Consider the following 57,671-nt stretch of genomic DNA (forward strand, 5'->3'; position numbering starts at 1 on the left):
ACTTGGCAAGGCTGGTTATATTTGGCTGTGGTTCTCGATTTATATTCAAGGAAAGTCATCGGTTGGTCAATGAAACCTACGCTTGCCAAGGATATCGTTTTAGATGCAATTCTTATGGCAGTATGGCGACGCAGACCCAATGAACCTGTGATCATACACTCAGACCAAGGCTTACAATACAGCAGCGGAGACTGGCAGAAATTCTGTCAGAAGCATAATTTGGTTCCAAGTATGAGCCGGAGGGGAAACTGTTGGGATAATGCTGTTGCTGAATCCTTTTTTAGCAGCTTAAAGAAGGAAAGAATTAAAAAGCGAATCTATAAAACACGAGAAATGGCTCGTGCAGATGTGTTTGATTATATCGAGATGTTTTACAATCGAATCAGGCGTCATTCGCATCTCGATGGGATGAGCCCAGAAGCATTTGAGGCAGCTTCAAAATGAAGCTGTCTCATGTCTAGGATACTGGGAGCAGTCCAAGAATAGACCATATTTGTCTAGGAGAGTGGTGGCAGTCCATGGAGCTACAGAATTTGCCTAAGTAAAGTAGTGCATAAGGTGAGCTACGACACGATACAGTTCCTGATCTGAATGTATTTGCTTCGTTCAGGAAAATGCTTGATCTTTTTCAGGTAAGTGCTGATTCACAAGACAAGGTGCTGGATAGATTTCGGGGGTGATTTCATCCAAAGCAGTGTTCAGGTTGAATAATTGGCCAATCTGGTGAAAAAATAGCGCAGAGGTGATATCGGTTCCTGCATTTACAGGTTAAGGCCTATCAAATCTGATTTGTAGTAATTAAAAAATCGTTCGTTGGTTGAACATCAATGAAAATGTGATTAAAAGATGATTTGTTTTAACTCTTGGATAGGTCTTGATATTTCTCCCAAAGAGAAATATCAAGAGGAACTAAACAAGAATAAAAAACTATTATTCTGCAACTTCAACCGTTAAACCATAGGTATAAATATCGCTGGCTGGTTTTTTAGTGGCATCAGGGTTTGCTTCTGGATAAGCGGTTGTAATCAGGTAAATTCCTGTTTTTTCAAACTTGATTTCAACTTCACCTTTGTTATTGGTTTTGGCATGTGGCTGTTCACGTTGCGCATTTAAATCATAACTATCGGCACCTTTAAATATATCGATTTCAAGGTTGGGAACAGGCTTACCATCAAACAATACTTGAGCTTTTAAAGCCTCACCTGCATAAAGTTCACCCGGATGGCTAAGAAGTTTGACTTCAAAGCCTTTGTTACTCACGGCTGGAATGGCAGATGGTTTACCTTTGGTCACAAAGCTTTCAGCAATCAAATGATTGGTCACTTCGATCACTTGTGCATTTTTTGGGAGTTGATCTTCACTCACGAATCGTGGCGGTTGGTTATTGGCAGGAGCGGCAGGGCGTTGTTCAGTTTTTGCAGTCTCAGCAGGTTTATTCGCCTGATTTGGATTTTGCATCGGCATACGGTTGGCACGAACACGTAACCAACGACCATCGACTAATGCATACTTGCTTGGGTTGCCTGTCGCGTTTTGGGTGCGAATACGATAGGTTCCATCTTCATTCAGATCAAACTCTGCGACATTAAATTTTTTCAAGGCAGCAGCAGCATCAAGATTTTTTTGTTGTCCTGATGGCGTGCTAATCACATAATTGGTTTTAAAATTAAAACTAGGAACAAAGAATTTTTCAAGCGTAATTGAACTTTGAAAGCTCACTGAATTTGCTGAAGACGTATCAAATACATCGGGTAAAATATAAGGACTTGCGGTATGAGCCGATGCTAAAACAGGAAATGCCGATGTTAAAATCAACACTTTGAGCCAAGAAGTACGCATATAAAAATCTCTCTGAAAAATAACGTAACGCAATAAAACATTTTCCCAACAATTTACTTGATAATAAATATCATTTTCAATATTATTTTTGCAGAAAATTCTGGAGAATGGGCATGCCGCATCTTGCTTTGAAAAATGTTCTTAAACAATCCTCATCTGTGTTTCGTTTAAAACCCATCGTCATTGCGATTTCGCTTATTTCTCCACTGACGACCATCGATGCATTTGCTGCAACTTCGCTATCATCAGATTCTACGTCTGAATTAAACCTTAACTCACATCGTTTTCACCAAGATCATGTTTTGGGAACCTCTTTAGATGTAGTGATGATGGGGGTTAATACTCATCAGGCAGACCAAGCATTTCAAGCAATTCAACAGGAAATTGCCCGTTTGGATCAGATTCTTTCGACTTGGCGAACAGATAGTGAAATTAGTGCGTTGAACCATCAAAAAGATGCACAGGTTTCAAATGAATTGTTTGAAGTGATTGCTGCATGTGAAGATTGGCGCAGTAAAAGTTGCGGCGCGTTTGATGCACGTTTAGGGCAGTTGATTGGCCTATGGGAAAAAAATAACGGGGGTACATCAATTAGATGAAAATACCCGTCAGCAAGTTATTCAGCAGATACAACAACAACCGATTCATATGGATGCACAGCAAAATCGAATTCAACTTGATAAATCGCTCAAGATTGCGCCTGATGCTTATGCCAAAGGTTATATTATTGATCGTGCTTTAGTCGCGGCGCGTCAAGCTGTTCCTGCTTTACAAGGCGTGATGATTGATATTGGTGGCGATTTACGGGTTTGGGGGCAAGCGCCACAAAAGTCTGGCTGGAAAGTCGGTGTACAAAGCGCACAGGCAAAATATGATAATGCCTTACCTGAACAGGTTTTAAACTTGAATAATCAAGCGATTGCTTTTAGTGGTAAAGGTTATCGCGATTTGGCAGGACAAAGCCATTTAATTGATCCAAAAACCGGATTGCCCCTGCAACATGTAGAACAATGCGTGGTGGTGGGTCATTGTGCAGCCGATGCAGACGCTTTAGCAACGGCACTTGCTGCGATGCCTCCAGAAGAGGGCATGGCACTCATTGAGTCCTTAATCGGCTACGAAGCCAAAATGACCATGAGCAATGGCGATGGCTATCAGACTACGGGTTGGGGACAAATGGTGGAGGCACGTCCACAGGCCGACATGTTAAATGTTGCTGTGGGTGCATCATCGTCATGGCCAGCAGGTTATCAGGCTATTCTTGAGCTTGTGATTCCTAAAATTGCAGTTGAAAACTACCGTATTCCTTATGTTTCAGTTTGGGTCACAGACAGCAATAAAAAACTGGTGAAAACACTGGCAGTTTGGGGCAAAGACGAAAAATGGATCAACTCAAACTATGTCTGGTGGCGTCGTTATGGTCGTCAAATGCCAAATTTGGATGCCGTCGCCAAACCATCACGTCAACCGGGTCAGTATAAATTGGCTTGGGATGGTAAGGATGATACAGGTAAAGCCGTTGCCGCAGGTCAATACATTGTGCATGTCGAAACTTCGCGGGAGCATGGCGAGCATTCTTATCAGACTTTTGATTTGGATGTAAAAGCCAAAACATCTAGCCAAAATCTCCCAGCGCAAAAAGAAATTGGCGCATTAAAACTGAATTTCCAGAAAGTGAATTAATCGTTAAAAATATAGACTGGGATTTTATTCGTGTACCAACGCCGTGATTTTTACCGCCATGCACGTTATGTGCATGGCTGGCTTTCTGCTTTTGCCTTTCTGGTTTTAATCTTTTTTGCTCTCACGGGTTTATTTTTAAATAATCCAGACTGGTTTAAATCTTCTGCCCAAGAGCAAACTCATCAAATATCCATTCCTCACGAGATGTTGGAAAAAATTCAGCATCAGGAAAATCCCAGTATGGCGTTATTGGATTACATTCGTCAAAAGCAAAGTATTGTGGGACGTTATCGCAGCAGTGAAGTGTTAGATGATGAAGTGATGATCCGATTGGAAAGTCCCGCAGGAACAACCGATATTTCTGTACTACTGGATACAGGTGATGCAGAAATTACCCAAAAATCAGCCACCTTAGTATCCGTACTGAATGATTTACACCGCGGTAAAAATGTCGGAACGTCATGGCACTGGCTAATCGATATCAGCGCGATTCTCATTTTATTGCTTTCATTGGCGGGCTATATTTTATTTCTAAGTATAAAAACTCGTTTGGTGGCACATCTGCTGCTGACCGCAGCCAGTCTGGTGGTCTTGATACTCTTGGTTTGGTGTGCAGTATGAGGACATTTTGATGACCTCTGCGATCATTTGCATTCTGGTTGTACTTTCAGTTTTATTATTTGTGCATCTTTGCGTGATTGTGATTTTATTATTCAATCAGCGTCGATCTTCTGCACAGGTGAATGTCAGTCATGACGGATATCTGGTGGTTTATGCCAGTCAGTCTGGTCATGTAGAACATTATGCCAGACAATTTGCCCATCAATTGCAGCAATCGGGGCAGCTCAGTGCTGTTCTGGATCTGCAATATTTGTCGATCTCCGAATTAACGGCCGCCAAGAAAATCTTATGGTGCGTCAGTACTTATGGTGAGGGTGATGTGCCCGATACTGCGCGAGCGATTGCCAAAAAAATGTTTATGCAATCACTGGATTTATCTGCACAGCAATACGCAGTTCTGGCCTTTGGTGATCGTCGTTATGCGCAGTTTTGTGCATTCGGGCAGCGTTTGGATCAATGGTTGAAGACTCAACAGGCCCAACCGCTTTTTGAAATGATTTGTGTCAACGCGCTGAATCCGCGTGATTTGGAGCAATGGCAGGCTCAAATTGAACAATTGATTGAGATTAAACTGGATGTAAAAACTAAGCATCAGGCATGGCAGCCATTTCAATTACAACAACGGAAATGTTTAAATACAGGCAGTTCAGGATTGCCGATTTTTCAGTTGCAACTGCATGCTCTTGAAACAATGCATTGGCAATCGGGTGATATTTTAGAAGTTCAATGTGGCAATGCTGAAATTGAGATTCAGTCGTTTCTAAAAGCACACGCCATTGCAGATGACATTCTTCATCAGCCTGAATTGAAACAACAATTACGCTACCACAATCTCAGACATATTCCGCTACGTTTGGTTGATGAAGCGGTGGAGGCTTGGGTGCAGCGTTTCGATCCATTGCCGAGCCGTGATTATTCGATTGCCAGTATTCCAGAGCAGGGTTATGTGGAATTGGTGATTCGCCAGCAACAGGCTGAACATGGTCTGGGTCTAGGCTCAGGATGGCTCACGGCTGCTTTGGCGATGGGCGAGAACATTTCAGCCAAGATCCGTTCAAATCCATCCTTTCATCTGGTTCAACAACAGCAAGCACTGATCCTGATTGGTAATGGAACGGGAATCTCAGGGCTGATGTCGCATTTACATCAACGTGAACACTGGAAACAACAACGCAACTGGTTGATTTTTGGTGAGCGGCAGCAACAATATGACCATCTTTATGCAGAGCAGTTACAGCACTGGCAGCAGCGTGGTTTTTTAACAGATCTTGACTATGCTTTTTCGCGGGATCAGCAACAAAAAATCTATGTACAGGATCGACTGTTACAAAAAGCAGATCAGCTCCGACAATGGATTGCAGATGGTGCTGCCATTTATGTCTGCGGTAGCTTAAGTGGCATGGCGCAACAGGTGGAACTGATGTTGATTCAGATTTTAGGTGAAACCCAATTAGAACAACTTCGTGAACAGCATCGTTATCAACGTGATGTGTATTAATATCAATAATTATAGGTTATCAATCATTAAAGCGCATAAAAAGTCGTTAAAATTTAAGCCATAAAAAAGCCTTCTTGCAATCGAAGAAGGCTTGAATGTGGGATCAAAAAACCGTTGATTCGGGTGTCTAATCTTAAAATTTCTTCTCGATCGTCAACAGAATATTGGGAATCGATTCATTGATTCGAGCTTGATATAAGCTGCCATCAGATTGATTACGCAAATATTCCTTATAATCTGTACCGAGAATATTTCTTAAACTCAAAGTTGCACCCCAGTTATGACTAAAGTTTTTGGTGGTGCTTAGATCAACCGTGACTCGCTGATTGGTGGTACGGTCATAAGGTTGATTATCCAGTGCGCGTGTGAATTTGGGGGTATAGCTGATATTTACGCTGTTCGACAGTTTCCATGGTTTATAGCTATATGACAAGCCAGAACTGGCAGTATAAGGTGCAACATCACTGGCCAAACGCTCATTGCCATTTGTATCTTCAATACTGACATGAATGGTTGAAACCTGTCCTGTCAGCATGAGGCTATGTCCTGCTCCAGTTTCTTTAATCGCATAGCGCCCAGTCAGTTCAGCGCCGTAGGCAGTCGCTTTGTCTTGGTTGATTGGACGTTGCACATAGCGCGAACCTTCAAGCCGAATTACATTTTCAATATAGTCTTTAATTTCACGATTAAATGCTGTCAAATTAAAACCACCCGCAGGTGTGTTGTAGCCGAGTGTTGATTCAATCGCAGTAATTTGTTCAGGTTTTAGGTCTGGATTACCGCCTCGATCAGGATTATTCAAACTTCCTGCATCGCTATCGGTCGAGATAGTTACAGTTGGTGCTAAACGGCTGGCATTGGGCGCCTGAAATGCTTTGCTTAAGTTGGTTTGTAGTGACCAGTGATCATCAAAATCATAACGATGCGCCAAAACTGGACTTGCATGTTGATCACTATAATCGACCAGACCACTGCGATTAATCCATTCTTGTCGTACACCTAATGTGACGGTTTGTTGATCGGTAAAACGCCAGCTTCCCTCGCCATAAAGTGCATAACGTTCTTCATCTAGCGTCTCGGCAACATTACTTTCCAGTTCATTTTTGCGGGCTTCAAAACCAAATTTGATTTGTTTATTTGGATCTAGCTTTCTGACCCCATCGTACCCAATGGCGTATTCGTTCACTGTTTCATCGGTATAAATATCACCCTGATGAGTACCTGTCAGTTCAGTTTCATTTTGATGTTCACCTGTAATACGAACTTTATCCGAGCCATCGTCCGTTTTTCTTTCATAGCGCGTATTTAAACGAATACTATCATTTTGATCTTTTTGAATTTGATCCTGACGTGTTCCATCACTTTTAGTATTTCGATAAAACAGATCGGCCACCAACTTTTGAGTGTCATCAATCGCATATTCCAAACGTGGAGAAAACATTTGCATGGTGCGATCGGTGGTTCTTTGCTGTTGACGTTCGCCATTATTATCAATGGTTTTGGTTACTGAAGTCGTATCTTGCCACATTTGATTGGCAGAAAGACTATAGCTCCATTGGTTATCGCGACCATCGGTTTGTACGCTGACTTGCTTGCGAACTTCTTCTTGCGGACTAGATTTGGCGATGCCATAGCCGACACGGACATTGCCATTGATTAAGGTATTTAAAGGCTCTTTTAAAATAATATTAATGACCGCAGAAGAGGCCACAGAAGCTTGCGCAACACTCGGTTGTTTCACCACTTCAATACGCTCAATCATATCGGTGGTGATGGTATCAATGACAGACATGCCACCACGGGGTCCGCCCTGAACAGGTTCTCCATTGATGAGAAATGTAGGACCTGCACCACCACGAAAACGCATACCTGATGCTGGATTGTTCCCACGTGGCCCTTGACCAGGCGCAGGCATTTGAAAACCAGCGGCGCGACGTAATGCATCACTGACGGATTGGTCGCCATATTGCAACATTTCTTCGCGGGTAATGATGGTTTTAGGAATTGCACTGATATCATTATCTTTGCTGTTTGGTTCCGACGCCGCTTTAAGAGTTATGGTTTTTAGGGTTTGGGTCGGCGGTATTGCAGGACTGGATTCAGATGGAGCAGTTGCAATATTGCTTGCTGCTGATGAGTGTTCTGCATCCGCTCCCCATGAATATGAACAAATCGAAAGTAAAGCAAAACTAAGCGGTGAAATCTTCCAGAAAACATGAGCTTGTTTCATGATTCTTATTCCGTTTGGAGTTAATTTTTGCGCAGCATAGCTCACAATTGTGGAGAAATTTTAAAGAAAAATAACAATCTAGGCTTAAATGTAAAATTTATTTATTATTTTTTAGTTGGTTGATAAAAAGATCTAAAAAGTGATAAAAATTAAGATTTTCATAATATAAGTCATCAATAATTGTAGTTTATTGCCTCAAAAAGTTACTTCAAAAAAAGTAATCATCATTGGTTTTTTATCCGCACCTTATCAGAACGAATCCATCGCAAATCTATATTGTTTAGAAAAACTGGAAAAATTCTTTTGGATGCTGAAATGCAAGAACCCGTCGTAGAGGAAATTAAGCAAGTCATTGAACAATTTGATAGCATGATCAAGCTGATGGATTTACATGTCTGGCAAGTGGGTAAAGGGAAGTTTGCCTGTATTTTATCATTACAAACAAGCAATCAGTTTTTAACGCCTCAAGCTATCAAACAGGCTTTATCCATTCATGAAGAAATTGTACATGCCAGTATCGAGATCAATCTTATACATTAACATGATTTAGAACCGATTTTTAACCCCAAAAAGTAGTAATGTTGTCAAACTATTAAATTTATCTATTATTTCATTGATTTTAAATATATTTTTTAAAAATTTAAACCTTTACCCAATTTTAATTTTGTCTAGAAGAGGGGACACAGTCCATATTGAGTGGATGAGCGCAGTAAAAAATGATCTGCAATTTTTATATGACGCAGCTTCAATCTAAAATGACTCAACAGACAAAAATATTGAAACGAAGCGGAGTTTCAAGTTAAGGTGAAATTACTGACATATAATGACAATAAGCGGGATTGCCATGTTTGTTTTTGAAGAGGTTTTTAAAGAAAAGAGATTATCGCTTTCTCAAGGCTTGGATTTAAGATTGCAGCGTGCATTGAGTTGGGTAAAGCAAGCAGGTCAATTACAGCATGAACTCGAAGCAAAACTACTTTATCACTCGATCGCCCTTAATGCGCTTTATCTAAACGATATCGAATTAACCTATTCACAGCGTTTACAACAGCTCTCATTTTTTCTGAAACGATTAGTCGATTTAGATCACGAAGCTAAGATTATACGTAATCTCACTTCAAAATTAGATGCGACTATGCAAATATTTTTGGATAGTCCTTATTTATCGTATCATTTTTGGTTATTTCAACATCAAAAGCTGAATGAGGCACAATGGCAAGAGCATCGATTGAATGAAAGAACTCAACTGAAAAATGCCATACATGTCGCTAACTATGCAGAAATTTTAAATTTCATTTTTGTACGTATTTCGATGTTACAGATGCAAATGAGTTTAGGTGGCTTGGTCAATCAAAGTCAGGTTTTTCGTCAATTGATCGATGCTGCTTGCCAAATATTGACCACGTTATTGCCTGTTTTTATGCATATTATGTTGGAACATACGCAAGACTTTGAAGCTGATAAACAGTTTTTTCCAGTTGTTCAGTTTTCTTAAGTTCAAACAAGTTGCTTTTTTTGATGGAAATAGATCCGATCAATCAGTGCAAACAATGCAGCAATTAATGTGAGTGCTAGTCCAGCGCTACAGGTCATGACCCAGCCGCCATGTCGCCATGCAAAGATTCCAATCGCTGAGCCGCTGGCTGCACCCGCAAAATATAAGGTCATGTAAATCGCATTTAATCGTGATTTTGCATCGGGGCGTAGATTAAAAATAATGTTCTGATTACTAGTGTGGATTAGCGCCAATCCCCAGTTAATCAAACCAAAACCGATCACATAAAACATAAGTGAGACTTTGGCAAAGAAAAAAGATGTCCAACTCATGAGCAGTAATCCACAACCCGCCCAAGTCAGAATAAGTGTATAACCACGATCAGCCAGTTTCCCTGCATAAGAAGTAGACAATGCACCAAAAACACCAATTAGACTGACAATACCAATCATAAAGTCTTTTAAGTGAAAGGGTGGTGAGGATAATAAAAGTGCCATAGTCGAAAATAAAGTACTCATTGAAGCAAAGGCGCAAGCACCGACCAACGCACGTAAGATCAAACGCTTTTCTTCAAATAGTAAATGGCGCATAGAATTGAAAATTTGCGCATAATTTAACTGAAAACGCATCACATAAGGCAATCGACCTTTAAGTAAATAGGCGGTGAAAAACATGAATATGGCGCTAAGTAAATAAATGACCTTCCAGTGAAATAAATTGGATAATAAACCTGCCAGACTGGTGGAAAGCAAAATACCGACCAATAAGCCACTCATTAAAAAGCCGACCACTTCACCTATTTTTTCAGGTTTCACTGCCATAGTGGCTAACGGAATCAGTACCTGTGCAGCAACCGAAAAAAGCCCGGTCATAACTGTTCCAATCCATAACATCGGCAGGTTGATTGCAAAACCACATAGCAATAAGCCAATGCCGGCAAGAAACATTAATAAAGGAATAAATTTGGTTTTATTGACCACATCACCCAAAGGAACAATAAACAATAGACCAAGTGCATAAGAAACCTGAGCAAAGGTAACGGTAAGTGCTGCTTGAGCTTCTGGTACGCCAAAGTCAGCCTGTATTGAGTGAATTAAAGGCTGACAATAATAATTTGCTCCTGCACACAGACCACAGGCAATTGCCATCAACCAGAGTAGAGCTTTGTTTTGGCTGATGTCAGATGTATGTTGCATTTTTGCTCTCTTATTTAATCTAAGTAGGCGGTTGCTTCAACTTCAAAAAGCATCTCAGATTTTGCAAGTTGTGAAACTGGAATGAGGGTACAGGCTGGAAATTTCTGCTCAGACCAAAATTGCTGCATAATTTCAATCAGAATATGGTGCTTTATTTCATTATGAGCAACGATCAAGACGCGTAACATGGCAATATCTTGAAGTTTTGCACCCACGCAGTCTAAAGCGATTTGTACATTACTAAAAGCTTGTCTGACTTGTTGGGCAAAATCTGCGGAAAGTTCTCCATTTGGGTTTTCACCACCTTGACCGGCAATGTGTATGATACGTCGAAACTGCTGTACTTCAACAATATGGCTATATCCGAATGGCTGTGGATTATACAATGTATCTGGATTGATGATACGAAGATGGTGAGGTGATATGAACATGGCTGATTTTCTCAACTAGATTAAGTATGCCATGCTAGTATCAAAGCTCAAGTTAACTTGAGGTCAAGCGTATCATGCAAAATAATCATCTCAAGCAATTTATAAGTATTGGCGAACTGGCAAAACGCAGTGGTGTGAGTGTCGCAACTTTACGTTTCTATGAAGAAAAGCAATTGATCTGGAGTGTCCGTACCAATGGTAATCAGCGACGTTATCTCAGAGCAATGCTCAGGCGGGTGGCTATTATTAAAATTGCACAAGTGGTTGGCATCCGTTTAGAGGAAGTCAAACAAGCTTTTTCAGTGTTGCCTCAGGAGCAAATTGCCTCTAAACAGGATTGGCAAAACATGTCCAAGCTTTGGAAAGAACAACTGGATAACAAGATTTTGACGTTATTACAATTACGGCAACAACTCGATTGGTGCATCGGTTGTGGTTGCTTGTCGATGGATCAATGTCCATTACGTAATCCAGATGATTATCTTGCTCAAGAATCGTCAGGCGCGCATTTTCAACAGGTATTGCTTGCGTTGGATCGGCTGGATCAAACAGAGGTTTAATGTTTCAGTCGATTCTTACTTAAACTGATCATCAGAACTCCAATAATATTAAGAATACATCCTAACCATTGCCATGTATTTAAATGTTCACCTAAAAAAGCAACTGCTAATAAAATGGTGAGAATCGGGCCAATGGAGGCAATCATTGCAGATTGAGATGCGCCCAAACGTTGAATACTTTGCATCAATAATACAGTAGGTAAAACTGTCACAAAGAATCCGAGCCCTAGACCGTACCACCACACACTTAGCGGTAATTGTTGTAACAGTTGGATCGGTCGCGCTGTTTCTATAAAAAAATGCAGTAGTGTTCCTGCACAGGCGACGCTCAAAGCCAGACCCGTAAAGTTCCACGAACCAAATTTTTGAATTAAAGAAGGGGTCATAAGCAAATAAGAGGCAAAAGCCACAGCACTGGCGAAAACCAGACTAACACCCAACCAAAAACCGCCCTGAATTGGTGCAATATTATACTCTTGCAGCATCACCAGAACCGTCCCTCCATAACTCAAAAAAATGGCAAACCAACTTTTTGCATTTATTTTTTGGCGATAGATCAGACTGTAGGCGAGTACAGTGAGGGTAGGATATAAAAATAAAATAATCCGCTCTAAAGAGGCACTGATATACATCAGACCTTTAAAATCCAGCCAACTGGCAAAGTAGTAGCCTAATAGCCCAGCTAAAACCAAAAGCAGCCAATCTTTCTTGCTGACACCCTGATTATGATGCCGATTCAACCCGCAAATGATCAGGAAAAACGGTAACGCGCTTCCCATGCGTAAAGCCATCAGCACAGTTGCATCGACCAATGGTGATATGGCATAGGTTTGTTTAATAAAGATTGCTTTGGTACTAAACAGAAATGCAGCACATAGGGCAAATAAAGAGCCGACTTGTGTTGCAGATAAAAAACGTTTCATTGAAAAGCCATGTTGGAGGGCATTTTTTGCCTTAAACTTAAGGCAAAACTGATAAATTGTATATCGGTCGAAATAAAACGTGAATCATTAGTTCAAAATATGGGTATTTATTAAATAAATAATGGGTAGCATTTTCCAAAAGTTTGCTTAAAATCCAAAAATTCAACAAGAACACACTCTGGGGGAAACATCGTTTATCACGATGTTTGCACTTAAGGAAATTAGCTTGAGGAACGCTCATGCAGATCGGAATCCCAACTGAAACAGTCGCGGGTGAACATCGTGTCGCCGCGACACCTGAGACAGTAAAGAAGTTGATTGGCGCTGGCCACAACGTAGTCATTGAACGTGGGGCAGGGGTAAAAGCTGCTTATATCGACAGTGCCTATGAGCAGGTTGGTGCGACCATTCAGGATGATGCCTATCAGGGCAGCCAATTGATTTTGAAAGTTCGCGCGCCACAAAGCGACGAAATTCAAAAACTTTCAGCCAATACCACTGTTGTGGCAATGTTTGACCCATATCGTAATCCTGATTTAGATCAGTTTGCGAGTCAAAACGTGTCTGCATTTGCGTTAGAGCTATTACCGCGTACCTTATCTCGTGCCCAAAATATGGATGTTTTATCCTCTCAAGCCAACTTGGCTGGATATAAATCTGTGTTATTAGCTGCGGCTGAATATCAACGTATGTTCCCAATGCTGATGACTGCTGCGGGTACAGTAAAACCTGCGCGTGTGGTGATTATGGGCGTGGGTGTAGCAGGTCTTCAGGCCATTGCAACTGCAAAACGTCTGGGTGCTGTGGTTGAAGCGACTGATTTACGTCCGACTGCCAAAGAACAAGTAGAGTCTTTGGGTGGTAAATGGTTAGACGTGCCAATGTCGCCAGAAGAACAAGCCCGTGCAGATGAAGCAGCTAAAAATGGTTACGGCTGGACACCGGGTGAACAGTACATCAAAGACCAAGCAGCAATCGTGGATAAAGCGGTTTCCAATGCTGATATCGTGATTACCACTGCACTCTTGCCAGGTCGTAATGCGCCGCGTCTCATCAAAGCTGAAACCGTGGCTAAAATGAAACCGGGTTCGGTCATTTTGGATATGGCAGTTGAAACTGGTGGAAATGTAGAGGGCTCTAAAGTCGGTGAAACGGTATTTACTGAAAATGGTGTGAAAATTTTGGGTGTTCCGAATATTCCATCGACACTTTCGACCGAAGCTTCTGCACTTTATGCACGTAATGTTTTTAACTTTGTTGAGACATTATTTGATGCCGACAAGAATTTCTCGATTAATCCAGAAGAAGAAATTCAAAAAGCCCTATTGGTCACTCATGGCGGTCAAGTACTGCTGAAACGTGGTTAAGGAGATCTCTCATGGTTGAAACGATTACAATTTTCGTCCTTGCCATCTTCGTAGGTTATTACGTGGTTTGGGGCGTGACACCTGCATTGCATACGCCACTCATGGCAGTGACCAATGCCTTATCTTCGATCATCATCGTTGGTGCGATGATTCAGACGGTGGGTCTGCCAATGATTGGGGTTGAGGGAAATGTGGATTTCCAATCTATTAATGTCGTGAGTGTGCTTGGCGCAATTGCCGTGTTCTTGGCCAGTATTAACATTTTTGGTGGTTTCGCAGTGACTGCGCGCATGCTGGAAATGTTTAAGCCGAAGCAGAAGAAATAAGAGGACTGAAACATGGAATTTATTCGAGACAATGCGGGTTGGTTCTACCTGATTGGTGCAGTTCTTTTTATTTTGACGTTGCGTGGTTTGTCTAGCCCAAAAACAGCGATCTCAGGGAATCGTTACGGTATGGTCGGTATGGCCATTGCTGTATTGACCACGTTCTTTGTGGCTGATCATCCTGTAGTCTGGATGATTGTGGGGGCAATGGTACTGGGTGCAGTGGTTGGTATTACCCGTGCGCGTACCGTTCCAATGACCCAAATGCCTGAAACGGTTGCTTTAATGCACTCTTTAGTTGGTTTGGCTGCGGTTTTGATTGCGATTGCTGCAATTTTACACAACAATCAACTGACAGCATTATTTGCACAAAATGAAGCAGCGTTGACTGCTGCGGGTGTTCAACATGCCCACATGAGTAAAGTACATTTATTCGAATTGTTTGTCGGTTGTTTCGTTGGTGCGATTACCTTCACGGCTTCTGTATTTGCCTATGGTAAATTGGCAGCAAAGAAATGGGCGAAAACGATTTCTGGTTCATGGGTAAAACCTGTTCAGGCCTTGATTTTTATTGCAATGTTGGCGTGTGGAATTTATTTCTTTACGACAGGCAACATGGCTGCGTTCTGGTCAATGACTATTCTTGCACTTGCCTTTGGTTGGGTGTGGATTGCCCCTGTCGGTGGCGGTGATATGCCAGTTGTGGTCTCATTGCTGAACTCATTTTCAGGTTGGGCTGCTGCGGGTATTGGTTTTACCCTTGAAAACAATATGTTGATTGTAGCAGGTTCCTTGGTGGGTTCATCAGGTGCAATTCTGTCGTACATTATGTGTAGAGCCATGAACCGTAGTATCATCAATGTATTGTTTGGTGGTGCGATGGGTGGGGCTGCGGTTGCAAGTGCTGCTAAAGGCGAACAAGTTCAACGTAACTATCGCTCAGGTTCAGCAGACGATGCGGGCTTCCTGATGTCAAATGCGGATAGCGTGGTGATTGTACCGGGTTATGGTATGGCTCAGGGTCGCGCACAAAATGCAGTGAAAGAGTTGTGTGAAATCCTGAAAGAACAAGGTGTAAAAGTGCGTTTTGCGATTCACCCTGTTGCAGGTCGTATGCCGGGTCACATGAACGTACTTTTGGCAGAAGCTGACGTTGCTTATGAAGATATTTTGGAAATGGACGAGATCAACTCAGACTTTCCAGCAACTGATGTGGTGTTAGTGATCGGTGCTAATGACGTAGTCAACCCTGCTGCAAAAGATGATCCAAGCTCTCCAATTTATGGTATGCCAATTTTGGAAGCACATAAAGCACGTACCATTATGGTGATTAAGCGTTCTATGGCAACGGGTTATGCGGGTCTGGACAATGACTTGTTCTATAACGAAAAAACCATGATGGTGTTTGGTGATGCCAAAAAAGTAGTAGAAGATATGACTAAAGCTGTGAATGGTGGTGGTCACTAATCTGACTCGATATAAAAAAACCACCTTCGGGGGGTTTTTTTATGCTTTAGCTGATCAATAACAAGGATCTGGTTACGAAGATTGCTTCAATCATTAATATTCATCTTCGGATATCGGTTGATCCGCTTTTTATTTTGCTTCTTTCATCCTTGTTTTAAACTCTCTTTATATTTCTAATTTTCTGTGTTTCACAATCTTGTTTAGACAAAGCCATAAAGATGCTAATACTAAATCTGATCTTTTTAGACTAAATGTTGTTACAAAAACAAATTTTTGTGACATTGGTTTTTTATAAAACACCCTTACAATGTTTATATGATTAATTTTATTAAAACAACGAGATAAGCATGCAAAGTAATAACCCTATTCTAACTCGGGTTGAAACCTACAGCGATGTGGGACATTCCATGACGGTTGCTGGTGCAGTACAAAAATCGATTGCTTTAACATTGGTTGCTGCCATTACAGGTTTGGCTGTATTTTTTTATTGTGCTTTTAGCTTGAATTTTGCATTGGCTTCTGCTGCAACGTGGGTAGGGGCAATCGGTGGTTTGATTCTTGCGTTAGTTGCAACCTTTAAACCGAACACTGCCCAGACTTTGGCGATTCCTTATGCTTTATTTGAGGGCGCATTTTTAGGTGGGATTTCGTTTATGTTTCAGGCGAAATTTCCAGGTGCACCTTTACAGGCGTTATTGGCCACTTTTGTGACGACATTGGTGATGTTTGGTTTATATAAATTCCAAATTATTCGCGCTACTGAAAAATTTAAAGCTGTGGTCATGTCTGCCACCATTGCAATTGCGATTGTATTTTTGGTGCAACTGGTGATGAGACTAGCATTTGCATCAAGTGTACCGTACATCTTTGAAACTAATTGGTTAGGGATCGGTTTTGCGGCATTTGTTGCTGTGATTGCCTCGCTTAATCTGATTCTGGATTTTGATTTAATTGAATCTGCGGCTGCGCAGCATGCACCTAAAGCGTTTGAGTGGGTGTGTGGGATTGCATTATTGTCAACCTTAGTCTGGATGTATATTTCATTCTTGCGTTTGATTGGCATTTTGTCGAATGACTAAAAGTTCATTGCTTTACCAGTCCGTAAAAAATCGCTCTCCAATGAGCGATTTTTTTACGCAGTTTTCTTATGAAAAGATAAAAAAGATGCATTATGCAATTTCGCAAATGCCAGAAGCTTGGCATTATGCATATAAATTTTTTCAAGTGAGTTACCCATGGCACAAGGATTATTAACTGGTAAACGTTTTTTGATTGCTGGTATTGCAAGCAAATTATCAATTGCTTTTGGTATTGCACAAGCATTGCATCGTGAAGGCGCTGAACTAGCATTTACCTATCCAAATGAAAAATTAAAAAAACGTGTTGATGAGTTTGCTGCGCAATTTGGTTCATCATTAGTCTTTCCTTGTGATGTCGCTGTGGATGCTGAAATTGACAATGCTTTTATAGAGTTGGCAAAACACTGGGATGGGCTGGATGGTGTAGTGCATTCAATTGGTTTTGCCCCAGCACATACACTCGATGGTGACTTTACTGACGTAACTGATCGTGATGGTTTTCGTATAGCCCATGACATCAGTGCTTATAGCTTTGTGGCGATGGCACGTGCCGCAAAACCTTTATTACAGGTGCGGCAAGGCTGTTTATTGACTTTGACTTATCAAGGTTCTGAGCGTGTGATGCCAAATTATAATGTCATGGGGATGGCAAAGGCTTCACTTGAAGCAGGTGTGCGTTATTTAGCATCAAGTTTGGGTGCGGATGGTATTCGTGTCAATGCGATTTCAGCAGGACCAATTCGTACTTTGGCGGCATCAGGGATTAAATCATTCCGTAAGATGTTAGATGCCAATGAAAAAATTTCGCCACTAAAACGTAATGTGACCATTGAAGAAGTGGGCAATGCTGCATTATTTCTGTGTTCACCATGGGCTTCAGGGATTACAGGTGAAATTATGTATGTAGATGCTGGCTTTAATACGGTTGGTATGAGTGCATCGATGATGGATGATGAGTAAAAATAAAATCCTTATTCGATAAAAAAATGATGCTGCGGCATCATTTTTTATTTATCAAATAAATTTGACTTAAAACTACCCTAGCATCATACCGTATTCTGAATACAACCCCTTACAACCCCTTACAACACCGACCTGAAATTCATCCACAGTGAGCAAAAATGGTGAAGCTACACGATTAAGCCATTCATGTGGAAACATAGGGGCGAATTAAAATTTGCTTTTGTTTACTCCAAATTGAAACTCTTATGACATCAGGTAAAATGTAGCAAAATGTCAGTGGAAGTCTCATTTTTCACGCTTCAATCCTATGCTAATAATTGACTCTATTTTGAATAGACTTCTTTCACAAGTCCCTTTTATTTCTGCCTGTGGGAGAAAAATAAAGAGGGTTTAAACAATGATGAAAGCAGTCTAATATTTAACACGATTACGACCTTCAGCTTTTGCTTCATATAATTTTTCATCTGCCACTCTAAAAACACGTTTAATATCCTTGGAAGAGTTTGGCCAATAGGCAAGACCGATGGAAATGGTCACTTTCCCGACTTCTGGAATTACTGTATTTTCAATTGCTTCTCGAATACGTTCAGCAATAATAGGACCAGTAGAAGAATCTATCGCTGGTGCTAAAATAATGAACTCCTCGCCACCAATACGACAACATGCATCGATATCTCGTGAATTCTCCTTAATTTTTTCTGCGATAATTTTTAAGACGAGATCACCATTTTCATGCCCATAAACATCATTCACTTTTTTAAAATGATCAATATCAAGTGCAATCACAAAAAAATGTGTTTCAGATTTAATAAATTCATCTAAAAATAATTCCATACCACGACGATTATAAAAACCCGTAAGTGGATCGGTATTGACGTAAAAATTTAACTCAGAAATCTTTTGTTTGAATTGTTGAGAACTTAATAATAAGGACAATTTAAATTTGAGTACTTCATAATACCAAGGATCAATTTCCTTAATTTTATGTTCCGTTGTGGTCGCATTTAAATGGCTTGCCATCTTGGCGAGTTGGGCCAATGGTGCTGAAATTAAATAAGAAATTCGCCATACAATAAAAAAGATAAACACGTAAAAGAACAGCATACCAGCAATAATTTTTACAATAATTGAAGATGCCTGTGCTAAAAGCTCACGCGTGGGCTGTTGAGAAATAACAATCCACTGAGTAGTTGGAATAGATGCAAATCCAGCCAAATTATCTTCACCTGAACCATCTTTGATCTGAATCTTGCCATTTTTTTCTTTCAGCATGGTACTGAGTTCACTATTTTGTGTGTCTAAAGTACCAATCCGTTTTTCATCAGGATGGAAAATAATATGCTGATTACTATCAATGACATACATGTAACTTTTTTTATAACCATATTTCATGGTTAGCAGTTCATTCAAAATATTGTCTTTTTTGAGATAAATCGCAGCGCCAATAAACCCTAGATATTGATGATTTTGATCAAAAATAGGTTGAGATAAAAATACAATTAAATTCTTTGTAATGGATGAATAAGGCGGTGTGACCACAGTTGATTGATTTTTGAGTGACATTTCAAAACCAAGCGTGTGATTTACCACATTCTTATTGAGTTTTAATTGTTCAGGGGCAAAACTTCGAATATTCCCATTACGATCAGACACAATCACACTATTAAAATAATCAGACTGAAATTTCAACCGATCGACTTCTGCTTGCATGACTTGTTCATTGCCAAAGGATTGACCCAAGAGTTTGGCACTATAGTCCAACTCTTTGAGCATCATTTTGAAATGACTATTCGTTCCTTTGGCAATCTTGGATGCATATTCCATATTGACTGAAAGGGAGTTGTTAATGAGTTGATTTTTTTGAATATAGTAACTTACTAATAATGAAATAATAAACAGACTAATCACGCTAAAAATAGCCAGAAGCAGAATTAACTTTCTTAGATTGAGTTGTAATGAGTGAATTAATTGTTTGAAAATCATGGAATAAAAAAATATCTGACTTTGCATTGTATAGTATATTTTTTGAATGATTTAATCGAATTAAATATTAAAAAAATGGGGTATTTATTCTTGGAATAACCCTACAATTAAAAGCGGTGAGTTATCATAAGCTTAAGATTATTTTACTTTTATCGTTGATTTTTTTGTAAAAATTTGCTAAATGTAAGTGGTGTAATGTTTTCATTTTCATTTTTATTTTTATTTTTATTGTTTTGTTTTTATTCTCCATATTCTAACCATAATAATCACAATTTCCATGAGGCGGACCATGAGTTTACAGTTGTTAGAGCTTGATCAAGCAGATCAGCTAAGTGCTTGCCGCTTATCGCTACTCCTTGGTCTAAAAAGTGAGCATAATCTGATTCAACAGTTTTTAGAATTTGGTAAAAACTTGATCGGGGCTCAAAAGGCAATTTTATGTTTCCATGAAGAAACTTATTTTTGGCATCATGCTGATCAGAAGATTCATGCAGTACTTAAATTACAAAAACGTAATAATGCGCAATTTTTTAAAGATCGAGTTTTTATTGATCAAAAACATCCGCATTATATGGATTTTTCAGCCTATATGAATGAAGGCGGTGTAGAACATCATCGTATTATTGCCGTTAATATTTTAAAAAATAATGAATCGATAGGAATTGCATTATTTTTTGATAATGATGAACAAAGCTTTGATCCAGTTAAAATTTCATTGCTTGCTGAACATGGAATGAATTTTTCGCGTTATCTTGAGCTGAAATATAATCATGAGATTTTGAATGAATTATATGAACAGCAATGTGCTTTGAATTTTAGTAAAACTAAGTTTTTTTCTATTATTTCACATGATTTGCGTGCGCCGTTTCATGGTTTGCTGGGCTTCTCTGAAGTTTTAGCCAAAGAGCGCGATACTTTAGACGAATCAAGTGTGCAAAATATTGCAGACTATCTATATGAAACGTCACAGTCGACCTACAATCTGTTAGAAAGCCTGTTGGAATGGGCGATGGCAGAAGGTGGTCGCTTTGTCTATCATCCAATTAACTTTAACCTCAAACAAGCAACCTCGATTGTCATTAAGGTTTTAAATACATTAGCGATTAAAAAGAAAATTGCGCTGATTGACGAAATTCCAGAAGATCTCAAAGTATATGCCGACATCAATATGATTACTTCGGTGATCCAAAATCTAGTTTCAAATGCCTTAAAATTTACACGATTAGATGGTTATGGTTTTGTGGCACTTCGTGCCAGTTTTACCAATGATGGTATTGAAATTCAGATCGAAGATAATGGTTTGGGCATGACAGAGTTGCAAATGTCTACCGTTTTCCATCCTCGAATTACGGCAAGTTTAAGAGGAACCGATGGGGAAAAAGGTGCGGGTCTGGGTTTAACGTTATGTAAACGATTTATTGACCTCAATCTTGGAAAAATTTCAGTCAGTTCCAAAGAGGGAGAAGGCACGATATTCAAAGTGGTATTGCCTTGCTCGACGGATGGAACTGGAATGTTGCTTGCTCAAAAAGATAGCGGCGATGTCACTGTTGCATAAATAGATTTCCCTAAATGAACCTGCAACTGTTATAACTATGTTAAATAGAAGTTGCAGGTTTGTTATGAATACTGAGCAGTTGCAAAAAACATTAAGAGCGAGTCAATATGCCGAGCAGGTATTGGGTTTACATCAAACTGCTTTAGAACAAGATTATGCAATCGATCAATTTCATCATGCACTCACTACTAACGATATTTTTCAGCGTGTTGAACAAGAATTAAAAGACATTCAAGATGAAAGTCAGTGGATGCGCACATTGCGTATCTTACGTGCCAAACTCATGTTCCGCTGGATTTGGCAAGATGCCAATCAACTCACTAATGTTGTAACACTTACCCGTGAACTTTCAGATTTTGCAGATGCCTGTATCTGTGCAGCCAAGCAGTTTGCGCTTCCTCCTTTACTTGCCAAGCATGGCGAACCGATTGGTTATGATGGTCAGATTCAAGATTTGATCGTGGTAGGCATGGGGAAATTGGGGGCTCAAGAACTCAATTTGTCGAGTGATATTGACCTGATTTTTGCCTTTGATGAGCAAGGTGAAACCAATGGTCGTAAGTCGATTGATGTTCAGCAGTTTTGTATTTTATGGGGACAAAAACTCATCTATTTGCTCGATCATATCACCGCAGATGGATTTGTATTTCGGGTTGATATGCGCTTGCGTCCTTGGGGAGATGGTTCAGCTTTAGCAATTAGTCATGTGGCACTAGAAAAATATCTGATTCAGCATGGGCGAGAATGGGAGCGTTATGCGTGGATCAAGGCGCGTATTATTAGTGGTGGAAAACGCGGTGATCATTTACTAGAAATGACGCGACCTTTTGTGTTTCGGCGTTATGTTGACTATTCCGCCTTTGAAGCCATGCGTGAAATGAAAGCTATGATTGAGCGAGAAGTGGCTCGTCGTAATATTGCCGATGACATTAAATTAGGAGCGGGCGGGATCCGTGAAATTGAATTTATTGTGCAGGTTTTTCAGCTCATTTATGGGGGTTCCAAACGCGAATTGCAGGATCGCCAATGTCTGGTGAGCTTGCACCATTTGGGGCAGGTCGGTCTGCTAGATTCGCAGGCAGTCATTGAGCTTGAGGATGCTTATTTATTTTTAAGACGTGTTGAACATGCGATACAGGCTTTAAATGATCAGCAAACGCAGATGTTACCGTTAGAGCCTGATTTGCGACAGCGTATGATTGATACGCTTGGTTATGATTCGTGGAATGCTTTTTTAGCGGTTTTAAATGAAAAACGTGCACGGGTCAGTGATCAGTTTAAAAATCTGATTCAGGAAGAAGTTGCTTCACCAGCAGAAACTGAAACTCAGCTTGAACTGCGCTTAGATGCAGTGCTAGATGATTCAACCAAAAATCTGATTTATGAATTCTGGCATGGTAATGCCTTGAAAAAACTGCCCTCTAAAGCGGTACAGCGTTTAAAAGATTTTTGGCCGCATTTTATTGAAGCCGTCTTACAGTCGGATAAACCGCAAGTTGCATTGACACGTTTGATGCCTTTAGTTGAGTCGGTGATGCGTCGTACCGTATATCTGGTCATGTTGATGGAAAGCCGCGGGGCCATGCAGCGATTGGTCAAAATGGCAACGGTAAGCCCGTGGATTTGTGAAGAGTTGACTCAATATCCTGTATTACTTGATGAATTTTTATCGATGGATTTTGAACTGCCAAAGCGTCAAGATCTGGAAGATTCACTACGTCAACAATTACTACGGATTGAAATTGATCAAGTTGAAGATCAAATGCGGGCACTGCGCTTATTTAAAAAGAGCAATGTACTGACCGTTGCTGCTAGTGATGTTCTAGCTGAAAGTCCACTCATGAAAGTCTCCGATGCATTGACGGATATTGCAGAAGTGAGTGTGATTGCGACATTGAATCTGGCCTATCAGACGGTGGTGAAACGACATGGTTATCCATTGGATGCAGAGGGGCAGCGCTGTTCAATCGAACATACTGGCTTTGCCGTGATCGGCTATGGCAAGGTCGGTGGAATTGAACTGGGATACGGTTCTGATCTGGATCTGGTTTTTATTCATTATTTTGATGAGCAAGCTGAAACCGATGGACAAAAGGCCATTACAGGGTTTGAGTTTGCTGTTCGCGTCGCCCAAAAGTTTTTATCACTCATGACTACGCAAACGCTGGATGGTCGCGTGTATGAAATTGATACCCGATTACGACCTTCTGGCGAAGCTGGGCTATTGGTCACGAGTCTGAAAGCATTTGAACAGTATCAGTTAAAAAGTGCCTGGTTATGGGAGCATCAAGCATTGGTGCGCGCACGTTCTATCGCAGGTGAAATGGATTTAAGAAATAAATTTGCCCACTTGCGTGCACAAATATTAACCCAGCCACGTGACGAAAAATACGTGCAGGAAGAAGTATTAAAAATGCGTCAGAAAATGAAAGACCATTTAGGTTCTTCCTCAGAACAAAAAAAACATGGGATTTTTCATTTAAAACAGGACGCAGGTGGTATCGTTGACATCGAATTTATGGCACAGTATATGGTGCTTGCATGGAGTGGTGCGAATCCTGATCTCGCCCATTTTTCCGACAATGTAAGAATTCTTGAAGATGCTGCTCAAGCAGGCTGCTTATCCAGTGAAGATGCCACAGCATTGATACACGCTTATCTCAGTGAACGAGCCGAGAGCCACCGCTTAGCCCTTGCAAATCAATCCATGCAAGTCAGTGCTGCGGACTGGCGCGATACCCGCGAGGTCGTTTGCAAGTTATGGCAAAGATTAATAGATCCAGTATCAACGGTGGTGCTGGAGAGTGAATGATTGTGTAAAAATTTGGAGTGTGTGCCATGAATTTGGCTGATCGTGATGGTTTTATTTGGCAAGATGGACAATTGGTTGACTGGCGTGATGCGAAAATCCACGTCTTAACTCATACGCTACACTACAGTATGGGTGTCTTTGAAGGTGTCCGTGCCTATGAAACACCTAAAGGCACAGCAATTTTCCGTCTCCAAGACCACACTAAACGTTTGCTGAACTCTGCAAAAATTTATCAAATGAAAGTTCCATTTGATCAGGCGACTCTTGAGCAAGCGCAAATTGATGTGGTGCGTGAAAACAAATTAGCTTCATGCTATTTGCGTCCACTTATTTGGATTGGTTCTGAAAAACTCGGAATTGCCGCGACTAATAACACGATTCATGCCGCAGTTGCAGCATGGGGCTGGGGTGCGTATCTGGGTGAAGAAGCGATGGCGCAAGGTATTCGTGTTAAAACATCGTCTTTTACCCATCATCATCCAAACGTGACCATGTGTAAAGCTAAGGCTTCTGGTAACTATACCTTATCCATTCTTGCTCATCAGGAAGTAGCGCATTCAGGCTATGATGAAGCGATGTTGATGGATCCACAAGGCTATGTGTGCCAAGGTTCTGGTGAAAACGTATTTTTGGTAAAAGATGGTGTGTTACATACCCCTGATATTGCGGGTGGCGCATTGGATGGTATTACTCGTCAAACGATTATTACCATTGCCAAAGATTTGGGTTATGAAGTGGTTGAGCGTCGTATTACCCGTGACGAGTTTTATATTGCAGATGAAGCGTTCTTTACTGGAACTGCGGCTGAAGTTACACCGATCCGTGAATATGATGATCGTCAAATTGGTGAAGGTCGTCGTGGCCCGATCACGACGATTATTCAAAAAACATTCTTTGATGCCGTTCAAGGTAAAAATCCAAAATATGAACACTGGTTAACTTACGTTAAATAATTGAATCAGTTAAGATGAAAGGCGAAACTGATGTTTCGCCTTTTTTGTGCTTGTGATATTGGGAAAATAAAATGCATATCGTATATGTGAGTGATGCAAAGGCGGGACATCGATCACAAGCTTTAGGTTTATATCAAGCCATACATCAGCAAAATCCCAATACCAGTTTTGAAGAAATTCAGCTAGAAAACTTAGCTTTATTGAGTATTTTTAAAGGATTATTTAGCCATCAAGTGAGTGGTATTGCGCAACAGCCTGATTTTATTTTTGGGGTAGGTTCGCATACTCATCTTCGAGTTTGGTTATTGGGAAAAGTTTATCCTCAAGCGAAAACTGTAATCTTGATGAAACCCAGCTTACCTATTCACTGTTTTGACTACGCCATTATTCCTGAACATGATGGTATTGCTGCATCTGATCAAGTAATTGTCACCAAAGGTGCTTTAAATCCAATTGAAAATGAACATCGTCATCAAGCCAATCGGATTTTAATTGCGCTTGGCGGAACTTCAAAACGACATCAATGGAACGAAAATAAAGTTTTAACGGCAATAGAACAGATTGTTCAGCACAATTCACATTGTCAGTTGATCTTGACGACCTCCCGACGAACGCCTGAGCATTTCTTGGATCGTTTAAAAAAACAAGATTATGCGTCGCAATTAGACATTTTCCCTGTAGAACACACTCCACAAGGCTGGATTTTTGAACAAATGCAACTGGCGGAAACGGTTTATGTGACAGAAGATAGTGTTTCGATGATTTTTGAAGCATTGACGGCAGGTTGCCGTGTTGGGGTGATTGCAATGGATCGATTGAAACAGGACCGTATTACACATGTGATTGATGCTCTAATCCTAGATCATATTGTTGGGACACAGACTAAAACTGCTCAACTTCCGCAACAACAGACTTTTAAAGAAGCAGAGCGTGTGGCAACATGTTTATTGAAATCCTATTCAGGTCAATGATGTGATTTATCTCGCTTTAGTTCTTGTTTTGGCAATGATTATATTCAGCTATAAATATGCGTGGTGGAAGCCTGCAATTGATTGGAAGCGACCACGTATTCTGATGTATCACATGGTACGAGAACATATTGATGGAGCGAAATTTAATAAATTACGCGTTCAACCTGCTGAATTTGAAAAACAGGTAGCATGGATGAAAGCGCAAGGTTTTCATTTTGTTACTATGCAGGAGTTACAGCAAAACTGGGGTAAACATCCTGAAAAAACCGTTGCAATTACCTTTGATGATGGTTATCTAGATAATCTGGAAAATGCTTTTCCAATCCTTGAGAAATATCAGGCTAAGGCAACTATTTACGTCGTTGTCGATCGTCATGATAGAGATTGGTCAACTTATAAAAAAGCACATCATAATAGCGGTGAGTTGGCACGAGAACCAAAACTCAGTGATGAACAAATTCTTTTTTTAGCGAAAAGTGGTTTAGTTGAAATCGGTTCACACACTTTGACGCATGCCAATCTCGCGAAACTCACAGATCAGCAATGCCTGGATGAACTAGTGGAGTCCAAACACCAACTTGAACAGATCACTGGTCAAGCAGTAAGTAGTTTTGCTTATCCTTTTGGTATTTACTCTGAACGTGATGTGGAATTGGTGAGACAGGCAAATTATACAAATGCTGTAACTACTGTTGAAGGGATTGATAATGATCAACCTGATTTTTTGCAGCTTCAACGCATTAAAATCAGCGGCAAGGATTCACTATTTGCAGTGAAACTAAGATTGAAACTTGGGAATCGTGGGCTGTAGGAGCTATTATGCATATTTGTATGGTGATGGCAGGCGATGAAGAAGGCGGACTTGAGAAACACGTGATTGAGCTTGCTAATGGATTGATAAAACTGAAACATCGTGTCAGTTTGATTGCTCATGAAAAATATCGATCACGTGTTGAAAATGTTCAGTTCTACTCCCTTGATTTATCGAAGAGCCGTAATAACCCGATTCTATTATGGAAGCTTTATCAAACGATTAAATCTATCCAAGCGGATGTCTTACACGTCCAAGCGAACAAAGCGGTCTCGATGATTGCACCAATGTTAAAATGGTTAAATGTCCCGAATGTTGCCACATTACATAATTTAAAAAAGAATATTAAAGCTTTTAATCGTTATGATCGGATTATTGCGGTGAGTCAAAGAGTTGCCAATCAATTTTCATCTCAATCCAAGATTCGCGTGGTATTGAATGGTGTGAAGCCACCTGATTTTATTATAAATAGTAAATCTGCAACTTATCCCCTACAAGCGATTGCCATTGGGCGTTTAGTGAAAGCTAAAGGGTTTGATTTACTTATTGAGGCTTGGAAAGAAGTTGATGCAGGGCTATGGATTGTTGGGGATGGACCTGACCGACAGGTCTTACAGCAACAAATTGAACAAACACAGTTATCTCAGCGTATTAAAATTTGGGGGCATCGTGATGATATTAATGATTTATTGCTGCAATCAGATTTCTTGGTCATTTCTTCTCGGAACGAAGGTGGTCCTTATACGCTTTCTGAAGCACTGTTGTTAAAACGACCAGTGATTTCATCAGATGTTGGTATGGTTTCGCAGGTGTTATTACCCTCTATGATTTGTCCTGCTAATAATACACAGGCACTTCATCAATTATTGCAGCAGCATATTCAACATTTTTCACAGCTACAAAAAGACGCTGAACCAATTTTTCATTTTGCACAGCAACATTTGACCATCAATGCCATGGTTGAACATACGGCAAGGGTATATCAGGAACTTTTAGATGACGGACACGCTTAAACAAACTAAAAAAGTCTGGGTTATCAGTGATGGTGTGCCAGGTCATTTTAATCAATCTAAAGGTGTTTTATTTGCTTTACAGCATTTATTCGAGTTAGACGTTTGTTGGATTGATTTGAAACTTAATCAGGGTTTTTTACGACGTCCATTAAGTTGGTTGCTCAATTCAACTCTTCCTGATTTGAATAAACTTCATTATTTTTATCGGGGTGATGTACTTCCGCAACAATCTCCAGATATTGTTGTTGGTGCAGGCGGAAACACGGCTTATGCAGTCATTTGGATTTCTAAAGCTTTGCATGCCAAAAGTATATTTTGTGGCTCACTTCGGCATTTAAATGCAAAGCTCTTTGATGCTATTTTGGTACTGGAACCTGATCTAGATAAACCTTTTATAAGTCTTGATGTATCGCCTATGGCGATTGATCAACAAGTATTGGCTCAGCAAGCTGAACAATGGCGCAACGAACATGCTGTATTAACGAAACCAGTGTGGACGATGCTTATTGGAGGTAATGGTGCCGGTGCTATTTATCAGGATTCAGACTGGAAAATACTGGCAGAGCAAATGAATCAACTTGCACATCAATTTGATATTCGATGGTTAATCAGCACCTCACGACGTACAGGGGGGCAGGCTGAAAACATACTAAAGCAACATTTGAATGACGATATAATCATTGATGCGGTGTGGTGGAGTGAAGCACCACGTCAGGTTCTACATGCTTTTTTGGGACTTTCTGATCGGGTATATTGTGGGGCTGATTCGATGTCGATGATGATGGAAACGATCAGTGCTATGCGAGCTTTAGTGGTCTATTATCCTTTTGAATTTAATCCTGATCAGCGGTTTGGTGGGGTATTGCAACGAATTGAACGAACTGAATTAGCTACAGTGCAACCCATTTCAGATTTATCCAATATGGATCAGGATAGCGAAAATGTACTAAAACCATTAAAATACGAACCTAGTGAAAAATTAGCACAATTATTGAAAGATAGGCTCTTCTCTTGAAAAAATTTAAAATCATCAATACGGTATATGGGGATGCTACAGGTGGTCGTTGGCAAGCTGTACTGGATATCGCTAATACACTAAAAAGTTATGGCCATGAGATAGTCTTACTACGTGGGGAGGAAAATGCGCATCTGAATAGTGGTGAATGGCCAATTCATGTGATTCCAAATACAGGTTTTTATAGTATTGCGGCCGCGTTAAAAGTACGCAAATTTATTCAGGAACAACAGCCAGATTTAATTATAGCGCATAGTGGAAAAGCTGTTTGGTTATTTAAAAATGCGATGCTGGGCATGCAAAAGAAAATACCAGTACTTGCGGTCAACCACAGCCATAATGTTAAAAGAACCTTGCGTGCAGACGCATTTTTACATATTACGCCTTATGTGCAAGAGCTTGTTCAAGCGTTACAAAGTAACGAGGAAAAAAAGAAACCGCAACGTGTCATTTCAAATCTCACTTATTTACCAAAGGTTGAAGCAAGTCCCAAGCCACTTAAGCAGCCTGTAAATATTGTCATGCTGACACGAATGGTACCTAATAAAGGTGTTCATGTTTTAATTGATGCTTTAGCTTTATTAAAGCAAAGAGGAATACCATTTAGCGCAGTTTTAGCGGGTCAAGGCGAAATGCTTGAACAATGTAAAGCTCAGGCAAGTCAGTTAGGTTTGGATGATCTTGTGAGTTTCCCTGGCTGGATTGGTGGGGACGATAAAATTAATTTAATACAGCAAGCAGATATAATTGCTTTGCCATCAATCACTGAGATCCAAGGAATTGGAATTTTAGATGCATTTGCATGGGGAAAGACATTGATTACCACAGATGATATTGGTATTCGACAGACAGCAAAGCATCAAGTAAATGCATGGTGTGCTAAAGCTGATGATGCGATTAGTCTAGCAGATGGAATTGAATACTTAATTAGTCATCCTGATGAAGCTTTAAAATATGCTCAGCAAGGTAAAAACGAGGCTTTAGAGAAATATTGTTTTGAGCAAATTGCGAAAGAGCATAACGATTTTATTTTTACCATCGTGAATTAAGAAAAAAGCAGTATATTTTAATTTATATACTGCTTTTTTATTTTATTCTTTAACCGATTTTATTATAAAATTTGAGAAAGTATTGGAAATTTTAATCGAAAATACGTCGATGTATTTATGGAATATAAATGATACGAGTATTGTAAAAATTATCGTTGAAGAGCTTGATATAAAAGCAGAAAAATAAAAGGATATGTTGTAAAAATTATAGATAAAATTCATTATTGGTATACCAATAATGTAAAGTATAAAAAGATGAATTAGGTATATAGAGAAAGAAAGCTCTCCTAGTTTTACTAGAGGTCTTATGCTAAGTAGATTTGAAAAGAAAGTAGACTTTAGAGTAGAAATACATATGAATAAAGCTCCTAAAAATATAGTGTAATCATATGTTTTTTTACTATAATTCATAGCTGAATAAATGTAATGATAACTTGTACTTGTTTTATGAAAGCCTATAAAATATAAACCTACTATAAGTAGAAAAGTTGCTAAATAGGCATTTATATTTTTAATCTTATATAAAAAGTGACCTAAAATAAAGCTAAACATACCTAGGAAAAATACTTTTGATATACTTAATGAAATCAATAAAAATAGTAGTAAAAAAATATAATATTTCTTAAGCTGAAAAGTTGATTTAAAGTAAATTAGAATGAATATGGCGATTGATCCGATAAGTTCATTTTTCATAGTCCAGAGAACAACATTATATGAGGATTCTGCATATATAAATGGTGAAATTAGACTAGAATAAATGCTTCCAAAAAATGTTGTTTTATTGGGAATTAAGTCATGAAACCATGTGGTAGTTAAACTTAGGTCTACTGAAATTTTGAAAATAATAAATGCAATTAAACATGATCCTAATGCAGGTATGGCTAATCTTGGATATCTTTTTAAAATAGAATTAATCATTTTTGATTTTGGATCATAACTACTTGAATTGGATGCTGTTAGTACAAATCCACTTAAAATAAAAAATACATATACAGCCCCAAGACCAGAAATAAAGAAACAAAAAGGGGAGTTATGAATCTTATATAAAATATTACTAGAGGGGAAATTAGCTTGTTGAAAGTGATTATGTAATTGTGGATAGAATGTTAGAGAAAGATGTGATAGTAAAACAATAAAACATGCTATACCTCTTAAGCTTTCTGCTGCAAGATTTTTTTTTAACATTTGGCTCTCAAAAGTATAAAACTCTTTACAATTATAGTGTTTATACATATATTTATAAAGATTTAACGATTTTTTATAGATATGAATACAAATATTACGATTGTGACAGCTTTTTTTGATATCGGTCGGGAAAATTGGTCAGTTGAAAATGGTTATCCTGATTATTTGTATAGAACATCTTATACTTACATAGAGTTTTTTAAGAATCTTTCTATACTTGAAAATGAACTTATTGTTTTTACCTCAAGAGAGTTTGTTGATATTGTCAAAGAAATTAGAGGTAATAAACCTACAAAAATTGTTGAATTTGATTATTTGAGTGAGTTCAAAGTTTATAAAAATAGGATAAAAAAAATTCAAAATAGTTTGGAATTTCAAAGTAAAATATCGCCAAAACAAATTATAAACCCTGAGTATTGGTCTTCAGATTATACTTTATTAACTAACTTGAAAACATATTTTGTCAATAGAGCTATATCTTTAGATTTGGTCTCTAATTCAACATTAGCATGGTTAGATTTTGGCTATTGTCGTGACATTGAAATGTTAAATGGAATAACTGAATGGAAATATAATTTTTCTGATGATAAGATCCATACTTTTTCTTTGAAAAAAATACCATCTTTAGATTTTAAAAAAGTAACAGACTCAATTTATAATAATAAGGTTTTTATAATCGGTGGTGTGACTATTGGACATCGTGACTGTTGGAAAGAATTTCATAGATTAGTTTATAAGTGTCAAATTGATTTACTAAGAAAAGGAATAGTTGATGATGATCAAGGTATTTATCTTTATGCTTATTATAAAGATAAAGAATTATTTAAAAATCATGTTTTAGGTAAAAATAATTGGAGAGTAATTTTTAAAGTGTACGATGAAAAAGCCAATTTAAGCTTTAAAAACAAGATAAAAAAGTTTTTTAAAATTCTCTAATTCCTTATAACTACAAAATGTAGTTATAAGGAATTAACTTAATTTTTTTTGTATATATAATATATACCATTGAATACTAGCTAGATATTTTCCTTTTCGCCATAATATTTTAGCAAACTTCTTTGCTTCTTTGGAATTTTTAGGTGCATCAAGTGGTTGGTCTTTCCAAGGCGATTGATAGTAATACTTTAAATACAATTCTCCGTGGGAGGCTGCGATGCTCCAAGGTTTAGGAGAGCTTACAAAATGTATAAGAGCTGGTGAAATATCGTCTCGAGTAAAATAGTTGAATTTTTGATCAATAAAAATCATTTTATTCTTCAGTAAGATATTAAGCACATCTTGATCTGGGAACTTATAATCTCTTTTTGAAATAAGCGTATTAAATTTTGTTAATACATCAAAATTGTTCCATTCTTTTGTATTAATTAAAAGAACGCCTGAATTAAAGTATTTATCATTTGGATTTAAGCCAATGCTTTCAATATAAGTTGGTTTCATGCATTTATCTTGAACTGCTGCAAGAACTTTATTTTCAATATTAATTGAACAAATCTGTTTTAGACTACTAACACATAAAATATCAGCATCTAGATATATAAATTTGTCCAACTTATCTTTAAAAATATTTGCTATCGATAATCGGTAGTAGATTGCAGTTGTGAAATGTCCATTGACTTGTAATTTATCGTAAGGTTCAGTATTTAGAATGTAGACAAAGATTTGTGTATTTTTAAACTGGCTTATAATTTCATCATAGCCAAATGAATCAAAATACGTTGTAAAAATATGGAAATTAATTTTTAAATCTTGATTGTTCTTTGCTATAGAGAATAAAGTAATTCCACAAGGTTTTAAGTAGTTTTTATCAATAGCAAAAGCAATGTCTAAGTCTGGAATAAAAGTCGGCTGTTCACTGAAAAGACGAAAAGACTCTTTGATAAAACTATTAAAATAATTCATTTGGTTTCACAGTTTAAATAATTGGATTTTATTTAATCCAGTATAAAAAGAATAGAGGGTGACTCAGGCTTCTAGTTTGCTGCCATTAGTGTAAATTTCATCTTGCCAAACCGAATCTAAAGATTGATTATAAATTAAATTTAACCATTGTTGCAAAACCGTCTTTGCCTCGAAACGGGTATGCGCAATTTCATAGCCTTTTTTTGCAATTTCAATAGCCTGTAATGGATGCTTTTGATAGTAATCAATTTTTTTGAGTAATTCATTAAAATCTTCAAAATAAATAATACTATCTTCTGGAAATAAAATATCTAACCCTGGTGTCCTAGCCGTAAATACTAAAGTGCCCATACCTGTAAGCTGTGCAATACGATCACTACTATACATATAGATATTATTATACTTGGAATAATTAATGCCCATTAAACTGTTTTGAACGGCAGCTTGATACTCATATCCAAATAAAGAAGGATGTCCTAAACAGGCGCCTAATTTAAACTTCAAATTTGGAAGTTCTTCAACTAAATTTTTAATAAACTGTTCACGTTCAGGATATTTACTATTCGAGCCACAAAATACACAATCGTAGTCGTATTTGTGCCAATCAGATCGAGAGTGTTCAATTGAAGCCAGACTTAGATTCGGTGTAAATGCAAATAGAGGATGTGGACACACTTCTGAAAGTTGTTTTAAGTGTTCACCCGCAGTAGTGATAAAAATATGATCAACTTCATCTTGCATTTCTTTGAAATGATCCAGCCGGTGTGGTTCGTTAATTGGATCTACAAACCACATTGCGATTTTAGAATCATTAATTGTTTTTAGTTGTTTTAATAGTGTTTTAGGTAAATGAATATGACCAATTAAAATAAGATCAAAATGAATATTTTTACATAAATCAATAAGTTGATTATGCACTTTTTTATGAGAAAGAGATGTCGTATTGAAAATATTACTTTTTCTCACCATAAATTTATAATCAAAAGGATATACATAATGACCAAGTTCCATGAGACCATGTTGAACTTTTGCGTCAGTGTTATAAAACATCATTCCATTATTTTCGGGTTTAAAATTGGCTATATGTAATATCTTAAGTGAACGAAGTGGCAAAATTGCTCTCCAATCAGCAGTGTGAAAATCAAAAGATTAGGCCAAAATTATTGATCCGCATTACCTTTAATGACCATATAAAGTAATGAGGCCATAATGAGGAAACCACCACCTAAGCAGCTTACGCAGAATAATAAAATACGTTGATAGGTATCTAAATTAAACAGTTGGTTATTTAAAATATATAAAACAAATCCCCATTGAATGAGTGAAAATGCAACAAGAACAAGGGTACGACGACGTACTTCAGGACGCATAGCCATATTGAATGAATCCAAGGGAGAGCAAAGACCTATTATGCCATTATAGAGAATCAATCTCAATTCATGTCATGATGATTGTTGCGACATGGCTCATGCGAGTACAAAGAAGCCAGCATATTGCTGGCTTCTTTTAAAGATTTTACAGTCAGTTAATCTTCTTTCTTAGGCTGCTCACGCAAACGAATACCCAAATCACGTAACTGATTTGGTTCCACTGGTGCAGGTGCCTGCGTCAATGGACATTCAGCTGTCTTGGTTTTCGGGAATGCAATCACATCACGAATAGACGAAGCACCTGTCATTAGCATGACTAAACGATCCAGACCAAAAGCCAAACCGCCGTGCGGAGGAGCACCATAACGCAATGCATTTAACAAGAAACTGAATTTTTCTTCGGCTTCTTCTTCACCAATACCCAAAGCTTCAAAAATCGCTTTTTGCATGTCTAAAGTATAAATACGTAGTGAACCACCACCGATTTCAGTACCATTAAGCACCATATCGTATGCAACAGAAAGTGCCTCACCAGGATTCGACTTAACTTCTTCAACGCTTGATTTTGGCAAAGTAAATGGATGGTGAACCGATGTCCATTTACCATCGTCAGTTTCTTCAAACATTGGGAAATCAACGACCCAAAGTGGCGCCCATTCGCATGTTGTAAGTTTTAGGTCATGACCGATTTTAACACGTAGCGCGCCCATCGCATCATTCACAACTTTGGCTTTATCCGCACCGAAGAATACGATGTCACCATTTTCTGCACCGACACGTTTAAGCAGATCAAGTACGATCGGTTCAATAAACTTCACGATTGGAGATTGTAAACCTTCAATGCCTTTTTCTAGCTCATTGACTTTAATATAAGCTAAACCTTTCGCACCGTAGATACCGACAAATTTAGTATATTCATCAATCGCACTACGTGGCAATGAACCTGCACCTGGTACACGTAAAGCCACAATACGACCTTTAGGATCTTTGGCTGGACCTGCAAAAACTTTAAATTCAACGTCTTGCATTAAGTCAGCAACGTCAACCAATTTTAGTGGAATACGCATGTCTGGCTTGTCAGATGCGTAATCACGCATGGCATCGTTATAAGTCATACGTTCAAATTTATCGAACTTGACCCCAAGCAAATCGTTAAATAATTTAACGGTCATGCCTTCCATCAAATCCATAATGTCATCATCATTTAAGAATGATGTTTCAATGTCGATTTGGGTAAATTCTGGTTGACGATCCGCACGTAAGTCTTCGTCACGGAAACATTTGGCAATTTGGTAATAACGATCAATACCACCAACCATCAACAATTGCTTAAATAATTGTGGTGATTGCGGTAGCGCGTAGAAGCTTCCATTTTGAACACGGCTTGGGACTAAATAGTCACGCGCACCTTCTGGTGTTGCACGAGTCAAAATTGGTGTTTCAACGTCTAGGAAGCCATTATCGTCTAGATAATTACGAATTAAAGTGGTGGCTTTAGAACGTAAACGTAAACGCTCTAACATTTCAGGGCGTCGAATATCAAGGAAACGATATTTTAAACGATGCTCTTCAGACACATTAATATTGTCATCATTCAATGGAAATGGAGGTGTTTCAGATTGTGCAAGAACTTCAATTTCTTTGCCCAAAACCTCAATTTGACCACTGACCATATTGGCATTTTCAGTGCCTTCGTAGCGACGACGAACACGACCAGTAATTTTTAGAACAAACTCAGAGCGTACTTTATCTGCGGTGGCAAAGGCTTCTGGGGTATCTGGGTCGATGACCACCTGAACCAAACCATCACGGTCACGCATATCTAGGAAAATAACCCCACCATGGTCACGGCGACGGTGTACCCATCCACAAAGAGTTACGGTCTGGTCAATTTGGGCTTCTGTTAAAGAGCCACAGTAATGAGTTCGCATCATATTTTAAAAATCCAAACTATATTGGCTGTAGGGGCGTATACGTAAACAGCGTACCGCCAGTGAATCAGCGATTATGCCTTTTTGAATGAGCACTCACAAGAACTTGAGCGTAAAACAGCAAAAAAACACAGCAAATTGAAAGCTTAATTCTGTTTTTGAGCGCTAAATGCCTTAAACCATTTGGCCAGAATAAAAATGAGGCAGCTCAAACTAAAACAGATGAGAAAACCACGTGAAAAATAATTAATCGCTTTGCCTGTAACAGCATAGGTATCTGTATGCCAGAGTTGAGCATCGAGTTGTTGCCAATAGCTAAAAAGAAAATAGCCGCCTACAGCGAACGAGAGAAATATCGTAAGACTTAATGATCTATATGATGTGCGCTGCTTTTGAATGCGATATTCAATTATATACCGATAACACATCCAACCTAAAATCGGCAAACTCACCACAGAGGTTGTAAGTTGTAAAAATCGATGAATAGGATAAGTTCGCCCTAAAAATACGATGTCCTGACTGAGTAAGCCTTGAAATGCAAAGGTTCTAAAATCATCATGCGTGAGTCCATCCCAGATAATATGTGTTGCACAGCCTATGATGACTCCCAATATACAAGCCATACAAAAACTACAGAACCGATTAAAAGTAGCTAGATTTAAATCATCTTGTAGAGAGAGCCAGTAATAAAACACAGGGCGATACAGTACATACCACAGTACGCAAAAAATAAGTCCAAGCAATAAATCTGGAATAATTAAGCCTGCCCATTCATGGCTTATCGTGACATTTTCATCTGTAAATAATCGCACTAAATCTGGTGTCATACAGCCAATCGCCAAAGCACCAATGGGCAATTTGTATCGAGTTATTTTGGCGATAGGGGGAGCAAGAACTGCATGGGATAAAGTAAAAGGCATAAATATAAAGAAATAAATTTTGGATCAAGATCGGGTCTGAGTGTAATGCTTTGTAGAATGAATGAATGTTTTTTATTGCAAAATAAATGAAATGTTATATTATAACAAAAATTAAGAAGATTTTAAGATTTTAAGAATCCGAGGCTTTATATGTTCTTTAAAAAGAATGCACTGACTGTGTCGATATTTGCAATGATCTGCACAGGAACACAAGCAGCAGAGCAACAGACTGAGATACAAAAATTAGAAACTATCGAAGTTAGCGCACATCCTCTGGTGCAAAGTGCTGTGGATTATGCGGCTGCTGACAATATTATTAAGAATGATCAATTGCGGCAGGGTGGTGCAACAATTGGTGAAGCTTTAAGTCAACAGGTTGGGGTTTATTCCAATCAGTTTGGGCCAGGTGCAAGTCGTCCCGTTATTCGTGGGCAAGATGGTGCGCGAGTGAAAGTTTTAGACAATGCCTCTGAAACGATGGATGTTTCCACTTTATCTCCCGATCACGCAGTAACAGTCGATCCAATTTTGGCGAAGCAAGTTGAAATTGTTCGAGGGCCCTCAACTTTACTGTACGGTGCAGGTACAGTGGGTGGGTTGGTGAATGTTACCGATAGTAAAATTCCAACTCAAATGCCTGAAGGTGGATATGAGGGGCAGATTGGACTGCGCTATAACACAGGTAGCGATGAAAAGTTAGGAGCTGCGGGAGTTACAGTTGGTTTGGGTGATCAGGTCGCGCTACGTGTTGAAGGTTTAAAGCGTGATGCTAACAATTATATTGCACCTGATTATGTTCATGACGGTGAGCGAGAACGCCGAGTCGATAATACCTTTGCCAAATCAGAGAACGTCAGTGTAGGTTTGTCATGGATCTATGATCGAGGTTTTACAGGAGTTTCTTATACTAATCGTCAGGATCAATACGGTTTGCCGGGTCATAGTCATGAGTATGAAAGCTGTCATCCGCATGGTACACATCTACATTGTGGTGGGCATGATGAAGAGCATGATCACGACGGTCATGATCATGATGAGGATGGACATGATCACGATCATGCTGGCCCGTGGGTCGACCTCAAATCTGAACGTTATGATTTTAGAACAGAGCTAGATGATCCGTTTGCAGGCTTTAAAAAGTTACGGGCACAGGCCAGTTATACAGACTATAAACATGACGAAATTGAAGAAGGTGAAGCTGCAACGACATTTAAAAGTACAGGTTATGATGCGCGTTTAGAGTTGGTGCATCAGCCGATTGGCATGTGGGAAGGGGTGTTAGGCACACAATTTGGCCGTCAAAAGCTGGATATTACCGGTGAAGAATCCATCTTTGCAGGGCCGAGTACTACGGATAAATGGAGCCTATTTGCTTTAGAACATACGCAGTGGAAAGATGTACATTTTGAAGTGGCAGCACGTTTTGATCAGCAACAAATTGATATTGATTCATCGCAAAAAGATTATGATGACCATACTTTTTCTTATTCAGGTGCAGCCAATTGGTTATTTGCGCCGAATTATAAATTGTCATTAGTCGCTTCACATCAGGAGCGTATGCCACTGGCACAAGAGCTTTATGCCAACGGGAAACATCTCGCCACCAATACTTATGAAATTGGTAATGAAAACCTAAACCCAGAAAAATCCAATAATATCGAACTGGGGTTTCATTATGATACGGACACGCTGAATTATCATGTACATGTATTCCATAACTGGTTTGATGACTATATCTATGCTCGTACACTGGATCGTTATGAGAACTTCCGACTTGTGCAATACACACAAGATGAAGCACGTTTTTATGGGGTAGAAGGTGAAATCTCTTATCAACTTTCTCCACTTTATAAAACAACATTGTTTGGAGATTATGTTCGCGGGAAAATTGATGCTGAAGGTGATGCACCACGTATGCCTGGAGGACGTTTAGGTACACGTTTTGAAGCGGACTTTGGAGACGGTTTTTCTGGAATGGCAGAGTATTATCACGTGTTTAAACAAGACAAAATTGCTGCTTATGAAACTGAGACAGACGGCTATAACATGGTGAATCTAGGTGTCGCCTATGCAGCACGAGCCAGTGATAAAACGGATTATCGGGTTTATTTAAAAGCCAATAACCTGCTAGATGAAACAGTGTATAACCATGCATCGTTTCTATCCAACATCCCTCAAGTTGGACGAAACTTTACGGTGGGGATCGATTTTAGTTTCTAAAAGCAGTGGTTTTTAAATATTCACATGGAGCCTATGATATAGGCTTCATGTTTTTGAAATGTTATATTGTTCTATTCATCTTTTGCTTAAATTAGACTTAATTTATTGTCGAAACCATAAAAGTCATATTGCTAATGGAAATAATGATACGACCCTGAATTCTCTTGAAAAATATATAATATATTATAACGTAACATGTGATTAGCATCTGGATGATCATCATGTTTAAAAAAACACATATATTTGCACTTTCTATTCTTTCTTTGTCTATACAACATGCTTTTGCGCAAAATTCTCAACAGGAAGTCGATGTCAATGATTTACCTACAATTGAATTGCAAGCTCAGTCTACGCCAAAAGATCATCTCAATCATGCAGCAGGTGACACGGTCATCGGGAAAGACCAATTGGTTCAGGGTGCAACTACAATTGGCAATGCCTTAAATGGTCAGGCAGGTATCTACTCAGCTCAATACACGGGGGGCGTAAGCCGCCCTGTGATTCGAGGTCAGGATGGGGCACGTGTCAAGATTACTCAAAATGGGGGCGATCCATTAGATGTTTCTTCGGTTTCACCTGATCATGCAGTCACGGTCGATCCCAATTCGGCAGATCAGATCGAAGTCTTAAGAGGCCCGGAAACATTAATGTATGGTGCGGGTTCTGTTGGTGGTTTGGTCAATGTGATCGATCATAAAATTCCTGAAACAATGCCAGAAAATGGCTATGAAGGGCGTATAGGTGCGCGTTATAACACGGGTGATGATGGTTTGGTTTATTCGGGTGATACCACAATCGGTTTGGGGCGTCAGGTTGCTTTAAATTTGGGTGCTGTAAAACGCGATGCCAATAACTATATTTTACCGAATGATCTACAAAGCGATTCACGCCGTGAAGATAGCACCTTTGCTAAATCCCATGATTATCATGCAGGCTTGTCATGGATTTATGATCGTGGTTATACCGGAGTTTCCTATAGTGAACGTCATGATAAATATGGTATTCCTGGAGATGTCGATTCAGACTGGGAACCTGACCACAACATGATGTTGACCATTCCTGCGGAACATGAGGACGACGGTGAAAATGGAAGTTCATCGTGGATTAATTTAAAACAAAAACGTTATGACGTTAAAACCCAATTGAATGATCCATTTGTGGGATTTAGCCGCTTAACTGCTCAGGCCAACCACACGACGTATCAACATGCCGAAATGGATGGCGATACGCCAGCTACACTGTTTCATAGTACAGGTACAGATATGCGTATTGTTTTAGACAATCATCCGTGGGCAGGTTGGAATGGTCAAATGGGCGCACAATTTACTCGCCAAAAACTGACCATCGATGGCGAAGAAGCTTTGATGGCACCCACAGACACCGAACGTTACAGTTTATTTGCCTTACAGACGAAACAGTTTGGTCCAGTCACGACGAAACTCTTTACACGTATTGATCATCAAGATACAAGTGTGGACTCAGATCAGAAAAACTTTAATGGTACGGCCTATTCTGTTGCAGGTGAAAGCGCTTGGGAATTTACACCGAATCATAAAATTTCACTTGATGCATCCCATCAAGAACGTTCTCCAATGGCTCAGGAATTATATTCGAATGGAGGATTACATGGACCCACAAAAAGTTTCGAATTTGGTAATGACGAATTAACACAAGAAAAATCCAATAATATCAATTTGGGTTTCCATGGCGACCAAGACGCGCTTCAGTACAACTTAACTGTTTACCATAATTGGTTTGATAACTTTATCTATGCAAATACCATCGACCGTAAGGGAGATTTTCGTTCTATACATTATGACCAAACAGATGCACGTTTTTATGGCGTTGATGGTGATATTAGCTACCAGATGAGTGCGCGCTATAATGCAGGCTTATTTGGTGATTATGTGCGTGCCAAGCTCTATGATAATGGTAATGCACCACGTATTCCGGGTGGGCGAATGGGAACACGTATCAAGGCAGATTTTGGTGAAGGATACTCTGGTACAGCCGAGTACTATCATGTCTTTCATCAGGATGATATTGCCAACTACGAAACCGAAGGCAAGAGTTATAATATGGTAAATCTAGGCTTGGCTTATCAGGGGCAGTTGAACCCAAAAACAGGCTACCAGTTATATGCCAAAGCCAATAATCTGCTCGATAGTAAAGTCTATTTACACGAGTCTTTCCTCTCTGATGTGCCACAAATAGGTCGAAACTTTAGTGTGGGCATCGATTTTAATTTTTAAATCTCTAATATTTTTACCTGAAGGAAGATGTGAGATCTTCCTTTTGTGTTTTTGCAGCTTGAGATAAGCCAATTTAACCAAATGTGTCTTGAAAAATAAGGAAATAAACTCTAGCCTGAACCTAATTGTTTAGGTTGTTTGTTATGCGTATTTTTCAACGAATTCACAAAAAGCTGAATTGGTCGGGGCGTCGTTACGTTGCACTGATCGCAGGTGTATTAGCCCTGAGTTATATTGCTTCCGCGATTTATCATGTCTATAAACCCTTACCCGATGGTTTAAATTTTACGGGTAAATTACGTCATGCAGAGGTTAAATTTCTTTCTGATCAAACTTATGTGAATGCTCAAGGTCAACAACAGCAGGATCATCAAATTTTTGATGAAATTTTGAATCTGATCCATCAGGCGAAAACCACCATTGTTCTGGATATGTTCTTATTTAATTCAGAAACAGGTGAATCCAAACTGACACAGCGACCATTAACACAGCAACTTACCCAAGCCTTGATTCAAAAACGGCACGAATCTCCGAATGTTGAAATTACGCTGATTACTGATCCGATTAATTCGGTTTACGGCGGTATCTTGCCTGAACATTATCGACAATTACGTCAGGCAGGCATTGATATCATCGAAACTAACCTCACTCCATTACGTGCCTCGAATCCAACTTGGTCTGGACTCTGGTATCTCTGTTGTCAGGATCTAGGTAATAATCCTGAAAAGGGCTGGTTACCAAATCCATTTGGCAAGGAAAAAATTACTTTACGCAGTTATTTGCAACTGGCTAATTTTAAGGCAAATCATCGTAAGACCTTGGTGGTGAATACCGATGACGGCTGGAAATCTTTGGTGACTTCAGCCAATCCTCATGATGGCAGTTCACGCCATTCCAACGTCGCTTTATTGGTGTCAGGCCCAACAGCCATGGATCTGTTGAAAACTGAACAAAGTGTGGCGCAAATGTCTTCGGGTTCATCACCTATGATGGTGATGGGTGAAATCAACGCCAGTCATCAGGCGCCCCAAGTTCAGGTTTTGACTGAAGCGGCAATATATCATGCGGTAGTGGATTTAATTCAGTCCGCAAAAGCCAACGATCAAATTGATCTGGCGATGTTTTATTTGTCCGAACGTCAAATTGTGAATGATTTAAAAGCAGCGCAAAAACGTGGCGTGAAATTAAGGGTTTTACTTGATCCGAATAAAGATGCTTTTGGACGTCAAAAAAATGGCATTCCCAATCGTCAAGTGGCTTCAGAGTTACATGCTGCAGGCGTTCCTGTGCGTTGGTGCGACACTCATGGTGAACAATGCCACAGTAAAATGATCATTAAATCTAACCCGACTCAGGCTGAGATGATTTTAGGCTCGGCTAATTTTACTGCACGTAATTTGAAAAATTATAATCTGGAAACGGATATGTTGGTGCAAGGACAAACTCAGGATGCCGTTTTTCAAGATGCGGAGCGTTACTTTAATACTGCATGGTCGAATCTGAATGGTCGTCAAATGAGTGTCGATTATTCCAAATATGTAGATGAGTCCAAGCTCAAATATTGGACTTATCGTTTTATGGAATGGTCGGGACTTTCTACTTTTTAATGATTTTGCTTAAAAGCGAATCCAATGCTGATCAAAAAGAGAGATTATTGCTCTCTTTTTGATTTTTTATATCGGCTGTTAATGCGTTGGAGGAATTAGTTCATCCAATTCTTGAGCTGATAATTCATCCAGTCCTGCCAAATCGGTTGAAATTTTCCATTGGCTTTCATCTTCTACCGGATTGGGTAAACGTGCTTCGAGCCAGTCACACACAACATCTGGCGTAAAATCTGGATGATTACATTGAATGACCCACGCCAAAAATTCTTTTGGTTCACCATTCATATAGGGTGGAGGAGAAACTGGAAAAAACTGGGTGGGTAACCGTTCATTGGTCGATAAATAATTCAACACATGTCCCAGCTCTTGCACCGTTTGCCAAGCCAGCGGGTGTTCAACATCAATCTGAAATTTAAACCACCATGCATCTTTACCATCCGCGCCATGTGCATCGATTCGGCTTTCCTGAATGCTTGGTATTTTACTAAAAAATTGATAAAGGCGTTCAAAACTTAATTCAGCCACAAGCTCTCAATCCAGTCATACAAGGAACCTCTAGTATAGCGGCTTTTTCAATAAAGAAATGTGAAGCATGCCACGCAGTACAACTTTAAATGGAACCTACATTTATTATGCAGAAATTGTTTGTTTTTAAGCTAATATAATAGGGTATTTAAAGAATAAGAAGGGCGATACGATGCGTATTTATGGTGTATATGCCTGTATGGTTGCAATCTTACTCAGTCTCTCCACTGTAAGTATGGCTGAAAATCAATGGGGAAATTATCGTGGTGTAGAACGTCCTAAACCACCGTCACGACCACCGCAATGGAATCGACCTCCACCGCCTTATTATGGGCATCGTCCTCCATCAAATGGACATTATCCTCATTATCCGCAGCGACCTCATCAGGGGAGTTATATTGAATATCACTACCAGCCTCATACTCAGTATGAGTATCGAACTGAGAGCTATGTATTTGTTCGTGGTAATACTTTACCTATCGAATATCGTAATGAACAATATTATCTCAATGACTGGTCTGGACATCAGCTTGACGAGCCAACATGGGGAACACGCTGGTATTCAGTAGGCGGGCATTATTTACTGATTTCAGATGATAACTTTCGTATTGAGCTTGTACGTTAATCGACGATATTGAGGAATCATGGTGTGTTACATATTCTTCATCTTTAAGGAAGCAAGCTTACAATCTTTAGCAAAATCAGGCTTTTCATCCATGCTTTCTCCTTGACTGTCGCCTAATCTGGAGACAGATCAAAAGAGGATGAACTCATGAAAATATCATTGAAGATGACACTGGCTGCACTGGCTTTGGGTATTTCGGCCACCACGATGGCAGCACCCAATGACTGGAATCAATATCGTGGCGTCGATCGTCATTATCATCACGCTCCGCCTAAAGCACCACCAAAATGGTCAAACTCACATCATGAACGTGATCGTTATGTGAGTTTTAGAAAAGGCGATCGCTTACCTTATCAATATCGTGACAACCGTTATCACGTGTCAAATTGGCGTAATTCGCGCTTATCTGCACCGCCACGTGGCTATCATTGGGTAAGAGCAGATGGTCGCTATTTATTGGTATCAAATAGTAACCATCGTATTTATGCAGTTCGATAAATTGTTTGAGTCATCATAAAATCCAGCATCGCAATGATCTGACCCCCAAAATTTGGATGGTTTGATTAAGCGGTTTCTAAGGACTGAGTTCTGTACAGGACTCAGCCTTTTTAATTTTACGCAGAAAGCCGATTTCATCACTGAAGTGAGACTTAACGATGAAGCCTGTGCCAAAGCTTGAAGTGTCCTCTTTACTTGGATTTATGGAGGTTTTTTAAGTTAATTTACAATGAAATATGAAGCGTATTACAACCCACTAAAATCATAACAATTGATTGCAGATATGGGTCTTTTATTCATGATTTCTCCCAGAGCATTTTCTACACTTTAGACTTGGTGTTATTGCGGACAACTGGATATGAAAAGGATCATTTCCGTTTCACTTTGTGTGTGTATGCTTGGTGTATCCACACTTTCACTGGCTGATCCACCGCCTCCAGATTGGGGTGGACGCGGTTGGGGGCATTATCATGGCGGGCCAGATCGACATGCAGATTGGCATCGTCACGATTGGCGAGCTTATGGACCACCGCCACCTAGGGTGATCGAAAATCGTTACTATTATGCACCACCGCCACGATATTACCGAGTACATGATTTCAGACCCGGTTATCGTTTGCCACCGCAATATTTAGCGGAACGCTATTATGTGAATAACTGGTATGACTATCAACTGCCACCGCCTCCACCGCAACACCGCTGGGCATATATCGATGGACGCTATGTGTTAGTCGCTGTTGCTACAGGAATTATTGCCCAGATTCTTTTTGGCGGGCATTAATACGATTTTTCTCAAACACCATTATCTGAGCAGGGTAGTGGTTTTTTTATGCCAATTCATCATCTTCTGGTCGCGGGGTTTCTCCTTTGGCCAATGGACGTTCCTGATGCTTATCCCGAATGACAGATGGATAATGCCATGATGCATAGCGGACGATTAAAATTGCGATAGCCAAAATCAAGATCGAGCCTGTCACGATCAGCAGATCAACATCGGCCTGATGGTTATGTTGAATATCTGAGATCAATAAACGAGTTAATGCAGTAATGGCAACATAAATGAGAAATCGCACTGGCATGTGGTTGGTTTTAAAATAAATTCCAACCATTGCGCCAAGTTCTAAATAGATGAATAACAATAAAATATCGTCAATCGTGGCATATTTTTTAACGGTAAAAATATCGATGGTGGTATGAATTGCTGACCATGCCACCATACAGCCAATAATAAACAACGCCAGATAATGAAAAGCTTCGACGGCGCGATTACCGAGTTTATCCAGAAAAGCCTCTAGATTTTTGGGGGACTTGGGAGTGAGCATGACTAAGCTTCTTATATTGACAGATGATGGTTATTAAATATCAAGCAAATTTCATGCACATGACGCTTTGATTGACGTAATTTGAAAATCTAAGAGTATAAAAAAACGCCCGATGAATCAGGCGTTTTAGTTTGAAAGAATCAATTAGGATTGAGTGGTAAAGTATTCTTCACTAAAACTCATGACTAACTCAGAGCCTGCTTCAATTTTTTTGATGCGAGTTTCAAGTTCTGGCAGGATACGCGCAACAAAGTACTGAGCAAGAGAAAGTTTATTTTGATAGAAATCGCCTGATTTTTCTTGTGCAGCGGCTGCAATCTTGGCAAACATATAGGCAAAGCTGAGTAAGCCAACAGCATGCAAATAATCAACGGCTGCTGTATTTGGGAAATCAACATTTTCTGCTGCTTGTTGCAAAATAAATTGAGTTACCGCTTCAACTTCAGTGGCTGCATCAAGTGTTGCATCTTTAATGAAGTTCAGGTCAGAACTGAGCGTATTGGCAAAATCGCGGATTTCGGCAATATATTCAGCAATAAATGCACCGCCAGATTTAATGGTTTTACGACCAATTAAATCCTGTGACTGAACGCCATTAGTACCTTCATAAATTTGTGAAATACGCAGGTCACGAATACATTGTTCCATGCCCCATTCACGAATATAACCATGTCCACCAAAGCACATTTGCGCATCAAGCGTCGCTTGGAAAGCAGTATCTGTTAAATACGCTTTGGCGATCGGTGTCAGCAATGCAACACGATTATTGGCTTTTTTAACAGCTTCAGCATCCGTTGAAAATTTGGTAATGTCGAGTTGTTGACCCACATACACTGCAAAAGCACGAGATGCTTCATTATTGGCACGGGCATTCAGCAACATGCGACGGACATCGCCATGCACTAAAATACTATCTGCTGGTTTATTTGGAGATTGTACACCTGCTGCACTACGTCCCTGTAAACGATCTGTCGCATATTGAGCCGCATTTTGGTAGGCAAATTCAGATGCGCCAAGACCCTGAATCCCCATTGATAAACGCTCATAGTTCATCATGACGAACATAGCAGCCAGACCTTCGTTTTCCTTACCGACAAGGAAACCTTTGGCACCGTCAAAATTCATGACACAAGTAGCAGAAGCTTTGATGCCCATTTTATGTTCAATCGAACCTGGACCAACCGCATTGCGTTCACCGACTGAACCATCTTCATTAACCATAAATTTTGGTACGATAAAGAGCGAAATACCACGCGAACCTGCAGGTGCATCAGGTGTTTTAGCCAAGACTAGATGAATGATATTTTCAGCAAGGTCGTGATCACCACCTGTGATGAAGATTTTAGTACCTGTGATGTTATAGGTACCATCTGCATTCGGTTCAGCTTTGGTTTTAATAATCCCTAAGTCTGTACCTGCATGTGGCTCAGTTAAGCACATAGTACCTGACCATTCACCTGAATAAATTTTAGGTAAATAAGTCTCTTTTTGCTCTTGCGATGCATAACTGTTGAGTGCCATACCTGCACCGACAGAAAGAAGCGGGTAGAGCATAAACGATGGATTAGTAGCAAATAGCATTTCGTCGGCAAGAACAGTCAGCATTTTTGGCATGCCTTGACCGCCCCATTCTTCATCTGCACCTAAACCGATCCAACCGCCTTGCGCATACTGTTGAAATGCATCTTTAAAACCAGCAGGGGTAAAGACATTGCCGTTTTCATAACGTGCGCCTTCTTCATCACCAGTACGGTTTAAGGGCAAAGTTACGTTTTGTGCAAATTTAGCCATTTCTTCTAAAATGGCTTCAGCAGTTGCAGCATCAATATGAGCCAGATTTTCATTGGCTTGCCAGAATTGTTCTGCTTTGAATACGTCATTTAAGATAAAGCGCATGTCTGCAAGGGGAGCGTTGTAAATTGGCATCGTTTTTCACCTTTGTTCTTTTTACATTTATGTGTTTAATATTACACAGAAAATGTAATTCATCAGTATGTTTTGATTGGCATTAATTTAACATTGATTTGATAAAAAAAGGACTGTCAAAACTGATCAGTCCTTTTTTATTAGTATGCAATTGTTTTCACTCATGCACACATGTTAGGCAGGTTCAGATTAGAACGCAAAGTGTTCTGCATCTAATGCCATAAGTGGTTCTAAGCCAGTTGAAAGTACATCGACATGCGAACGAACACGTGGCAAGATTTTCTTGAAGTAGAAACGTGCAGTGGTGACTTTAGCGTTGTAGAAGTCAACATCTGTTGTCCCTGCCGCTAATGTTTCCTGAGCAACCAATGCCATACGTACCCATAAATAAGCCAGTGTGACATAACCAGAGAAGTATAGGTAATCAACTGCTGCTGCACCGACTTCATCAGGGTTTTGCATCGCACGCATACCAATTTGCATAGTGAGATCGCCCCATTCTTTGTTCAAGGCAGCCAAAGGTTCAACAAACTCTTTCAAGGCTGCATTGTCTTTGTTCGCTTCAACAAATTTATGAATGATTTTGGTGAAATCACGTAGCATCGCACCTTGAGTTTGTAGAACTTTACGACCTAACAAATCAAGTGCCTGAATTTCAGTGGTTCCTTCGTATAGGCAAGAGATACGTGTATCACGAACAATTTGTTCCATGCCATGCTCAGAAATAAAGCCATGACCACCGAATACCTGTACGCCGTGTTTGGCTGACTCTGAACCTGTTTCAGTCAGGAATGCTTTCGCAATTGGAGTCAACAATGAAAGAATATTGTCCGCAAATTTGCGTTCTTCTTCAGTTGTACCTTGCTCAACTACGTCTGCGTATTGAGACAAGAAGTAAACAAGAGCACGACCACCTTCCGCAAATGCTTTTTGAGTCAATAACATGTTACGTACAGCAGGATGTACAATAATCGGATCTGCTTCTTTTTCAGGTGCTTTAGGACCAGAAAGAGCGCGCATCGCCAAACGATCTTTGGCATAAGCCAATGCACCTTGGAACGATGCTTCAGATGCAGATAAACCTTGAACCGCTGTACCAATACGCGCTGTATTCATGAAGGTAAACATGGCGTGTAAACCGCGATTTTCAGGTCCGATTAAGAAGCCTTTTGCATTGTCAAAGTTAATGACGCAAGTCGCGTTACCATGAATACCCATTTTATGTTCAATAGAACCACAACGAACGGCATTGCGGTCACCTAAAGAACCATCAGCATTTACATTGAATTTTGGTACGATAAATAATGAAATACCTTTGGTACCTTTAGGGGCACCAGGTAAGCGCGCAAGCACGATATGAATGATGTTTTCAGCCATGTCGTGTTCGCCAGCAGAGATAAAGATTTTCTCGCCAGAGATTGCAAAACTACCATCTTCATTTGGTTCAGCTTTAGAGCGGATGATACCAAGGTCTGAACCCGCATGAGATTCAGTTAAACACATGGTTCCTGTCCATTCACCAGAAACAAGTTTTGGCAAATAAGTTGATTTTTGCTCATCAGAACCATGATGCTCAATAGTACGTACCGCACCATGAGATAGACCTGGGTACATGCCCCATGCCCAGTTTGCTGCACCGACCATTTCAGAAATGGCCGTCCCTAGTGAACCCGGTAAACCTTGACCGCCATGTTCTTCAGGCACTGCAAGAGAAGGGAAACCGAGTTCGATATATTTTTGATAGGCTTCTTTAAAACCTGTAGGTGTGGTGACAACGCCGTCATTCCATGTACAACCTTCACGGTCACCGATTTGGTTCAGTGGAGAAAGTTCGTTTTCACAAAAATCCGCAGCGGCTTCTAAATATTGATCCACCAATTCACGGCTGACGTTTTCCTGAAATGCAGGAAGTTTTGCATAGTGTTCTTCGGCATTTAATAATTCATGCAAAACAAATTGCATATCACGTAGCGGCGCTTTGTATTGTGGCATATCGGGTTCCTCAATACTGGTTAAACCAGAGTTATAATCCTAATCAACGATAATGGTGTCTGATGACACATCTTTTACTTTTACATCGTGCAACAACTTATTTATATGTACAAGCATTTGCGCGTGAACATCCATGACTGTAAAGTCAAAGAAAATGCTGTTGAAATACCTAAGTACATTGAGTCTAAACACTTTTATCTAATTTTTTATGAAAGGAATAGTCAAAAAACGTAAAAAGTTGTGTCCACAAAAAAAGACGCTTGTGCGTCTTTTAAAGATTAGATTTTGCTTATGAGGCTTTAACTGGTGCTGTTGGAGCAGGGGACGCCATGCGATCGTCCATTTTGTTCGGTTTAAAACGTATTTGACAGGTTCCATCAATGGTTTTATCACCCACTTTGACTTGAATGGCTTGACCTACAGTTTTACCCACACAGGCTTGTTGAATTTGTTCAAACTGAGCTTGACGTTCAGCACGACGTTGCTGCATTTCAGCGCGTTGTTCAGGGGTTAATTTATGGCGTTTCATAAAATGTTTGCCTTGAGGGCCATCATCCATCATATGACGTGCGGGTGGTTCTTGCGGACCTGTTGTAGATTGACAGGCAGCTAGACTTCCCATCGTGACCACTGTTGCAGCAAGCATGACAACTTTAGATAACTTATTCATTTTGATCCCCACATTTATGTTGATTTCATGCATTAAAGATTAAGTAATAAACATGAAGAAACAATGGAGAGTTTTTTGAGTGAGTGTTCGCTACAATAGTGAATATAGAAGAAAAATGAGAGTTTACTTTTGAAGATTCGTCGTGTGCCCATCGCCTTGCGTCTGTTTCTGACTGTATTATTGACTACATTGGTCATTACTACACTGAGTCTGGGCGTTTTGCATTGGACCATGCAGAAAAACTTTGCCCGCTATGTGGCAGATGTGGAGATGCAAAAACTGGATCATCTTATTACCAATTTGGGCAATGTTTATAGCGTTTATCATGATTGGGGCAATGCGATTCAGGCGCAGATTTTACAGATTGAAGGGGATGCTGCTCCAGACGATTATGATCGTTTGTCTCGTTGGTGGTTGCGCCGTCAGTATGATATTGCATTGCAACAACGGATGTTTAAAGAGCAGACTTTATTGAGCCTTTCTCCAGAACTTTCACATAATATCGAGTTTCAAAATCGTCCAATTTTGGATGAGCAAGAACGCAAATTTATTGAGGATAATTTACCTTCTGAATATCAGCCTTTTGAAGGGCTTAAATTTCCACTCAGTTCCAATCAAAATTTATTTCGTCCCAACGATAAAAATAAAGACTCCCATAGACCACCCCGTCTTTCTGAAATGGCGGGGATGATGCCGCAAGACGGCAAAAAGCGCTTTATTTCCATGCCTGACCGATTGGGGTTAAGTTCACGCCTTTCGCTGTATGATGTTCATCATCAGTTTGTCGTTGGTGAGCCATCGAATGAACAACTGTCTTTTCGACCGATTATGGTTGGTAATCAGGTTGTCGGTTATTTGGGCTTAAAACCTGTACTGGATCAGGATGATGCCTTAAGTATCAACTTCTTTAGTAATCAAAAACGCTTTTTACTGTTAATTTATACTTTCTCTGTACTGGCAAGTTTAGTGGCGGCATTATTACTCGCGACCTATTTTAAAAAACCAATTCAGCGTTTATTGAACGCCACTCGTGAATTGACGCAGGGGAATTATCAACATCAGGTCACGATTAAACGGAATGATGAGCTTGGCGATCTGGCCGCACAATTAAACCAGTTAGCGATAATTTTGGATCAACATGAACAATCACGCCGACAATGGGTGGCGGATACTTCGCATGAATTAAAAACTCCGCTGAGTGTATTACAGGCGCAGATTGAAGCCATGCAAGATGGGATTCGCAAAGCCAGTCCTGAACATTTAGATGCCATGATGCGTCAGGTGACGAGCCTGAAGAAACTCACACAGGATTTGGGTGATTTGGCTCAGGCAGATGCACAGCAGTTAAAATGTTATTTTACCGAGGTCAATCCATGGGAGGCGATGGTACAAGAAGTTGATAACTTTAAGCCGAAGTTTGAACAAGCGGGGCTTAACGTTTCTATAGACGGTCAAGGTACACTTTTACAATTGGATATAGACCGTTTTAAACAAATTATGGTCAACTTGCTGAGTAATAGCGTTCGCTATACTGAACAAGGCGGCCAGATTCATATTCATACGCAGGAAACCAGTCAGCATTGGAGTGTCATTGTGGATGATAGTCCATTGGGTGTCGATGATGAACAGCTTCAACGTTTAGGCGAACGCTTCTACCGTGTAGATGATTCCCGTACCCGCAGTACAGGGGGGACAGGTTTGGGGCTGGCACTTTCATGTAAGCTTGCGCAGGCTTTGGGTGGACGTTTAAGCTTTGCACATTCACCGCTGGGTGGTCTACGCTGTATTTTGACCTTTCCAAAAACACAGTCTATACATAAGGAATAATTGACGATGAAACATGTAATGTTGGTTGAAGATGAAGTTGAACTGGCTCATCTGGTGCGTGACTATCTGCAAGCCGCAGGTTTTGAAGTCAGTATGTTTCATGATGGTCAGGAAGCGTATGATAGCTTTTTACAACGTAAACCTAGCTTAATGGTATTGGACTTGATGGTGCCACGTATGGATGGACTGACCATTTGCCGTAAAGTTCGGGAACAGTCCGATTTACCGATTATTATGGTGACGGCGCGCACCGAAGAAATTGACCGTGTGCTTGGTTTAAATATGGGCGCAGATGACTATGTGTGTAAGCCATTTAGTCCTAAAGAGCTGGTTGCGCGAGTACAGGCGGTATTGCGTCGTTTAGACCGTAAGGCAGAACCTGAGCAAAATGATTTATTCCGAATTGATAAAGCGCAGCAACGAATCTGGTATCAACAAAAATCGTTAAGTTTAACGCCTACTGAGTTTCGTCTTTTGGAATTGTTTTTGGAACATGTCGGACAGGTTTATTCGCGTGCACAGTTATTAGATCATATTAATCCAGATAGTTTTGATGTGGCGGATCGTGTCATTGATAGTCATATTAAAAACTTACGCCGAAAGGTGACTGAGGCTGCGGATACAGGCAATCGTCATGAATGGATTCAGGCCGTTTATGGGGTTGGCTATCGTTTTGAATATCCAGAAGATTAAAAAATAATCTGAGCAGCATGATGGATTGCTGCTCATCCAAAATTTACTTATTTACTCGACAGAAGTTTGATACGCATTTTTTGGGTTTTATTCAATTTGCTGACCACGAGCGCGTATGAAGATTTAACCATATCTTCAATAAAATCTGCGTCAATATTCTGCCCCTCAAATATCGAAATCCAGTGTTTTTTGTTCATGTGATAGCCTGATGTAATTGAGGGATATAATTCTTTTAGTTCATCTGCTTGTTCTGGTTTAATTTTGACGTTTATAAATTTTTGTTGGTTCAGTTCGCCTGTTAATAAGAAAATTTTGTCAAAGACCTTGATCACATTACACTGCGGACCAAAGGGATGAGATAACACAGTTTCAGGTTGTTCCAGCGCAATTTGGATAGCCAATTTTTGTATTTTTTCTGCGTTCATTGATGTTCCTCATCCAAGGATAGATCTCGATTGTTGTGTTATTTTTGACTCATTGCCAAATTTCATCCATGTCACGATTTGACACCGCAACACAACCCCATGTCCAGTCATCTTTTGGCAGTCAAAATAAGTTGGTTGTTTATTCTACATATTATGTTCAAAGACTTATATTTGATTCGTCATGAGAAATTATCCTGTGGATAATCACAATGTTATCCACAGAAAATGGGGATAACTGTGATTAATCTTCATGCTTCAAGATGAACAACTTACCATCACTTCAGGGACATCGCTTGGAAGTGGTGCTAAGTCCTCAGGTCGTTCCAGCTCAGGTTGTGGGGTGAAGGGGTGACGCAATAACGTAAATAATCGTTCGACTTCACTCAAATCACTACGCTCAGCCTGTTCGATGGCTTTTTGCGCCATATGGTTTCTTAGGATATAAACTGGATTGGCCTGTTGCATCTGAGCATTCAGTTGTTCGATATCCTGCTGTTCACGAATAGCATGGTAGCTTTGTAAAAACTCATCGAACTGACGAATATCCAGACAATCATCACGAAGCGCTTTATATTGCTGGTTTTGCAGGCGCAGAAAACTTTGCGTGTAATCCAGTTGTTCAGTTTGCAAAATGCGCAGAAAAGCCATACCACAATCAAAGCTGTCTTTATGAAAATCAGGAAGCCCCATTTTTTTGCATAGACCTGCGCTATAGGTGGCTAAAAAAGTAGGTTCAAAATCTTCGAGACAATCAGCCAATTGCGTTTTAAACCTTTCTTTATCTTCAGGCTTGGCTAGAGGAATGAGATTGTTGAGCCACATCCATAAATTCCAATGCGCAATGCTTGGCTGGTTTTGATAGGCATAACGACCCTGATGATCTGAGTGGTTATTGATCCAGTTGGGACGGAAACGCTCCATAAAGCCATAAGGGCCAAAGTCCAGCGTTGAACCAGTTATATTTAGATTGTCGGTATTCATGACCCCATGAGCAAATCCCACCAGTTGCCATTGCGCGATCATGTTTGCAGTATTTTGAATCACGCCTTGTGCAAAAGCCAGAATCGGTTGTTCCGTTTGTAATGCTTCTGGATAATGCCATTCGATACATTTTTGAGTAAATTCTGCGAGTAATTCAGGCGCATATTGATTGATCCATTCAAAATGCCCCAAACGAATATGACAATCGGAACTGCGTAATAACATTGCGCCTTGTTCCAGTGTTTCACGTTGTACACCCTGACTTGATGTCGTAAATCCAACCGCATTACTCGACGCAATACCTAAACTGTTTAAAGCATGTCCTGCCAGATATTCACGAATCACTGAACGCAATACCGCACGACCATCGCCCATCCGCGAATAAGGCGTCAGACCTGCACCTTTTAAATGTAGGTCGATGGTTTGACCTGAACGATTCAAAATCTGAGCAATTAATAAACCTCGACCATCACCAAGTTGACCTGCCCACTGTCCAAATTGATGACCTGCATAGACCATGGCTAAAGGGGGAAATTCTGCAAAGGTTTTTTGTCCACTGCAAATTTCAACCCATTGCTGTTTATCGTGTTCAGACCATTGTAAATCATCCGCCAGTTCAGCATTAAAATGTCCTGCCGCAGCGCCTTTTAGGGGGACAGGGGCTTGCTGATGATAAAGCTTTGGATTGAGTTCTGGATAACGTGAATTGAAATACATGGCAAAGGAGAGATCAAGGGCTTTAAAAGCACTATAGCAAATAATCCTGCTCCTGCCTAAGACGCAAACTTTCTAGTCGAGTCGGATTATTTTATCTGGATCGTCTTTAGCGAGAGGTTTGTTATTATCTAGAAGATTTCTTTCTTCGACTGATCATTAAATTACTCAAACGATTTAAAAACTGCGGGCTGATGCTGGATAATTGATATAAAACTTTGGCTTTTACACCGATCGGTGTATGCGTTGCCCGAAAAACATGATCTTTTTGTTGCGCGAGTTTTAATACTTCAGCGGCAACATCAGAGGGACTCAAGTTTACGCCCATATTTTGAATGCTGCCTGCATCCATATTTTTAACCATCGCGGTTTGTACAAAGAGCGGCATGACATCCAAAACCCGAATGCCATATTTTTGCCATTCCACATCCAACGCTTCAGTCAGCCCACGGACTGCAAATTTACTGGGTGAATAAGAACTCAAATCCGCCTGTCCATAAATGGCAGAAGCCGATGACAGATTAATGATGCGAGCTGAACGGGCTTGTTTGAGATAAGATAAAGCAGCATGGCAGCCATTGAGTACGCCTTTGACATTAATATCAAGGGTTCGCTGATGGGCTTGGATATTGGTATGTTCAAATGCACCCGAGTAGAGGATGCCTGCATTATTGACCAGAATATTAAGTTCACCAGCCCATTGTACAAACTGTTGCAAACTACGCTGCCAGTTGTCGTAATCACTGACATCCAGATAGCCTGCGAAGGCACGAGAACCTAATTCTTTAGCAAGTTTTTGATTCTGGATCTCATTAATATCAAAAATACCGACCAGATAGCCGTGTTGATAAAAAGTGCGTGCAATTTCAGCCCCAATCCCTTGAGCTGCACCTGTAATCAGGATACTTTGAGCCATATTTTTCTCATTTGTTTTGGGTAAACGGTTTTAATAGATTTTTGTTAAAAGAGCATGCGCATTTCCAATGCGCTGAGTCCACATCATAACAAATCTGTTTTTGAAATGAATGCGCTTCGATGACTTATAAAGGAGTTAAACATGCAACAACTACTCAATATTATGCGTGAATTACGTGAAAAGTGTCCGTGGGATCGTGAGCAAACGCCTTTAAGTCTAACCCCATATGCGATTGAAGAAGCTTATGAAGTTGACGCTGCGGTTCGCGAAGGCCATCTGGATGAGATTCGAGATGAGCTAGGAGATCTACTGTTACAAGTAGTGTTTCAGGCACAAATGTATAGTGAACAGGGGGCTTTTGATTTTCAGGACGTGGTCAATGCGATTTGTGAAAAACTGATTCGTCGTCATCCACATGTATTTCAAGCGGAACAGTTTTCAGCACTTGATCCTGATCAGGTGAGCGAGTTATGGCAACAGATTAAGCAACAGGAAAAACAGGGTAAACCCAAGTCACGTTTAGATGAGATCAAACATGGTCCTGCACTCAATCAGGCACAAGAGCTCCAAAAGAAAGCGGCAAAGCTGGGATTTGACTTTGAGACGGTTGAAGATGCTTATGGCAAAGTAAAAGAGGAGCTTGGCGAGTTTGAACGAGCACTTCAGGCACAACAATCCGATGAAATACATGAAGAATTTGGAGATTGCCTATTTTCTCTGATCAACGTTGGACGTAAACTTGGGCTGTCCAGCGAATCCGCACTTTTGGCCACCATTTTTAAGTTTAGACAACGTTTTGCGTATATTGAGCAGCAAGCGACTTTACAACAAAAAATTTTAGAAGAGATGAGTCTACAAGAAATGGATGCGCTCTGGGATCAGGCGAAACAACAATTAAAACTTGGGTCTTTATAAAATGGCAATGTTACATAAGATGATCGCGTTACGACAACTTTCACTCTATTGGATTCAGATCAGTATTTTGTGTTTATTCTCAAGCATGCTACATGCTCAACAATTTGATCACTCTTATCAATCATGGAAAACTCAGCAACAAGCGCATGATCAGCGTTTAAAAGCATCTTCTTCTACAGCGGACTATTATTTGGGTAAGCCAAGCTTACAAAATACTTCGGCAACATCAAAACAATCATCATCTAAAAATAATTCTTCAAAAAAATTGGGAAGCAAGATTAATCTCAATACAGCTTCTACACAGGAACTGCAACAGCTCAATGGCATTGGAGAGAAAAAAGCACAAGCGATCGTTGATTATCGTAACCAGAATGGTCAATTTAGATCAGTCAATGATTTGCTCAATATTAAAGGG

General features: G+C 39.8%; 49 protein-coding genes and 3 pseudogenes (1 of these 52 running past the window's edge). 31 read left to right on the forward strand and 21 right to left on the reverse strand.

Annotated features, from left to right (window positions below):
* The coding region (locus J500_RS09870; RefSeq protein WP_034699406.1) for an IS3 family transposase at positions 1-444 on the forward strand (444 nt) is incomplete at its 5' end.
* 486 nt (positions 445-930) lie between these two features.
* Here J500_RS09870 and J500_RS09875 read toward each other — a convergent pair.
* Entirely contained in the window at positions 931-1,839 is a 909-nt protein-coding gene (locus J500_RS09875; protein ID WP_004994751.1) for a DUF4198 domain-containing protein, read from the reverse strand.
* Positions 1,840-1,952: 113 nt separating this feature from the next.
* On the opposite strand from J500_RS09875, the pseudogene J500_RS09880 reads away from it, so the two are divergent.
* The 3 genes and pseudogenes from J500_RS09880 to J500_RS09890 all read left to right on the forward strand — a co-directional run bounded on the left by J500_RS09880 (position 1,953) and on the right by J500_RS09890 (position 5,641).
* Positions 1,953-3,522: pseudogene (locus tag J500_RS09880) on the forward strand (DUF2271 domain-containing protein).
* Between the two features lie 30 nt (positions 3,523-3,552).
* Positions 3,553-4,143: a PepSY-associated TM helix domain-containing protein gene (locus J500_RS09885; RefSeq protein WP_004994747.1), complete on the forward strand. Its 591-nt coding sequence runs from the start codon at positions 3,553-3,555 to the stop codon at positions 4,141-4,143.
* 10 nt (positions 4,144-4,153) lie between these two features.
* A complete protein-coding gene (locus J500_RS09890) occupies positions 4,154-5,641 on the forward strand; it encodes a sulfite reductase subunit alpha (RefSeq protein ID WP_004994746.1) in 1,488 nt (495 codons plus the stop codon).
* 133 nt (positions 5,642-5,774) lie between these two features.
* Here the strand turns inward: J500_RS09890 and J500_RS09895 are convergent, their stop codons facing one another.
* The gene (locus J500_RS09895; protein WP_034699409.1) at positions 5,775-7,871 is read right to left on the reverse strand and encodes a TonB-dependent receptor plug domain-containing protein; all 2,097 of its coding nucleotides are present in this window, start codon (positions 7,869-7,871) and stop codon (positions 5,775-5,777) included.
* A 276-nt stretch (positions 7,872-8,147) separates the two neighbouring features.
* On the opposite strand from J500_RS09895, the pseudogene J500_RS09900 reads away from it, so the two are divergent.
* Both J500_RS09900 and J500_RS09905 read left to right on the forward strand, forming a co-directional pair.
* Positions 8,148-8,411: pseudogene (locus J500_RS09900) on the forward strand (cation transporter); the annotation flags it as partial.
* 304 nt (positions 8,412-8,715) lie between these two features.
* Positions 8,716-9,366, forward strand: a complete 651-nt coding sequence (locus tag J500_RS09905; RefSeq protein WP_034699415.1) for a hypothetical protein — start codon at positions 8,716-8,718, stop codon at positions 9,364-9,366.
* Positions 9,367-9,368: 2 nt separating this feature from the next.
* Here J500_RS09905 and J500_RS09910 read toward each other — a convergent pair whose 3' ends face one another.
* Positions 9,369-10,562 (reverse strand): MFS transporter, encoded by a 1,194-nt coding sequence (locus J500_RS09910; protein ID WP_034699418.1) that lies wholly within the window; start codon positions 10,560-10,562, stop codon positions 9,369-9,371.
* Positions 10,563-10,576: 14 nt separating this feature from the next.
* Positions 10,577-10,993: a RidA family protein gene (locus J500_RS09915; RefSeq protein ID WP_034699421.1), complete on the reverse strand. Its 417-nt coding sequence runs from the start codon at positions 10,991-10,993 to the stop codon at positions 10,577-10,579.
* Between the two features lie 74 nt (positions 10,994-11,067).
* On the opposite strand from J500_RS09915, the gene soxR reads away from it, so the two are divergent.
* The gene (soxR, locus tag J500_RS09920; RefSeq protein ID WP_004994734.1) at positions 11,068-11,553 is read left to right on the forward strand and encodes a redox-sensitive transcriptional activator SoxR; all 486 of its coding nucleotides are present in this window, start codon (positions 11,068-11,070) and stop codon (positions 11,551-11,553) included.
* Here the strand turns inward: soxR and J500_RS09925 are convergent.
* Positions 11,550-12,476, reverse strand: coding sequence for a DMT family transporter (locus J500_RS09925; RefSeq protein WP_034699424.1), 927 nt, complete (start codon positions 12,474-12,476; stop codon positions 11,550-11,552). The genes soxR and J500_RS09925 overlap by 4 nt on opposite strands.
* A 239-nt stretch (positions 12,477-12,715) precedes the next feature.
* On the opposite strand from J500_RS09925, the gene J500_RS09930 reads away from it, so the two are divergent.
* From J500_RS09930 to J500_RS09950, 5 genes are all read left to right on the forward strand, one after another.
* Positions 12,716-13,843, forward strand: a complete 1,128-nt coding sequence (locus J500_RS09930; RefSeq protein ID WP_004992889.1) for a Re/Si-specific NAD(P)(+) transhydrogenase subunit alpha — start codon at positions 12,716-12,718, stop codon at positions 13,841-13,843.
* A gap of 11 nt (positions 13,844-13,854) precedes the next feature.
* Positions 13,855-14,169: a proton-translocating transhydrogenase family protein gene (locus J500_RS09935; RefSeq protein ID WP_004992891.1), complete on the forward strand. Its 315-nt coding sequence runs from the start codon at positions 13,855-13,857 to the stop codon at positions 14,167-14,169.
* Positions 14,170-14,181: 12 nt separating this feature from the next.
* Positions 14,182-15,636 (forward strand): NAD(P)(+) transhydrogenase (Re/Si-specific) subunit beta, encoded by a 1,455-nt coding sequence (locus J500_RS09940; protein ID WP_034699427.1) that lies wholly within the window; start codon positions 14,182-14,184, stop codon positions 15,634-15,636.
* Between the two features lie 347 nt (positions 15,637-15,983).
* Entirely contained in the window at positions 15,984-16,715 is a 732-nt protein-coding gene (locus J500_RS09945; RefSeq protein WP_034699430.1) for a Bax inhibitor-1/YccA family membrane protein, read from the forward strand.
* A 156-nt stretch (positions 16,716-16,871) separates the two neighbouring features.
* The gene (locus J500_RS09950; protein ID WP_034699433.1) at positions 16,872-17,675 is read left to right on the forward strand and encodes an enoyl-ACP reductase FabI; all 804 of its coding nucleotides are present in this window, start codon (positions 16,872-16,874) and stop codon (positions 17,673-17,675) included.
* A 414-nt stretch (positions 17,676-18,089) separates the two neighbouring features.
* On the opposite strand, the gene J500_RS09955 is transcribed toward J500_RS09950, so the two are convergent.
* Entirely contained in the window at positions 18,090-19,688 is a 1,599-nt protein-coding gene (locus tag J500_RS09955; protein ID WP_034699436.1) for a sensor domain-containing diguanylate cyclase, read from the reverse strand.
* A 262-nt stretch (positions 19,689-19,950) separates the two neighbouring features.
* On the opposite strand from J500_RS09955, the gene J500_RS09960 reads away from it, so the two are divergent.
* From J500_RS09960 to J500_RS09995, 8 genes are all read left to right on the forward strand, one after another.
* Positions 19,951-21,219, forward strand: coding sequence for a sensor histidine kinase (locus J500_RS09960; RefSeq protein ID WP_034699438.1), 1,269 nt, complete (start codon positions 19,951-19,953; stop codon positions 21,217-21,219).
* Between the two features lie 64 nt (positions 21,220-21,283).
* Positions 21,284-24,031, forward strand: a complete 2,748-nt coding sequence (gene glnE, locus J500_RS09965) for a bifunctional [glutamate--ammonia ligase]-adenylyl-L-tyrosine phosphorylase/[glutamate--ammonia-ligase] adenylyltransferase (protein WP_034699440.1) — start codon at positions 21,284-21,286, stop codon at positions 24,029-24,031.
* Positions 24,032-24,057: 26 nt separating this feature from the next.
* Positions 24,058-24,984 carry a branched-chain amino acid transaminase gene (locus tag J500_RS09970; protein ID WP_004992903.1) on the forward strand — a complete coding sequence of 309 codons (927 nt, stop codon included), beginning with the start codon at positions 24,058-24,060 and terminating at the stop codon, positions 24,982-24,984.
* A 71-nt stretch (positions 24,985-25,055) separates the two neighbouring features.
* On the forward strand, positions 25,056-25,955 hold the full coding sequence (locus tag J500_RS09975; protein WP_004992905.1) for an ELM1/GtrOC1 family putative glycosyltransferase: 900 nt from the start codon (positions 25,056-25,058) through the stop codon (positions 25,953-25,955).
* A gap of 34 nt (positions 25,956-25,989) precedes the next feature.
* Positions 25,990-26,766: a polysaccharide deacetylase family protein gene (locus J500_RS09980; protein ID WP_392389566.1), complete on the forward strand. Its 777-nt coding sequence runs from the start codon at positions 25,990-25,992 to the stop codon at positions 26,764-26,766.
* A gap of 8 nt (positions 26,767-26,774) precedes the next feature.
* On the forward strand, positions 26,775-27,779 hold the full coding sequence (locus tag J500_RS09985) for a glycosyltransferase (RefSeq protein ID WP_004992910.1): 1,005 nt from the start codon (positions 26,775-26,777) through the stop codon (positions 27,777-27,779).
* On the forward strand, positions 27,763-28,794 hold the full coding sequence (locus J500_RS09990) for an ELM1/GtrOC1 family putative glycosyltransferase (protein ID WP_004992912.1): 1,032 nt from the start codon (positions 27,763-27,765) through the stop codon (positions 28,792-28,794). The genes J500_RS09985 and J500_RS09990 overlap by 17 nt, the downstream gene beginning before the upstream one ends.
* Positions 28,791-29,843, forward strand: a complete 1,053-nt coding sequence (locus J500_RS09995) for a glycosyltransferase family 4 protein (RefSeq protein ID WP_004992913.1) — start codon at positions 28,791-28,793, stop codon at positions 29,841-29,843. The genes J500_RS09990 and J500_RS09995 overlap by 4 nt, the downstream gene beginning before the upstream one ends.
* Positions 29,844-29,885: 42 nt before the next feature.
* Here the strand turns inward: J500_RS09995 and J500_RS10000 are convergent, their stop codons facing one another.
* Positions 29,886-31,028 carry an acyltransferase family protein gene (locus J500_RS10000; protein WP_034699444.1) on the reverse strand — a complete coding sequence of 381 codons (1,143 nt, stop codon included), beginning with the start codon at positions 31,026-31,028 and terminating at the stop codon, positions 29,886-29,888.
* 81 nt (positions 31,029-31,109) lie between these two features.
* Here J500_RS10000 and J500_RS10005 point away from each other — a divergent pair, with 81 nt between their 5' ends.
* Positions 31,110-31,964 carry a WlaTC/HtrL family glycosyltransferase gene (locus J500_RS10005; RefSeq protein WP_034699445.1) on the forward strand — a complete coding sequence of 285 codons (855 nt, stop codon included), beginning with the start codon at positions 31,110-31,112 and terminating at the stop codon, positions 31,962-31,964.
* A gap of 33 nt (positions 31,965-31,997) precedes the next feature.
* Here J500_RS10005 and J500_RS10010 read toward each other — a convergent pair whose 3' ends face one another.
* The 5 genes from J500_RS10010 to J500_RS10030 form a co-directional block, all read right to left on the reverse strand.
* Positions 31,998-32,927: a glycosyltransferase family 8 protein gene (locus J500_RS10010; RefSeq protein WP_034699447.1), complete on the reverse strand. Its 930-nt coding sequence runs from the start codon at positions 32,925-32,927 to the stop codon at positions 31,998-32,000.
* 63 nt (positions 32,928-32,990) lie between these two features.
* On the reverse strand, positions 32,991-34,040 hold the full coding sequence (locus J500_RS10015; protein ID WP_005002439.1) for a glycosyltransferase: 1,050 nt from the start codon (positions 34,038-34,040) through the stop codon (positions 32,991-32,993).
* A 47-nt stretch (positions 34,041-34,087) separates the two neighbouring features.
* Entirely contained in the window at positions 34,088-34,303 is a 216-nt protein-coding gene (locus J500_RS10020) for a hypothetical protein (RefSeq protein ID WP_005002441.1), read from the reverse strand.
* A gap of 149 nt (positions 34,304-34,452) precedes the next feature.
* Positions 34,453-36,231 carry an aspartate--tRNA ligase gene (aspS, locus tag J500_RS10025; protein WP_034699450.1) on the reverse strand — a complete coding sequence of 593 codons (1,779 nt, stop codon included), beginning with the start codon at positions 36,229-36,231 and terminating at the stop codon, positions 34,453-34,455.
* Positions 36,232-36,374: 143 nt separating this feature from the next.
* Positions 36,375-37,148: a DUF4184 family protein gene (locus J500_RS10030; protein WP_034699452.1), complete on the reverse strand. Its 774-nt coding sequence runs from the start codon at positions 37,146-37,148 to the stop codon at positions 36,375-36,377.
* Positions 37,149-37,298: 150 nt separating this feature from the next.
* Between J500_RS10030 and znuD (J500_RS10035) the strand changes: the two genes are divergently transcribed.
* The 3 genes from znuD (J500_RS10035) (at position 37,299) to J500_RS10045 (ending at position 43,227) form a co-directional block, all read left to right on the forward strand.
* The gene (znuD, locus tag J500_RS10035) at positions 37,299-39,368 is read left to right on the forward strand and encodes a zinc piracy TonB-dependent receptor ZnuD (RefSeq protein WP_034699453.1); all 2,070 of its coding nucleotides are present in this window, start codon (positions 37,299-37,301) and stop codon (positions 39,366-39,368) included.
* A 221-nt stretch (positions 39,369-39,589) separates the two neighbouring features.
* Positions 39,590-41,620 (forward strand): zinc piracy TonB-dependent receptor ZnuD, encoded by a 2,031-nt coding sequence (znuD, locus tag J500_RS10040; RefSeq protein WP_034699456.1) that lies wholly within the window; start codon positions 39,590-39,592, stop codon positions 41,618-41,620.
* 143 nt (positions 41,621-41,763) lie between these two features.
* Positions 41,764-43,227 (forward strand): phospholipase D family protein, encoded by a 1,464-nt coding sequence (locus J500_RS10045; RefSeq protein ID WP_004994702.1) that lies wholly within the window; start codon positions 41,764-41,766, stop codon positions 43,225-43,227.
* Between the two features lie 78 nt (positions 43,228-43,305).
* Here the strand turns inward: J500_RS10045 and J500_RS10050 are convergent, their stop codons facing one another.
* The gene (locus tag J500_RS10050; protein WP_004992938.1) at positions 43,306-43,752 is read right to left on the reverse strand and encodes a hypothetical protein; all 447 of its coding nucleotides are present in this window, start codon (positions 43,750-43,752) and stop codon (positions 43,306-43,308) included.
* Between the two features lie 172 nt (positions 43,753-43,924).
* Between J500_RS10050 and J500_RS10055 the strand changes: the two genes are divergently transcribed.
* The 3 genes from J500_RS10055 (at position 43,925) to J500_RS10065 (ending at position 45,656) form a co-directional block, all read left to right on the forward strand.
* Positions 43,925-44,377 carry an RcnB family protein gene (locus J500_RS10055; protein WP_004994698.1) on the forward strand — a complete coding sequence of 151 codons (453 nt, stop codon included), beginning with the start codon at positions 43,925-43,927 and terminating at the stop codon, positions 44,375-44,377.
* 147 nt (positions 44,378-44,524) lie between these two features.
* Entirely contained in the window at positions 44,525-44,875 is a 351-nt protein-coding gene (locus tag J500_RS10060) for an RcnB family protein (RefSeq protein WP_004994696.1), read from the forward strand.
* Positions 44,876-45,233: 358 nt separating this feature from the next.
* Positions 45,234-45,656, forward strand: coding sequence for an RcnB family protein (locus J500_RS10065; protein ID WP_004994695.1), 423 nt, complete (start codon positions 45,234-45,236; stop codon positions 45,654-45,656).
* Between the two features lie 46 nt (positions 45,657-45,702).
* On the opposite strand, the gene J500_RS10070 is transcribed toward J500_RS10065, so the two are convergent.
* The 4 genes from J500_RS10070 to J500_RS10085 form a co-directional block, all read right to left on the reverse strand.
* A complete protein-coding gene (locus J500_RS10070) occupies positions 45,703-46,197 on the reverse strand; it encodes a phosphate-starvation-inducible protein PsiE (RefSeq protein WP_004994692.1) in 495 nt (164 codons plus the stop codon).
* 144 nt (positions 46,198-46,341) lie between these two features.
* On the reverse strand, positions 46,342-48,123 hold the full coding sequence (locus tag J500_RS10075; protein ID WP_034699460.1) for an acyl-CoA dehydrogenase C-terminal domain-containing protein: 1,782 nt from the start codon (positions 48,121-48,123) through the stop codon (positions 46,342-46,344).
* A 189-nt stretch (positions 48,124-48,312) separates the two neighbouring features.
* The gene (locus J500_RS10080; protein ID WP_004994688.1) at positions 48,313-50,115 is read right to left on the reverse strand and encodes an acyl-CoA dehydrogenase C-terminal domain-containing protein; all 1,803 of its coding nucleotides are present in this window, start codon (positions 50,113-50,115) and stop codon (positions 48,313-48,315) included.
* 289 nt (positions 50,116-50,404) lie between these two features.
* On the reverse strand, positions 50,405-50,785 hold the full coding sequence (locus J500_RS10085; RefSeq protein WP_004994686.1) for a hypothetical protein: 381 nt from the start codon (positions 50,783-50,785) through the stop codon (positions 50,405-50,407).
* 129 nt (positions 50,786-50,914) lie between these two features.
* On the opposite strand from J500_RS10085, the gene baeS reads away from it, so the two are divergent.
* A complete protein-coding gene (gene baeS, locus J500_RS10090; protein ID WP_004994684.1) occupies positions 50,915-52,612 on the forward strand; it encodes a sensor histidine kinase efflux regulator BaeS in 1,698 nt (565 codons plus the stop codon).
* 6 nt (positions 52,613-52,618) lie between these two features.
* Positions 52,619-53,305 carry a response regulator gene (locus J500_RS10095; protein WP_004992959.1) on the forward strand — a complete coding sequence of 229 codons (687 nt, stop codon included), beginning with the start codon at positions 52,619-52,621 and terminating at the stop codon, positions 53,303-53,305.
* A 47-nt stretch (positions 53,306-53,352) separates the two neighbouring features.
* On the opposite strand, the gene J500_RS10100 is transcribed toward J500_RS10095, so the two are convergent.
* The 4 genes and pseudogenes from J500_RS10100 to J500_RS10110 form a co-directional block, all read right to left on the reverse strand.
* Positions 53,353-53,730: an MmcQ/YjbR family DNA-binding protein gene (locus J500_RS10100; protein ID WP_034699463.1), complete on the reverse strand. Its 378-nt coding sequence runs from the start codon at positions 53,728-53,730 to the stop codon at positions 53,353-53,355.
* Positions 53,731-53,779: 49 nt separating this feature from the next.
* Positions 53,780-53,851: pseudogene (locus tag J500_RS17700) on the reverse strand (L,D-transpeptidase catalytic domain protein); the annotation flags it as partial.
* A 134-nt stretch (positions 53,852-53,985) separates the two neighbouring features.
* A complete protein-coding gene (locus J500_RS10105) occupies positions 53,986-55,428 on the reverse strand; it encodes a protein adenylyltransferase SelO (RefSeq protein ID WP_034699466.1) in 1,443 nt (480 codons plus the stop codon).
* 124 nt (positions 55,429-55,552) lie between these two features.
* A complete protein-coding gene (locus J500_RS10110) occupies positions 55,553-56,341 on the reverse strand; it encodes an SDR family oxidoreductase (RefSeq protein ID WP_034699469.1) in 789 nt (262 codons plus the stop codon).
* Between the two features lie 141 nt (positions 56,342-56,482).
* Between J500_RS10110 and mazG the strand changes: the two genes are divergently transcribed.
* Both mazG and J500_RS10120 read left to right on the forward strand, forming a co-directional pair.
* Positions 56,483-57,256 carry a nucleoside triphosphate pyrophosphohydrolase gene (gene mazG, locus J500_RS10115; RefSeq protein ID WP_004994676.1) on the forward strand — a complete coding sequence of 258 codons (774 nt, stop codon included), beginning with the start codon at positions 56,483-56,485 and terminating at the stop codon, positions 57,254-57,256.
* Position 57,257: 1 nt separating this feature from the next.
* Positions 57,258-57,671: the 5' portion of a ComEA family DNA-binding protein gene (locus J500_RS10120; RefSeq protein ID WP_004994674.1), read on the forward strand. Its footprint extends 48 nt past the window's final position; the window shows 414 of its 462 coding nt (coding positions 1-414); its start codon is at positions 57,258-57,260; the stop codon falls past the right edge of the window.

The organism is Acinetobacter sp. 479375 (assembly GCF_000581715.1).
Classification (GTDB): domain Bacteria; phylum Pseudomonadota; class Gammaproteobacteria; order Pseudomonadales; family Moraxellaceae; genus Acinetobacter; species Acinetobacter ursingii.

Bases quoted from the DNA above. Each gene is read 5' to 3' on its own strand.
- J500_RS09915 (WP_034699421.1), bottom strand. From the start codon at position 10,993: ATGTTCATATCACCTCACCATCTTCGTATCATCAATCCAGATACATTG.
- J500_RS09935 (WP_004992891.1), top strand. From the start codon at position 13,855: ATGGTTGAAACGATTACAATTTTCGTCCTTGCCATCTTCGTAGGTTAT.
- J500_RS09990 (WP_004992912.1), top strand. From the start codon at position 27,763: ATGACGGACACGCTTAAACAAACTAAAAAAGTCTGGGTTATCAGTGAT.
- J500_RS10070 (WP_004994692.1), bottom strand. From the start codon at position 46,197: ATGCTCACTCCCAAGTCCCCCAAAAATCTAGAGGCTTTTCTGGATAAA.
- J500_RS10105 (WP_034699466.1), bottom strand. From the start codon at position 55,428: ATGTATTTCAATTCACGTTATCCAGAACTCAATCCAAAGCTTTATCAT.
- J500_RS10110 (WP_034699469.1), bottom strand. From the start codon at position 56,341: ATGGCTCAAAGTATCCTGATTACAGGTGCAGCTCAAGGGATTGGGGCT.
- J500_RS10075 (WP_034699460.1), bottom strand. From the start codon at position 48,123: ATGCCAATTTACAACGCTCCCCTTGCAGACATGCGCTTTATCTTAAAT.
- J500_RS09925 (WP_034699424.1), bottom strand. From the start codon at position 12,476: ATGAAACGTTTTTTATCTGCAACACAAGTCGGCTCTTTATTTGCCCTA.
- J500_RS10060 (WP_004994696.1), top strand. From the start codon at position 44,525: ATGAAAATATCATTGAAGATGACACTGGCTGCACTGGCTTTGGGTATT.
- J500_RS09940 (WP_034699427.1), top strand. From the start codon at position 14,182: ATGGAATTTATTCGAGACAATGCGGGTTGGTTCTACCTGATTGGTGCA.
- J500_RS09910 (WP_034699418.1), bottom strand. From the start codon at position 10,562: ATGCAACATACATCTGACATCAGCCAAAACAAAGCTCTACTCTGGTTG.
- J500_RS09955 (WP_034699436.1), bottom strand. From the start codon at position 19,688: ATGCAAAGTCAGATATTTTTTTATTCCATGATTTTCAAACAATTAATT.
- aspS (WP_034699450.1), bottom strand. From the start codon at position 36,231: ATGATGCGAACTCATTACTGTGGCTCTTTAACAGAAGCCCAAATTGAC.
- J500_RS10065 (WP_004994695.1), top strand. From the start codon at position 45,234: ATGAAAAGGATCATTTCCGTTTCACTTTGTGTGTGTATGCTTGGTGTA.
- soxR (WP_004994734.1), top strand. From the start codon at position 11,068: ATGCAAAATAATCATCTCAAGCAATTTATAAGTATTGGCGAACTGGCA.
- J500_RS09960 (WP_034699438.1), top strand. From the start codon at position 19,951: ATGAGTTTACAGTTGTTAGAGCTTGATCAAGCAGATCAGCTAAGTGCT.
- J500_RS10030 (WP_034699452.1), bottom strand. From the start codon at position 37,148: ATGCCTTTTACTTTATCCCATGCAGTTCTTGCTCCCCCTATCGCCAAA.
- J500_RS10095 (WP_004992959.1), top strand. From the start codon at position 52,619: ATGAAACATGTAATGTTGGTTGAAGATGAAGTTGAACTGGCTCATCTG.
- J500_RS10045 (WP_004994702.1), top strand. From the start codon at position 41,764: ATGCGTATTTTTCAACGAATTCACAAAAAGCTGAATTGGTCGGGGCGT.
- mazG (WP_004994676.1), top strand. From the start codon at position 56,483: ATGCAACAACTACTCAATATTATGCGTGAATTACGTGAAAAGTGTCCG.
- J500_RS09970 (WP_004992903.1), top strand. From the start codon at position 24,058: ATGAATTTGGCTGATCGTGATGGTTTTATTTGGCAAGATGGACAATTG.
- J500_RS10010 (WP_034699447.1), bottom strand. From the start codon at position 32,927: ATGAATTATTTTAATAGTTTTATCAAAGAGTCTTTTCGTCTTTTCAGT.
- J500_RS10000 (WP_034699444.1), bottom strand. From the start codon at position 31,028: ATGTTAAAAAAAAATCTTGCAGCAGAAAGCTTAAGAGGTATAGCATGT.
- J500_RS09890 (WP_004994746.1), top strand. From the start codon at position 4,154: ATGACCTCTGCGATCATTTGCATTCTGGTTGTACTTTCAGTTTTATTA.
- J500_RS09930 (WP_004992889.1), top strand. From the start codon at position 12,716: ATGCAGATCGGAATCCCAACTGAAACAGTCGCGGGTGAACATCGTGTC.
- J500_RS09945 (WP_034699430.1), top strand. From the start codon at position 15,984: ATGCAAAGTAATAACCCTATTCTAACTCGGGTTGAAACCTACAGCGAT.
- J500_RS09905 (WP_034699415.1), top strand. From the start codon at position 8,716: ATGTTTGTTTTTGAAGAGGTTTTTAAAGAAAAGAGATTATCGCTTTCT.
- J500_RS10100 (WP_034699463.1), bottom strand. From the start codon at position 53,730: ATGAACGCAGAAAAAATACAAAAATTGGCTATCCAAATTGCGCTGGAA.
- J500_RS09980 (WP_392389566.1), top strand. From the start codon at position 25,990: ATGATTATATTCAGCTATAAATATGCGTGGTGGAAGCCTGCAATTGAT.
- J500_RS10085 (WP_004994686.1), bottom strand. From the start codon at position 50,785: ATGAATAAGTTATCTAAAGTTGTCATGCTTGCTGCAACAGTGGTCACG.
- J500_RS09895 (WP_034699409.1), bottom strand. From the start codon at position 7,871: ATGAAACAAGCTCATGTTTTCTGGAAGATTTCACCGCTTAGTTTTGCT.
- J500_RS10080 (WP_004994688.1), bottom strand. From the start codon at position 50,115: ATGCCACAATACAAAGCGCCGCTACGTGATATGCAATTTGTTTTGCAT.
- J500_RS09875 (WP_004994751.1), bottom strand. From the start codon at position 1,839: ATGCGTACTTCTTGGCTCAAAGTGTTGATTTTAACATCGGCATTTCCT.
- znuD (WP_034699453.1), top strand. From the start codon at position 37,299: ATGTTCTTTAAAAAGAATGCACTGACTGTGTCGATATTTGCAATGATC.
- glnE (WP_034699440.1), top strand. From the start codon at position 21,284: ATGAATACTGAGCAGTTGCAAAAAACATTAAGAGCGAGTCAATATGCC.
- J500_RS09975 (WP_004992905.1), top strand. From the start codon at position 25,056: ATGCATATCGTATATGTGAGTGATGCAAAGGCGGGACATCGATCACAA.
- J500_RS09950 (WP_034699433.1), top strand. From the start codon at position 16,872: ATGGCACAAGGATTATTAACTGGTAAACGTTTTTTGATTGCTGGTATT.
- J500_RS10055 (WP_004994698.1), top strand. From the start codon at position 43,925: ATGCGTATTTATGGTGTATATGCCTGTATGGTTGCAATCTTACTCAGT.
- znuD (WP_034699456.1), top strand. From the start codon at position 39,590: ATGTTTAAAAAAACACATATATTTGCACTTTCTATTCTTTCTTTGTCT.
- J500_RS10005 (WP_034699445.1), top strand. From the start codon at position 31,110: ATGAATACAAATATTACGATTGTGACAGCTTTTTTTGATATCGGTCGG.
- J500_RS10020 (WP_005002441.1), bottom strand. From the start codon at position 34,303: ATGGCTATGCGTCCTGAAGTACGTCGTCGTACCCTTGTTCTTGTTGCA.
- J500_RS09985 (WP_004992910.1), top strand. From the start codon at position 26,775: ATGCATATTTGTATGGTGATGGCAGGCGATGAAGAAGGCGGACTTGAG.